At 67.7% G+C, this 56694-nt stretch carries 53 protein-coding genes and 1 pseudogene; 35 read left to right on the top strand and 19 right to left on the bottom strand.

Going from position 1 to position 56694, the window contains the following annotated elements; genetic code table 11:
- Window position 1: 1 nt before the first annotated feature.
- From F3J19_RS07735 to F3J19_RS07695, 10 genes are all read left to right on the top strand, one after another.
- Window positions 2–391, top strand: a complete 390-nt coding sequence (locus F3J19_RS07735; RefSeq protein WP_167039460.1) for a 4a-hydroxytetrahydrobiopterin dehydratase — start codon at window positions 2–4, stop codon at window positions 389–391.
- 399 nt (window positions 392–790) lie between these two features.
- Entirely contained in the window at window positions 791–1816 is a 1026-nt protein-coding gene (locus tag F3J19_RS07730) for a beta-ribofuranosylaminobenzene 5'-phosphate synthase family protein (RefSeq protein ID WP_167039458.1), read from the top strand.
- Window positions 1817–2008: 192 nt separating this feature from the next.
- Window positions 2009–2935, top strand: a complete 927-nt coding sequence (locus F3J19_RS07725) for an NAD(P)-dependent methylenetetrahydromethanopterin dehydrogenase (protein WP_167039456.1) — start codon at window positions 2009–2011, stop codon at window positions 2933–2935.
- Window positions 2936–2947: 12 nt separating this feature from the next.
- Window positions 2948–4369, top strand: a complete 1422-nt coding sequence (locus F3J19_RS07720; protein ID WP_167039454.1) for an ATP-grasp domain-containing protein — start codon at window positions 2948–2950, stop codon at window positions 4367–4369.
- Complete coding sequence (gene mch / locus F3J19_RS07715; protein WP_167039452.1) at window positions 4344–5384, top strand: methenyltetrahydromethanopterin cyclohydrolase; 1041 nt, start codon at window positions 4344–4346, stop codon at window positions 5382–5384. The genes F3J19_RS07720 and mch overlap by 26 nt, the downstream gene beginning before the upstream one ends.
- Window positions 5381–6397: a RimK family alpha-L-glutamate ligase gene (locus F3J19_RS07710; protein ID WP_240158818.1), complete on the top strand. Its 1017-nt coding sequence runs from the start codon at window positions 5381–5383 to the stop codon at window positions 6395–6397. Before mch ends, F3J19_RS07710 begins: the two co-directional genes overlap by 4 nt.
- 23 nt (window positions 6398–6420) lie before the next feature.
- Window positions 6421–6555, top strand: a complete 135-nt coding sequence (locus tag F3J19_RS32985; protein WP_275691490.1) for a hypothetical protein — start codon at window positions 6421–6423, stop codon at window positions 6553–6555.
- Entirely contained in the window at window positions 6552–7475 is a 924-nt protein-coding gene (locus tag F3J19_RS07705; RefSeq protein ID WP_167039450.1) for a triphosphoribosyl-dephospho-CoA synthase, read from the top strand. The genes F3J19_RS32985 and F3J19_RS07705 overlap by 4 nt, the downstream gene beginning before the upstream one ends.
- A 137-nt stretch (window positions 7476–7612) precedes the next feature.
- The gene (gene fae, locus F3J19_RS07700) at window positions 7613–8122 is read left to right on the top strand and encodes a formaldehyde-activating enzyme (RefSeq protein WP_167039448.1); all 510 of its coding nucleotides are present in this window, start codon (window positions 7613–7615) and stop codon (window positions 8120–8122) included.
- Window positions 8123–8396: 274 nt separating this feature from the next.
- Window positions 8397–8825 carry a hypothetical protein gene (locus F3J19_RS07695; RefSeq protein ID WP_167039446.1) on the top strand — a complete coding sequence of 143 codons (429 nt, stop codon included), beginning with the start codon at window positions 8397–8399 and terminating at the stop codon, window positions 8823–8825.
- Window positions 8826–9020: 195 nt separating this feature from the next.
- On the opposite strand, the gene F3J19_RS07690 is transcribed toward F3J19_RS07695, so the two are convergent.
- Complete coding sequence (locus F3J19_RS07690) at window positions 9021–9551, bottom strand: dihydroneopterin aldolase (RefSeq protein WP_167039444.1); 531 nt, start codon at window positions 9549–9551, stop codon at window positions 9021–9023.
- A 375-nt stretch (window positions 9552–9926) separates the two neighbouring features.
- On the opposite strand from F3J19_RS07690, the gene F3J19_RS07685 reads away from it, so the two are divergent.
- Genes F3J19_RS07685 through F3J19_RS07675 form a run of 3 tightly spaced genes read left to right on the top strand, consistent with a single transcriptional unit; the run spans window position 9927 to window position 14035 of the window.
- Window positions 9927–12026, top strand: a complete 2100-nt coding sequence (locus tag F3J19_RS07685; protein ID WP_167039442.1) for a sigma-54-dependent Fis family transcriptional regulator — start codon at window positions 9927–9929, stop codon at window positions 12024–12026.
- 3 nt (window positions 12027–12029) lie between these two features.
- A complete protein-coding gene (locus F3J19_RS07680) occupies window positions 12030–12674 on the top strand; it encodes a flavoprotein (RefSeq protein WP_167039440.1) in 645 nt (214 codons plus the stop codon).
- Window positions 12653–14035, top strand: a complete 1383-nt coding sequence (locus F3J19_RS07675) for a DUF6513 domain-containing protein (protein WP_167039438.1) — start codon at window positions 12653–12655, stop codon at window positions 14033–14035. Before F3J19_RS07680 ends, F3J19_RS07675 begins: the two co-directional genes overlap by 22 nt.
- 102 nt (window positions 14036–14137) lie before the next feature.
- On the opposite strand, the gene rpe is transcribed toward F3J19_RS07675, so the two are convergent.
- The 8 genes from rpe to F3J19_RS07635 all read right to left on the bottom strand — a co-directional run bounded on the left by rpe (window position 14138) and on the right by F3J19_RS07635 (window position 23840).
- Window positions 14138–14845, bottom strand: coding sequence for a ribulose-phosphate 3-epimerase (gene rpe, locus F3J19_RS07670; RefSeq protein WP_167039436.1), 708 nt, complete (start codon window positions 14843–14845; stop codon window positions 14138–14140).
- A gap of 82 nt (window positions 14846–14927) precedes the next feature.
- Window positions 14928–15965: a class II fructose-bisphosphate aldolase gene (gene fba, locus F3J19_RS07665; RefSeq protein ID WP_167039435.1), complete on the bottom strand. Its 1038-nt coding sequence runs from the start codon at window positions 15963–15965 to the stop codon at window positions 14928–14930.
- 203 nt (window positions 15966–16168) lie between these two features.
- Window positions 16169–18349, bottom strand: a complete 2181-nt coding sequence (gene tkt, locus F3J19_RS07660) for a transketolase (protein ID WP_167039433.1) — start codon at window positions 18347–18349, stop codon at window positions 16169–16171.
- 110 nt (window positions 18350–18459) lie between these two features.
- The gene (locus F3J19_RS07655) at window positions 18460–19332 is read right to left on the bottom strand and encodes a phosphoribulokinase (RefSeq protein WP_167039431.1); all 873 of its coding nucleotides are present in this window, start codon (window positions 19330–19332) and stop codon (window positions 18460–18462) included.
- 66 nt (window positions 19333–19398) lie between these two features.
- A complete protein-coding gene (locus tag F3J19_RS07650; protein ID WP_167039429.1) occupies window positions 19399–20571 on the bottom strand; it encodes a class 1 fructose-bisphosphatase in 1173 nt (390 codons plus the stop codon).
- Between the two features lie 37 nt (window positions 20572–20608).
- Window positions 20609–21610, bottom strand: coding sequence for a CbbX protein (gene cbbX, locus F3J19_RS07645; RefSeq protein ID WP_167039427.1), 1002 nt, complete (start codon window positions 21608–21610; stop codon window positions 20609–20611).
- Between the two features lie 142 nt (window positions 21611–21752).
- Complete coding sequence (locus F3J19_RS07640) at window positions 21753–22181, bottom strand: ribulose bisphosphate carboxylase small subunit (RefSeq protein WP_167039425.1); 429 nt, start codon at window positions 22179–22181, stop codon at window positions 21753–21755.
- Window positions 22182–22340: 159 nt separating this feature from the next.
- The gene (locus F3J19_RS07635) at window positions 22341–23840 is read right to left on the bottom strand and encodes a form I ribulose bisphosphate carboxylase large subunit (protein WP_167039423.1); all 1500 of its coding nucleotides are present in this window, start codon (window positions 23838–23840) and stop codon (window positions 22341–22343) included.
- A gap of 534 nt (window positions 23841–24374) precedes the next feature.
- Between F3J19_RS07635 and pqqA the strand changes: the two genes are divergently transcribed.
- From pqqA to F3J19_RS07620, 3 genes are all read left to right on the top strand, one after another.
- Window positions 24375–24464, top strand: a complete 90-nt coding sequence (pqqA, locus tag F3J19_RS07630; protein WP_345889934.1) for a pyrroloquinoline quinone precursor peptide PqqA — start codon at window positions 24375–24377, stop codon at window positions 24462–24464.
- Between the two features lie 106 nt (window positions 24465–24570).
- Window positions 24571–25173 (top strand): DUF447 domain-containing protein, encoded by a 603-nt coding sequence (locus F3J19_RS07625; protein ID WP_167039421.1) that lies wholly within the window; start codon window positions 24571–24573, stop codon window positions 25171–25173.
- Between the two features lie 34 nt (window positions 25174–25207).
- Window positions 25208–25954, top strand: a complete 747-nt coding sequence (locus F3J19_RS07620; RefSeq protein WP_167039419.1) for a (5-formylfuran-3-yl)methyl phosphate synthase — start codon at window positions 25208–25210, stop codon at window positions 25952–25954.
- Between the two features lie 202 nt (window positions 25955–26156).
- Here the strand turns inward: F3J19_RS07620 and F3J19_RS07615 are convergent, their stop codons facing one another.
- The 3 genes from F3J19_RS07615 to F3J19_RS07600 form a co-directional block, all read right to left on the bottom strand.
- Complete coding sequence (locus F3J19_RS07615) at window positions 26157–26747, bottom strand: aspartate kinase (RefSeq protein WP_167039417.1); 591 nt, start codon at window positions 26745–26747, stop codon at window positions 26157–26159.
- Window positions 26748–26790: 43 nt separating this feature from the next.
- Window positions 26791–28050 (bottom strand): hydantoinase/oxoprolinase family protein, encoded by a 1260-nt coding sequence (locus tag F3J19_RS32565; RefSeq protein WP_345891012.1) that lies wholly within the window; start codon window positions 28048–28050, stop codon window positions 26791–26793.
- Between the two features lie 113 nt (window positions 28051–28163).
- Window positions 28164–29213 carry an ATP-grasp domain-containing protein gene (locus F3J19_RS07600; RefSeq protein ID WP_167039415.1) on the bottom strand — a complete coding sequence of 350 codons (1050 nt, stop codon included), beginning with the start codon at window positions 29211–29213 and terminating at the stop codon, window positions 28164–28166.
- Window positions 29214–29227: 14 nt separating this feature from the next.
- Here F3J19_RS07600 and F3J19_RS07595 point away from each other — a divergent pair, with 14 nt between their 5' ends.
- The 12 genes from F3J19_RS07595 (at window position 29228) to F3J19_RS07540 (ending at window position 41191) form a co-directional block, all read left to right on the top strand.
- Entirely contained in the window at window positions 29228–29986 is a 759-nt protein-coding gene (locus tag F3J19_RS07595; protein WP_167039413.1) for a HisA/HisF-related TIM barrel protein, read from the top strand.
- 354 nt (window positions 29987–30340) lie between these two features.
- A complete protein-coding gene (locus F3J19_RS07590; RefSeq protein ID WP_167039411.1) occupies window positions 30341–31828 on the top strand; it encodes a formylmethanofuran dehydrogenase in 1488 nt (495 codons plus the stop codon).
- Complete coding sequence (locus F3J19_RS07585) at window positions 31825–33528, top strand: formylmethanofuran dehydrogenase subunit A (protein ID WP_167039410.1); 1704 nt, start codon at window positions 31825–31827, stop codon at window positions 33526–33528. Before F3J19_RS07590 ends, F3J19_RS07585 begins: the two co-directional genes overlap by 4 nt.
- 14 nt (window positions 33529–33542) lie before the next feature.
- Window positions 33543–34553, top strand: a complete 1011-nt coding sequence (fhcD, locus tag F3J19_RS07580; RefSeq protein WP_167039408.1) for a formylmethanofuran--tetrahydromethanopterin N-formyltransferase — start codon at window positions 33543–33545, stop codon at window positions 34551–34553.
- Entirely contained in the window at window positions 34550–35431 is an 882-nt protein-coding gene (locus tag F3J19_RS07575; RefSeq protein ID WP_167039406.1) for a formylmethanofuran dehydrogenase subunit C, read from the top strand. Before fhcD ends, F3J19_RS07575 begins: the two co-directional genes overlap by 4 nt.
- Before the next feature lie 91 nt (window positions 35432–35522).
- Window positions 35523–36077, top strand: a complete 555-nt coding sequence (locus tag F3J19_RS07570; protein ID WP_167039404.1) for a cytochrome b — start codon at window positions 35523–35525, stop codon at window positions 36075–36077.
- Window positions 36078–36082: 5 nt separating this feature from the next.
- Complete coding sequence (locus tag F3J19_RS07565) at window positions 36083–37186, top strand: alpha/beta fold hydrolase (protein WP_167039908.1); 1104 nt, start codon at window positions 36083–36085, stop codon at window positions 37184–37186.
- A complete protein-coding gene (gene pqqB / locus F3J19_RS07560) occupies window positions 37183–38121 on the top strand; it encodes a pyrroloquinoline quinone biosynthesis protein PqqB (protein WP_167039402.1) in 939 nt (312 codons plus the stop codon). Before F3J19_RS07565 ends, pqqB begins: the two co-directional genes overlap by 4 nt.
- A gap of 113 nt (window positions 38122–38234) precedes the next feature.
- Window positions 38235–38996, top strand: coding sequence for a pyrroloquinoline-quinone synthase PqqC (pqqC, locus tag F3J19_RS07555; RefSeq protein WP_167039400.1), 762 nt, complete (start codon window positions 38235–38237; stop codon window positions 38994–38996).
- The gene (gene pqqD / locus F3J19_RS07550) at window positions 38993–39283 is read left to right on the top strand and encodes a pyrroloquinoline quinone biosynthesis peptide chaperone PqqD (protein ID WP_167039398.1); all 291 of its coding nucleotides are present in this window, start codon (window positions 38993–38995) and stop codon (window positions 39281–39283) included. Before pqqC ends, pqqD begins: the two co-directional genes overlap by 4 nt.
- A 4-nt stretch (window positions 39284–39287) precedes the next feature.
- Window positions 39288–40532 (top strand): pyrroloquinoline quinone biosynthesis protein PqqE, encoded by a 1245-nt coding sequence (gene pqqE, locus F3J19_RS07545; protein ID WP_167039396.1) that lies wholly within the window; start codon window positions 39288–39290, stop codon window positions 40530–40532.
- Window positions 40529–41191, top strand: a complete 663-nt coding sequence (locus F3J19_RS07540) for a response regulator transcription factor (protein ID WP_167039395.1) — start codon at window positions 40529–40531, stop codon at window positions 41189–41191. Before pqqE ends, F3J19_RS07540 begins: the two co-directional genes overlap by 4 nt.
- Here the strand turns inward: F3J19_RS07540 and F3J19_RS07535 are convergent.
- Window positions 41161–42207: a histidine kinase gene (locus tag F3J19_RS07535; protein ID WP_167039393.1), complete on the bottom strand. Its 1047-nt coding sequence runs from the start codon at window positions 42205–42207 to the stop codon at window positions 41161–41163. The two genes, F3J19_RS07540 and F3J19_RS07535, sit on opposite strands and share 31 nt — an antisense overlap.
- Before the next feature lie 180 nt (window positions 42208–42387).
- Between F3J19_RS07535 and F3J19_RS07530 the strand changes: the two genes are divergently transcribed.
- A complete protein-coding gene (locus F3J19_RS07530) occupies window positions 42388–44835 on the top strand; it encodes a TonB-dependent receptor (protein WP_167039391.1) in 2448 nt (815 codons plus the stop codon).
- A 202-nt stretch (window positions 44836–45037) separates the two neighbouring features.
- Here the strand turns inward: F3J19_RS07530 and F3J19_RS07525 are convergent, their stop codons facing one another.
- On the bottom strand, window positions 45038–46132 hold the full coding sequence (locus F3J19_RS07525; RefSeq protein WP_167039389.1) for a beta-propeller fold lactonase family protein: 1095 nt from the start codon (window positions 46130–46132) through the stop codon (window positions 45038–45040).
- 228 nt (window positions 46133–46360) lie between these two features.
- Here F3J19_RS07525 and F3J19_RS07520 point away from each other — a divergent pair, with 228 nt between their 5' ends.
- The 5 genes from F3J19_RS07520 to gph all read left to right on the top strand — a co-directional run bounded on the left by F3J19_RS07520 (window position 46361) and on the right by gph (window position 49979).
- On the top strand, window positions 46361–47110 hold the full coding sequence (locus F3J19_RS07520; RefSeq protein WP_240158814.1) for a TonB family protein: 750 nt from the start codon (window positions 46361–46363) through the stop codon (window positions 47108–47110).
- Between the two features lie 62 nt (window positions 47111–47172).
- Window positions 47173–47934, top strand: a complete 762-nt coding sequence (locus F3J19_RS07515) for a MotA/TolQ/ExbB proton channel family protein (protein WP_167039385.1) — start codon at window positions 47173–47175, stop codon at window positions 47932–47934.
- The gene (locus F3J19_RS07510; protein ID WP_167039383.1) at window positions 47925–48347 is read left to right on the top strand and encodes a biopolymer transporter ExbD; all 423 of its coding nucleotides are present in this window, start codon (window positions 47925–47927) and stop codon (window positions 48345–48347) included. Before F3J19_RS07515 ends, F3J19_RS07510 begins: the two co-directional genes overlap by 10 nt.
- Before the next feature lie 121 nt (window positions 48348–48468).
- On the top strand, window positions 48469–49278 hold the full coding sequence (locus F3J19_RS07505) for an HAD family hydrolase (protein WP_167039381.1): 810 nt from the start codon (window positions 48469–48471) through the stop codon (window positions 49276–49278).
- A complete protein-coding gene (gene gph / locus F3J19_RS07500) occupies window positions 49275–49979 on the top strand; it encodes a phosphoglycolate phosphatase (protein ID WP_167039379.1) in 705 nt (234 codons plus the stop codon). The genes F3J19_RS07505 and gph overlap by 4 nt, the downstream gene beginning before the upstream one ends.
- Window positions 49980–50063: 84 nt before the next feature.
- Here the strand turns inward: gph and F3J19_RS07495 are convergent, their stop codons facing one another.
- The 3 genes from F3J19_RS07495 to F3J19_RS07485 form a co-directional block, all read right to left on the bottom strand.
- Window positions 50064–51134, bottom strand: a complete 1071-nt coding sequence (locus F3J19_RS07495; RefSeq protein ID WP_167039377.1) for an MBL fold metallo-hydrolase — start codon at window positions 51132–51134, stop codon at window positions 50064–50066.
- A 119-nt stretch (window positions 51135–51253) separates the two neighbouring features.
- Window positions 51254–51910 (bottom strand): peroxiredoxin, encoded by a 657-nt coding sequence (locus tag F3J19_RS07490; protein WP_167039375.1) that lies wholly within the window; start codon window positions 51908–51910, stop codon window positions 51254–51256.
- Between the two features lie 440 nt (window positions 51911–52350).
- Window positions 52351–53607, bottom strand: coding sequence for an MFS transporter (locus F3J19_RS07485; RefSeq protein ID WP_167039373.1), 1257 nt, complete (start codon window positions 53605–53607; stop codon window positions 52351–52353).
- A gap of 301 nt (window positions 53608–53908) precedes the next feature.
- On the opposite strand from F3J19_RS07485, the gene F3J19_RS07480 reads away from it, so the two are divergent.
- Window positions 53909–55468 carry a methyl-accepting chemotaxis protein gene (locus tag F3J19_RS07480; protein WP_167039371.1) on the top strand — a complete coding sequence of 520 codons (1560 nt, stop codon included), beginning with the start codon at window positions 53909–53911 and terminating at the stop codon, window positions 55466–55468.
- A gap of 24 nt (window positions 55469–55492) precedes the next feature.
- Here F3J19_RS07480 and F3J19_RS07475 read toward each other — a convergent pair whose 3' ends face one another.
- The gene (locus F3J19_RS07475; RefSeq protein ID WP_167039369.1) at window positions 55493–56212 is read right to left on the bottom strand and encodes a ribonuclease activity regulator RraA; all 720 of its coding nucleotides are present in this window, start codon (window positions 56210–56212) and stop codon (window positions 55493–55495) included.
- 365 nt (window positions 56213–56577) lie between these two features.
- Window positions 56578–56694, bottom strand: a pseudogene (locus F3J19_RS07470) (IS5/IS1182 family transposase); the annotation flags it as partial.

Here is a 56694-nt window from a genome sequence, read left to right as displayed (position 1 = left end):
CATGGCACACACAGAGAAGGTCTATTCCGACGACGAGATCAAACAACGCCTCGCCGGCCCGCTCGAACACTGGTATTACGAGGACGGCTGGCTGCGGCGCAAGTACCGGACCGAAGGCTGGAAAGGCACGCTGATGGTGGTCAATACGGTCGGCCATCTCGCGGAAGCCGCGTGGCATCACCCCGATCTGACGGTCTCCTATGCATTCGTGATCGTGAAGCTGATGACGCACAGCGCGAAGGGCATCACCGACAAGGACTTCGCGCTCGCCACGAAAATCGAGTCGGTGATCCACTGGCAGCCGGGCCTCGAAGGCGGAGCGCTCGAAGGCACGCCGGCCGACGACCAGCGCTTCCGCTATATCAAGTACGACGCGCCGAAGGCGGGGTAAGGCGGTTGCGGGGGCGGGGCCCGCCTCATGCCTCATGCTTGACACCTCACGCAACCCCGCACCGCATCGTCCGATGAAACAGCGGGTGACACAGTGCACCTTCGGCGTCACATAGCGTCCATTCCCGCGCGGGACAGCGCGGCGCGCAACGCGCCGCACGCCGGGTCCCCCGGCCGCCGGTTTTCCCGGCACGGTCCCCGCACATCCGCGGCAAATTCTCGGCACATCCAGCCAGGCCGCGCTTCGCGCGCGCCTGGTACGGCTTCTGCTTGAAGTCCTCGGCGCGCCGCCGCGACGGCCCACGCCGCATTCACGGACGCCCTTGCGCCGGCATCTGCTCAAGCATCTGCCGAGGCGCACACCACGCCTACCTGCCAGGGATACCTAAGGACACTCGAGATGCCGCTCCAGCTTCGCCGACTCCAGCCCTGCACGGCCATCACGATCGACGCGCCCGCGCGCCTGCATCTGGGTTTTCTCGATCCGAACGCGTCGCTCGGACGCGCGTTCGGCAGCCTCGGCCTCGTCATCGACGCCGAGGGCACGCGGCTCGAAGCACGGCTCGCGGAGCGCGAGCGCATCGACGGCGCGATCGGCGCGGCCGAGCGCGAGCGCATCGCGCTGTGCCTCGCGCGGCTGCAAGCGGCCTACGGCCCGGCAACGCTCGCGATCGACGTCGTGCGGGCGCCGCGTCCGCACTCGGGCCTCGGCTCCGGCACGCAACTGGCGCTAGCGGTCGGCACCGCGTTCGCGCGCCTCGCCGGCCAGCCGGCGACGAGCGCCGAACTCGCACGCCTGCTCGGCCGCGGCGCGCGCTCCGGCATCGGCATTCTCGGCTTCGATTCGGGCGGCCTGCTGCTCGACGGCGGGCCGGCCGGCGATCTGCGCCAGAGCATGCCGCCGCTGCTCTCGCGCCAGCCGTTTCCGGAGTCATGGCGCGTGCTGCTCGTCAGCGACAACGCCCGCGAGGGTCTGCACGGCGCGCAGGAGCGGCGCGCGCTCGCCTCGCTCGCGCCGTTCCCGCAGCGGCTTGCCGCGCACCTGTGCCACCTCGTGCTGATGCGGATTCTGCCCAGCGTCGCCGAGCACGACTTCGCGCCGTTCGCGCGCGGCCTCAGCGAAATGCAGCAGACCATCGGCGAATATTTCGCGAGCGCGCAAGGCGGCGTGTTCGCGAGCCCCGACGTCGAGCGCGTGCTGCGCGCGGTCGCGGCCGAACGCGTCGCCGGCATCGGTCAGACGTCGTGGGGACCGACCGGCTTTGCGATCCTCGCCAATGCCCGCGAGGCCGACGCCGCGCTCGCCACCGCGCGCGCGGCGGCAGGCGGCATGCCGCACCTCGAATGCGCCATTGTCGCGGGCCGCAATAGCGGCGCGGCGATCCGCGAGGCCGACGCGCATGCGCCGCGCATCGACGCCGCATGATGCGCGCACTGTGCACGCTACGCGCCGGAGGGCCGGTGGTGCTGCCGGTCCAGGTGGCGTCTCCGCTGCCATCGAGCGCGGTGTACGCGCCGCCAACCGGGCCTGTGCGCTGCCGCCACGCCCCATATCGCGCGCGCTGTCACGCCCGACACCGCGCCGTCCACGAAATTGCCACTGAAACGAGCCCTCGTCATGTCAGAAACCATTGAAAGGCCCTACATCCTGCACATGTTCACGGCCACGCCGCAGATGAGTCCGTTCGACGTCAACATGGCCGCCGACGCCGGCTATCAGGTCATCGTGCCGTATTGCGGCGTCGAGGCCGGCATGGTCGCGAACCTGACCCAGGACGCGATCTTTTCGCGCGGCCCGAAAGGCGTATCGCGCACCGGCATCTTCATCGGCGGACGCGATGTGATGCAAGCCGCCGACATGCTCGACACCGCGCGCCGCGCGATGGTCCCGCCGTTCGAGGTCTCGGTGTTCGCCGATCCGAGCGGCTCGTACACGACCGCCGCCGCGCTCGTCGCGCTGGTCGAGCGGCATCTCGGCAAGCAGCACGGCGTGGAACTCGGCGGCAAGCGCGTGCTGATTCTCGGCGGCACCGGCGCGGTCGGGCGCATCGCGGCGGCGATCGCGGCCTCGCGCGGCGCCGACGTGACGATCGCGAGCCACCACGACCGCCAGCGCGCGCTGCACGCCTCGGCCGAACTGAACCAGCGCTTCGGCATCGTCACCGGCGGCATCGGCACCACGACGCCGGACGAACTGCGCGGCGCGCTCGCCGAGACCGAGATCGTGCTCGCCACCGCCGTCGCGGGCGTGCAGGTGATCGGCAGCGGCGATCTCGCGCATGCGAAGCGCCTGCTCGTCGCCGCCGACGTCAACGCGGTGCCGCCCGAAGGCATTGCCGGCGTCAACGTGATGAACGACGGCAAGCCGATCGACGGCGTGCCGAACGCGGGCGCGATCGGCATCGGCGCGCTGGCGATCGGCAACGTCAAGTATCAGGTCGAGCACCGGCTCTTCATGCGCATGCGCACGGGCGGCAAGCCGGTCTATCTCGGCTTTGCGCAGGCGTACGACGAAGCCCGCGCGGTCGCGGCCGGCCTCGGCTGAGCGCTCGCCGCCATGAAGCCGCGCCGGCCGCCCTCGCCCGCCCATGCGCCCGCGCCGTTCGTCGCGGTCGCGGGGCTGTCGGCGCGCCTGCTCGCGCAGTCCGCGGCGCGCGCGGGCTGGCGCGTCGCCGCGCTCGATATCTTCGGCGACCGCGATACGCGCGCGGCCGCCGAGTGCTGGTTCGATGTTGGTGCGGGAGGCAGTGCAGGCGGCGGTGCGAATGGCGGTGCAAGCGGCGGTGCAAACGGCGGCACGAATGACGATGCAGGCAACGGCGCGAATGGCGGCGCATTGGCGCTCGATCGCGCGCGGCTCGTCGATGCGCTCACGCGCATCGCGCGGCTGCCGCACCTGCTCGGCTGGATCGGCGGCAGCGGGCTCGAACCGCTAATGGCGCCGCTATGCCGCGAACCCGGCCTACCCCGTCTGCTCGGCAACGATGCCGAAACGATCGCGGCGGTACGCGAGCCGCGCCGTTTCTTCGCGCTGCTCGACGCGTTGGGGATCGCGCATCCGGCGGTGTCGTTCGAGCGGCCTGAGCAAGCCGACGGGTGGCTCTTCAAGCTTGCGGACGGCTGCGGCGGCACGCATATCAGACCGGCGGCGGCGGTGGCTGCCGAGGCGACTTCCGCCGCTGTGCCTCAAGCTATGCCCCACGCCGCCCCCCAAGCTATACCTCAAGCCGCACCCCACGCAACCGCGTTCGCCCCACAGCCACGCTCAGCCCCCTCAAAACACGGCTATTTCCAGCGCCTCGGCAACGGCCAGCCGCTGTCGGCGCTATTCATCGGCGCGGGCGGCCGTGCGCATCTGCTCGGTTTCGCCGAGCAGCTCGTCTGTGCGATCGGCGACCTGCGCTTCGTGCATGCCGGCTCGCTCGGCCCGATCGAAATGCCGCCGCCCGCTGCCGCGCGCATCCAGCAGGCACTCGACGCGCTGTGCGCACGCACGGGTCTCGTCGGCCTCAACAGTTGCGACTTTCTGTTCGACGGCAGCGCGTTCGAGGTGCTCGAAATCAACGCGCGCCCTTCCGCGACGATGGCGCTCTACGAAACCGCTTCGCCCGATGCCTGGCCGCGCGGCCTGCTCGCCGGCCATCTCGACGCGTGCCGCCACGGCCGCGCGCCGTCGGACGCGAGCCTCGCGCTCGCGCGCGAGCCGCGCTGGCGGGCCGGCCAGCAGGTGCTGTTCGCGCCCGTGTCGTTCACCGCGTCGGCGGCATTCTCCGACGCCTGCTTCGACGATCCCCACTGCCGCGACGTGCCGATGCCCGGCACCCGCATCGAGGCGGGGCAGCCCGTCTGCACGCTGCTCGCGCGCTCGGCGTCGCTGGATGCGGTGCGGCGCGCGCTCGACGCGCAGCATGCGCGCGTCGTCCAACGAATCGAAACCTGCGACGAACCCGACTATGCCTTCATCCACTGCCACTCCTGACGCCCCCCCACACGCGGCTCCACCCGACGCGCCGCCGAGCGTCAACGCATTGAGCGAGCGCCTCGTCGCCCGCCTCGTCGATCACGCCGCGCGCCTCGGCGTCGCCATCGCGCGCACCGACGCCGGCACCGTGATCGCGGACGCCGGCGTCGCCGCGCGCGGCGGCATCGAAGCGGGCGTGCTGATCGCGCGCATCTGCATGGGCGGACTCGGCCGCGTCGCGGTGCGCGCGAACTTCGACGCCGCCCCGCTCTGGCCGACCATGCTCGACGTGAGCACGTCCGCGCCGGTGCTGGCCTGTCTCGGCAGCCAGTACGCGGGGTGGAGCCTCGCGGCGACCAAGGAGCAGACCGGCGGCAAGAAATTCTTCTCGCTCGGCTCCGGTCCCGCGCGCGCGCTGGCCGTCAAGGAGCCGCTCTTCGCCGAACTCGGCTATCGCGACCGCCACGCGCGCGGCGCGCTCGTGCTCGAAGTGGACCGCCTGCCGCCGCAGGTCGTGATCGACAAGGTGCTGCACGATTGCGGCCTCTCGCCCGACCATCTGACGCTGATCGTCACGCCGACACACTCTGTCGCGGGAACGGTACAGGTGGTGGCGCGCGTCGTCGAAGTCGCGCTGCACAAGGTGCACGTGCTCGGCGTGCCGCTCGACGAGGTCGTCGAAGGCGCGGGCTCGGCGCCGCTGCCGCCGCCCGCGCCGGACGGCATTCAGGCGATGGGCCGCACCAACGACGCGATCCTCTACGGCGGCCGCGTGCATCTGACCGTGCGGCACGACGAGGTCGCGCGGCGCCTCGCCGAGCAACTGCCCGCCGCCAGTTCGCGCGACTACGGCCGCCCGTTCGCGGACATCTTCACGTCGTTCAGTTTCGACTTCTACCAGATCGACCCGGCGCTCTTCGCGCCCGCCGAGGTGTGGGTCAGCAGCCTCGAAAGCGGCGCGACCTATCACGGCGGGCGGCTCGACAGCGCCCTGCTGCAAAACCAGTGGGGCGGCCACGCCGTTGCATCATGAGCCTCGCCCACGAGATGCCGCCGAACCTGCGCGTCGCGATCATGACCGACGAAACCGGCTGGCACACCGGCCGCCTGAAAAAAGCGTTCCGCGCGCGCGGCGCCGACGCGCGTTGCGTCGATCTCGCCGACTGCCGCATCGACACCACCTGGCAGCCGCACGGGCTCGTCGTGCCGGGCTTCGGCCACGCCCTGCCCGACGCGGTGTTCGTGCGCGGCATCGCGGGCGGCACCTTCGAGCAGGTGACGTTGCGGCTCGGCATCCTGCACGCGCTGCGCGAATCGAGCGTGCCGGTCTACAACGACGCGCGCGCGATCGAGCGCAGCGTCGACAAGTCGATGACGAGCTTCCTGCTGCATCGCGCGGGCGTGCCGACGCCGGCCACGTGGGCCGGCGAATCGGCCGCCTTCGCGCAACGCGTGCTGATGCGCGAGGCCGCGGCCGGCCGCGAGATCGTGCTCAAGCCGCTGTTCGGCTCGCAAGGGCATGGCCTCAAGCGGCTCGGCGCGCGGCGCGGCGTGCTCGCGCCGTTGCCGTCGCTCGCGCCTTACCGGCAGGTCGCTTATCTGCAGCGTTATGTGGCCGGCGGACGGCCCGGCTTCGACTGGCGCGTGCTCGTGATCGGCGGCCGCGCCGTCGCGGCGATGCGGCGCGTCGGCGGCAAGGGCTGGATTCATAACTTCGCGCAGGGCGCGACATGCGAGCCCGCCGAACTCGATCCGCTGCTCGCGCGCACGGCCGTGCAGGCCGCCGCCGCGCTCGGGCTCGACTATGCGGGCGTGGACCTGATCCCCAATCCCGACGATGCGGCGCGGCCGCTCGTGCTCGAAGTCAACGGCGTGGCCGCATGGCGCGGCTTGCAGTCGGTCACGCGGTTCGACATCGCGGCGGCGCTCGTCGACGATCTGCTCGATCGCAAGCTGGCGGCCGTGCCGCGGCGCGCGAGCGGGCAGGCCGAGGACAGCGCGGAACACGTAGCAAGCGCCGCGGTTGGACTGCCGGGCGCCGCGTAGGCCGCGTAGGAGAAACGACGAGCATGAGCGCGATGCGCCTGATCCCCATGCTGGAGCGTCATACCGGCACGTTCGACGTGGCCGCGCCGCAACCCGGCCATGCCCGCGCGCCGCTCCGCGCCCTGCATGCGTACCTCATCGCCGGGCCGCGCGCATGAATCCGCCGCCCGTGCCCGAACCCGGCACGCCCCCCTTCGAGCGCGCCCGCGCCGCTTTCCTCGCAGCCTGCACGCTCGACGTGACCACGCCGAAGCCCGGCAACGTCAGCGTGCAAAGCGCCGGACACGGCATGACCGCGGCGCAGTTTCTCGCCAGCGCGCACGCCTCGCTCGACGCGCTGTTCTCGCGCGGCGCGCGCGTCGGCCAGCGCATTCTCGATGCGGTCACGCGCACGCACGCGGCGGCCGGATGCAATACGAATCTCGGCATCGTGCTGCTGGTCGCGCCGCTTGCGGCGGCACTCGACGAAACCGGCCCCGCGCCCTCGGCCCGCGCCTGGCGAGACGCCGCCGAGCGCGTGCTGGAACGGCTCGACATCGACGACGCGCGCCTCGCCTATCGCGCGATCGCGCTCGCCAATCCGGGCGGCCTCGGCGACGCGCCCGAGCAATCGGTCCACGCGCCGCCGACGCTCGGCCTGCGCGACGCAATGCGGCTCGCGAGCGAGCGCGACCGCATCGCGCGGCAATACGCGAACGGTTTCGCGGATATCTTCGACACCGGCCTCGCCGCCTGCCGCGCAGCGCCGGCCGATGCACCCGAGGTGGCGATGCTCAACGTGTTCCTCGCGTTTCTCGGCGGCTGGCCCGACTCTCACATTGTGCGCAAGCACGGGCTCGCGCTGGCGCAGAGTGTCACGCTTGCGGCACGCGAGCAGCACGCGCGCTGGCGGCAAACCCCACTCGCCACGCGCCGCACGCCGGCCGACGCCGAACTCGATGCCTGGGATGCCCAACTGAAGGCGCGCGCAATCAACCCCGGCACCAGCGCGGACCTCGCCGTGGCCACGTTATTCGTCGCGCGCTGCATCGAAGCGGGCCCCGCAGCTCACGTCACGCACGGCGCGCGCGGCACCTGAGCGGGCGGGCGCGATCTGGCACGGAACCTGTTAGTTAGTACCGCCGTGCATCCCTGCACGCCATGCGGCGCCCTGTCCGGACGAGCGCGGGCGGCATCCTGTCAGCAGGTCCATACCTACTCAATTGGAGGAACAGAATGGCCAAGATCAACCGCGTCATGGTCGGAGAGTCGCTGGTCGGCGACGGCAACGAGGTCGCGCACATCGACTTGCTGATCGGACCGCGAGGTTCGGCTGCGGAAACCGCGTTCTGCAACGCCCTCACCAACAACAAGGATGGCTTCACCTCGCTGCTCGCCGTCGTCGCGCCCAATCTGCTCGCCAAGCCGAACACGATCCTGTTCAACAAGGTGACGATCAAGGGCGCCAAGCAGGCCGTGCAGATGTTCGGGCCGGCCCAGCACGCGGTGGCGCTCGCGGTCGCCGACAGCGTCGAGGACGGCACGATCCCGAAGGACGAAGCCGACGACCTGTTCCTCTGCGTCGGCGTCTTCATTCACTGGCAGGCCGACGACGACAGGAAGATCCAGGAGTTCAACTACAAGGCGACGCGCGAGGCGATCCAGCGCGCGGTCAACGGCGAGCCGAGCGCCGCTGAAGTGGTCGCGAAGAAGAACAGCGTCGCGCATCCGTTCGCGCCGAACTGACGGCGCGCGCCCACACGGGAGACGTGTGGCCGCTAGCGCCGGGGTGCCGTCGGCGTGCCGTTCATGGTGTGTCATCGGCGGCGTTGCTGGTGGCCCGCCTGGTGACCCGATTGGTGGCCCCTCGGCGGTCCGGTTGGCAGCCCGATTGGCAACCCTATCGGCAGTCCCGTCTCCTCGCTGCATCCGGTCGCTTCACGAACCGGCGCACCGTCGCGCATCCGCATGCGGCGCGCCGGTTCGTGAAGCGGGTTCAATGCTTTCCCAGAGGCATGACATGACCATAAGCTGTCGCGCGCTGCAAGTCGTTACTTCAGTCCTTACCGTTGCCTGCTTCGCGTTGGCGGCATCGCCCGCCTCGGCGCAGAACGCCGCGCCCCGCGCTTCCGCACAGGCGGGCGGCTACGACTATCCGACCCAGGGCCGCGTGGAGTACGTGCTAGGTTGCATGGACGACAACGGCCACGATTTCGCCAACGTCTACAAGTGCTCGTGCGTGATCGACAAGATGGCCGCGGCCTTGCCGTACGACGAATTCGTCGACCAGTCGACGTTCTCGAAGTACGCGACGCTCGGCGGCGAAGGCGGTGCGGAATTCCGCGTCGATCATGCGAAGTCGCAGACGAAGCGGTTCCGCGACCTGCAGACGAATGCGTACCAGGCCTGCGGCCTGGGTCTGCAAAAAACGCCGACGGCGGCAAAATGAGGCAAGGTCTGCGGAAAACACCGACAACGGCGAAATGAAGCAAGGTCTGCAGCAAACGCCGACAACGGCGAAGTGAGGCAAGCTCTGCAGCGAACACCGACATCGGCGAAGCGCAGCTAAGCCTGCAAAAAACGCCGACGGCGGCGAAGTGAGCTAAAGATCGAGGCGAAAAGCGCGGCGAAGCCGCGGCGCCGCTCAACGCGGCACGAGCCCCGCGCCGAGCGACGCATAGCCGGCCACGCCCGCGCCCGCTGCCGAAGCATCGCCGCGCCGCCGCTCGATCTGCACGCCGACCGCCGCGACGTCGTCGAATTTTGCGGGCTTTGCCAGCGAGACGCGCACCCAGTGCGCGCCGAAATCGGCGATCAGCAATTGCGCGATCGTCTCGGCAAGCGCTTCGAGCAGACGCACGCGATGCGTCTCGAATAGCGCGAGCAGTGCATCGCGCACCGCGGCGTAGTTGACCGTGTCCTCGATGCGATCCGTCGCGCATGCGCGGATCGCCGGCACGCCGATCGCGAGATTCACGCGCACCGGCTGGGCCACGTGCAACTCGCCGCTGTCGATGCCGATGATCGTCTGTCCTATGAAGTTTTCGATGAACACGATGTCCATGCGCTCGGGCAACGCGCACGCAGCCGTACTTTCCCCGGCAAAGGCGGGCGAGAGATCATGCGCGAAAGCACTGGAAAAAGCGCTCAGACGAACGGTATCGAGACGGTCCATGATGGATTGGCACTCCTGTGCGACTTGGCCCAAGGGTTGCATGGCGTGCCGGGAACAGCGGCACGGCGGGCGGCACACTGTGTGCCGAAGTTGCCACAGGCATCTGCCTTCGCCCTGCCGGCGCGGTCATGCATGAGGCAATGGAGCAGGAAAAGCAAATTCCGGGCGCGCTGCGGCAACTCAGTGCGAGTTCCGGTTGAACCAAACCGGCATCGGGCGTAAAGTTTTAAATACCCGCCTGAAAAAAGGGCCGGTCGCGAGGCGCATGCGAACGCAAGATTCCGCGGCGCCAGGGGATGACAGACTTGATAAAGCGGCATTCGCGGTGTGTGCGGCACTGAGGGCACCCGACATGGCGCAACGGAGACAAACCCCATGTCGTTGCTCGCTGACAGCGATACGCATGTCCGAGAAGTGCTGAATGTGGTCAATCATCAATTGACCACGCGCCCCACGAGCGACTCCGTCGCCCAGTCGTGGACGCGCTGCATTAACGAATTCCAGCTGGACCCGTCCCGTTTCGTTCCACCGCCCGTCCTTACGCAGTACGAACTCAGCGCGCGCCGCGAGGCGCTCGGCGATCTGATCGCCTGCTCGAAGCTCGAAATGACGACGCTCTATCAGCAGCTGGCCGATCCCGAGCTCGCGGTCGTGCTCGTCGATTCGGGCGGCGTGATCGTTCATCAGGTGTCCTCGGTGCCGTTCGCCGAAGCGGTCGCCGACGACGGCTTTCGCGTCGGCGCGCTCTGGAGCGAGCGCGAAGCCGGCACCAACGGCATGGGCACCTGCCTCGCCGAGCGCGACTGCATCGCGGTCTGCCAGCACGAGCATTTCTATCCGCGCTATACCTCGCTCACCTGCTCGGCCGCGCCGATCTTCGACGACAGCGGCGAGATCGCCGGCGTGCTCGACGTCACGAGCCGCTCGAAGCTGCTGCAACAGCATTCGCTCGTGCTCGTCGGCATGTCGCGGCAGATGATCGAAAACCGTCTGCTCGACGCGCGCTACCGGCACGCCAACATGATCCACTTCCACAGCCGCCCGGAATTCGTCGGCACGCTGCACGGCGGCAAGCTCGCGGTCGCCGACGACAGCACCGTGCTCGCCGCGAATCGCAGCGCCCTGTTCCAGCTCGGCTTCCGCTCGCTCAGCGAGTTGCGCGGACGGCGCATCGAGGAAGCCTTCAACGCGTCGCTCGAAGACATGATCGCGCGCAGCATTCGCGGCTCGTTCCATCCAGTCACCGTCTATAGCGCCAACGCGACGAACCGCTTTTTCCTCGTCGCGCAGACGCCGCAGAACAGCACCGGGCGCGTCGCGCGCGTGCTCGCGCCCGATAGCGCGCCGGCGTCCCGCGGCAGTCAAGGCAGCCACGCCGCGAGCGGCAACGGCAGCAATGGCAGCAGCGCGGCCGACCGGCACCATGCGGCGGCGCCGAAGCTCGACGAAATCGCCCACCTCGAATTCGGCGATCCGCGCATGGCCTCGCAGATCCAGCTCGGCGCGCGCGTGATCCAGCGCAAGATTCCGATCGTGCTGCGCGGCCAGACCGGCACCGGCAAGGAAGTGTTCGCGCAGGCGCTGCACAGCATCAGCCCGCATGCCGACGGCCCGTTCGTGCCGGTCAACTGCGCGTCGCTGCCGGAGAACCTGATCGAGAGCGAACTGTTCGGCTATCGCGCCGGCGCGTTTACGGGCGCGCAGCGCGAGGGACGGCGCGGCAAGATCGTGCAGGCCAACGGCGGCACGCTGTTTCTCGACGAGATCGGCGACATGCCGCTTGTGTTGCAGGCGCGTCTGCTGCGCGTGATCGAAGAACACGAAGTGACGCCGCTCGGCGCCGAAACCACGGTCAAGGTCAATTTCCAGCTCATCAGCGCGAGCCACCGCAATCTGCTCGAACTCGTGCAGAGCGGGCAATTCCGCGAAGACCTCTATTACCGGCTCAAGGGCGTCGAGCTGAATCTGCCGGCGCTGCGCGAGCGCGTCGACAAGCTGCCGCTGATCCACCACCTGCTCGCCAACGAAACCGGCGAGCCGCCCGAACTGACGCCCGAAGCCGAACAGGCGCTGCTGGCCTACGCATGGCCCGGCAACATCCGCCAGTTGCGGCACGTGCTGCAAATGGCAGTGGCACTCTCCGACGGCCAGCCGATCCGTTGCGAGCATCTGCCGCCCGAGGTCACGCAACGCACCTCGGCCATCGACATGCCGACCGCGCTGCGCCTCGCCACCGCCGACATGGACGCGCATCTGGCCGACGACACCGACCTCTCGACGCTCAACGCGATCCAGCTGAACGAGCGCGAAACCGTGCTGTCGCTGCTCGACGAGCATCGCTGGAACGTCAGCAACGTCGCGAAGGCGCTCGGCATCAGCCGCAACACGCTGTACCGCAAGATGCGCCGGCTGCATATCCGGCTTTCGCACGAAGGCTCGCCGCCCGACGGCATGCCGCTCGATCTCGACGCATGACGCATGACGCGACCGCCCGCACGCCCGAACCCAGGCGAGTCCGCCAGCCAGTCCACTCACGAGCCCGCGCGCGATCTCGCCGACTTCAAGCCGGACGCGCGCTTCGCGTGGTGCGTGACCGGCTCGGGCCATCTGCTCGAAGAGTCGATCGCGCTCGCGCTGCGCCTGCCCGGTGTCGATCTTTTTCTATCGGCGGCAGCCGAGGAAGTGCTGCCGCTCTACGGCTGGCCGCTCGACAAACTGCGCGAAAAATTTCGCGTGCTGCGCGACAACAGCGCGAGCGGCGTGCCGGTCGGCATGCTCTATCACGGCGTCTATCACACGGTCGTGATCGCACCCGCCACCAGCAACACGGTCGCCAAATGCGCCTATGGCATCTCCGACACGCTGCCGACCAACATGTATGCGCAGGCCGGCAAGCAGTGCATCCCCGGCATCGTCTTTGCATGCGACACCGAACCGAGCGTGATTACGCATAGCCCGAACGAATGGGTCGAACTGCGTCCACGGGCGATCGAACTCGACAACGTCGAGCGTCTCGCGCGCTTCGAATACACGACGCTCGCGCGCTCGCTCGGCGAACTCGAAGCGGCGCTCGCTCAACGCCTCGCGACTCTCGACCTCGCATGGACCACATCCTCTTCCTGACCGGCCGGCTCGCCGAACCGAGCCTGCTACGCGTGCTCGACGGCATGGCGCCGACGCCGTTCAGTTGGGAAGTGCGCGAGATCGGCCTGCAGGTCGCCGCGCTGATGACGGCCGACATGATCCGCCGCAGAGTGCCCGCGCCGCTCGCCGCGCAACGCGTGATCGTGCCGGGCCGTTGCCGCGGCGATCTCGATACGCTGAGCGCGCACTACGGCGTGCCGTTCGAGCGCGGCCCCGACGAGGTCAAGGACTTGCCGCAGTTCTTCGGCCACAAGGCGAAGCCGTTCGATCTGAGCCGCTACGACACCGAGATTTTCGCGGAGATCGTCGATGCGCCGCGCCTCGATCTCGACGGCATCGCCACACGCGCGCGCGCGTATGCGAGCCAGGGCGCGGACGTGATCGACATCGGCTGTCTGCCGGATACGCCATTTCCGCATCTCGAAGACGCGGTGCGGCGCCTGAAGTCCGAGGGCTATCGCGTCAGCGTCGATTCGATGCGTAGCGACGAACTGCTGCGCGGCGGCCGCGCGGGCGCCGACTATCTGATGAGCCTGAACCTCGACACGCTCTGGATCGCCGACGAAGTGCCGGCCACGCCGATCCTCGTCGCGCGCGAACCGGGTGACCCGGCCTCGCTCGATGCCGCGATCGAGGCACTGGGGGCGCGCGGCCGCGCGTTTCTCGCCGACCCGATTCTCGACCCGATTCCGTTCGGCCTCGCCGCCTCGGTCGCGCGTTACGTGCGGCTGCGCGAGCGCTATCCCGACATCGCGATCATGATGGGCATCGGCAACGTGACCGAGCTGACCGAAGCCGACACGAGCGGCATCAACGCGGTGCTGCTCGGCATGGCGGCCGAGTTGCGCATCGGCGCGGTGCTCACGACCTCGGTGAGTCTGCATGCGCGGCGCGCGCTGCGCGAAGCCGACGTCGCGCGCCGCGTGATGCATGCCGCGCGCGACGCGCAGGTGCTGCCGAAAGGCATCAACGGCGATCTCGCGACGGTTCACGCGAAGCGCCCGTTTCCGTATAGCGCGGCGGAAATCGACGAGCTTGCGCACGGCGTGCGCGATCCGAATTTCCGCGTGCAGGTCAGTGCCGAGGGCATTCACGTCTACAACCGCGACGGCCATCGGCGCGGCGACGATCCGTTCGCGCTTTATCCGCAACTGAATCTCGAGAACGACGGCGGCCACGCGTTCTATATGGGCGTGCAGCTCGCACGCGCGGAAATCGCGTGGCGGCTCGGCAAGCGCTTCGATCAGGACCAGCCGCTCGACTGGGGCTGCGCGGTCGAGCGGGCTGAGGAAGACCTCGGCGTGTGGTGCGCGCCGGGGGAGACGATGAAGAAGCGCTGAAAAACCGCGGCGAACGCGCTGATGAGTGGACCTGGAGCGAACCGACAGCGGATCTGAAGCGCGCACCCGAAGCGAACCTGAAGCGACCCCGAGGCGCCGCCCTCATTGCGGCACCGCGATACCCGTCCGTTCCTCGACAGTCGCCAGTTCCGCGCGCAGGCCGCGAATCGCCTGCGCGCGATCGTCCGCGCCGAACACCGCCGAGCCGGCGACGAACACGTCGGCACCCGCCTCGGCGATCCGCGCGATATTCAACACCTTCACCCCGCCGTCCACTTCGATCAGAATCGGCCTGCCGGTGCGCTGCATCGCCGCGTCGACGCGCGGGCGCAATAGCCGCAGCTTGCCGAGCGTCGCCTCGATAAACGCCTGGCCGCCGAAGCCCGGGTTGACCGACATCACGAGCACGACGTCGAGCATGTCCAGCACATGATCGAGCACCGCGAGCGGCGTGGCCGGATTCAACGCGAGCCCGGCTTGCGCGCCGTGCGAGCGGATCAGCTCGATGGTCCGGTGCACATGCAGCGTCGCTTCCGGATGAAAGCTGATGAGGTTCGCGCCGGCCTCGGCAAACATCGCGACGAGCGGATCGACCGGCGTGGTCATCAGATGCACGTCGAACGGCAGCGTCGTATAAGGCCGGATCGCCTCGCAGACGAGCGGCCCGACCGTGAGGTTCGGCACGTAGTGGTGATCCATCACGTCGAGATGAATCCAGTCCGCGCCGGCCGCGCTCACGTCGCGAATCTCATCGGCGAGCCGGGCAAAATCCGCCGACAGCAGCGACGGAGCAATCAGGAATTCGCGCATCGCGTTCTCCCTCGTTTTCCTCGTGTTGGTTCGTTTTCCCTGGTTTTTCCCGCGTTTTCCCGCGTTTTTTCCTGAGCGTGGCTCAGTGATAGCGGTGCGCCATCGCATCGAGCGGCAGCGGCTTGATGCGCGCGGCCTGCCCTGCGCAACCGAATGCCTCGAAACGCTCGACGCAGATCGCGCTGGCCGCCGCCGTGGCCGCCTTCAATGCCGCGCGCGGGTCGAACTCGGCGCGCGCGTTCGCGAGCGACTTGCGCAGCGCACCGCTCATCGCGAGCCGGATGTCGGTGTCGATGTTGACCTTGCGCACGCCATTCGCGATGCCGCGGCGGATTTCCTCGACTGGCACGCCGTAGGTGGCCGGAATCTCGCCGCCGTATTCGCGGATCACCGCGAGCCATTCCTGCGGCACCGACGACGAGCCGTGCATCACGAGGTGCGTGTTCGGCACGCGCGCGTGAATGTCGGCGATGCGGTCGATCGCGAGAATATCGCCGGTCGGCTCGCGGCTGAACTTGTACGCGCCGTGCGAAGTGCCGATTGCGATCGCGAGCGCATCGACGCCGGTCGCGTCGACGAAACGGCGCGCCTCGTCGGGATCGGTCAGCAGGTCCGCGTGTGTGAGCCGGCCTTCTGCGCCGACGCCGTCTTCCTCGCCGGCGGTGCCGGTTTCGAGCGAACCGAGGCAGCCCAGTTCGCCCTCGACCGATACGCCGACCGCATGCGCGGCATCCACCACGCGGCGGCTTACCTCGACGTTGTAGTCGTAGGCGGCGGGCGTTTTCTGGTCGGGCAGCAGCGAGCCGTCCATCATCACCGACGTGAAGCCCGAGCGGATCGCCTGCTGGCACACGGCCGGGCTCGCGCCGTGATCCTGATGCAGCACGAGCGGAATGTCCGGATGCGCCTCGATCGCCGCGAGCACCAGATGGCGCAGATACGGCTCGCCCGCGTATTTGCGCGCGCCCGCCGACGCCTGCAGGATCACCGGGCTGCCGGTAGCCTCGGCGGCCCGCATGATCGCGTGAATCTGCTCCATGTTGTTGACGTTGAACGCGGGCACGCCGTAGTCGTGTTCGGCCGCGTGATCCAGCAGTTGCCGCAGGGTGATGAAGGCCATGGTTCGTTCCTCAGGACTCAAAAAATGAAAGCGGATCGGGGGCGCAATGGGGGCTCGGTGCGTGGTGCCGATTACCCGGCGTGGGTTGCCCGCGATGCGGGTTGCCCGGTGCCTATGACTCGGTGCCTATGACTCGGTGCTTGGGACTCGATGCTCAGGGCTCGATGATTAGGACTCGGCGCTTCGGGCTCCGCGCCCGATGCTCAGCGTGTCGCGCCCACAACGCGCCGCGCTTCGTCCACCACCGCCTGCGTGTTCAGCCCGAAATGCTCGAACAACGCGGCGGCCGGCGCCGATTCGCCGAACGTATCGATACCAACCACGCCGCCGTCGAGCCCCACGTATTGCCGCCAGAACGCGCACACACCCGCTTCGACCGCGACGCGCGGCACGCCCGGCGGCAGCACCGCGTCGCGCCATGCGCGCGGCTGGCGGTCGAACACGGTCGTCGACGGCATCGACACGACACGCGCGGCGATGCCGGCGGCGGCGAGCGGCGCGACGGCATCGAGCGCAAGCGCGACTTCGGAACCGGTCGCGATCAGCACGATCCGAGCGACGGGTTGTGCGGGTTGTGCGGGTTGTGCGGGTTGTGCGACGGCTTGCGCCGCTTGCTCGCCCGGCGCTTGCAACATATCACCCGGCCAGTCGCGCAGCACATAACCGCCCTGCGCAATCGCGGCGATCTGCTCGCCCGAACGCGTGACGAACGGCAGGTTCTGCCGGCTCAGCAGCAAACACGACGGCCCCGGGCGTTCGACCGCGCTGACCCACGCCTGCGCGGTCTCAACCGTGTCGCACGGACGCCATACGTCGAGCCCGGGAATCAGCCTGAGGCTCGCGGCATGTTCGACCGCCTGATGAGTCGGACCGTCTTCGCCGAGGCCGATCGAATCGTGCGTGAAGACGAAGATCGAGCGCGTCTTCATCAGCGCGGCCATGCGCAGCGCGTTGCGCGAATAGTCGGAGAACGTGAGGAACGTGCCGCCGAACGGCAGATAGCCGCGATGCAGCGCGATGCCGTTCAGCACCGCGCTCATGCCGAATTCGCGCACGCCGTAGTGCACGTAGTTGCCGCCGCGCAGGCCGCCGCCGTTTCCGTTGCCATCGCTTCCATTGCCATCGCTTGCGGCGCTTGCATCGCAGCCGACCTCGACCGCGCCCGGCCAGTCGGTCAGGTTCGAGCCGGTCAGGTCGGCCGAGCCGCCGAGCATTTCCGGCAGGCTGCGCGCGAGCGCGGCGATGGCCTGCTGCGAGGCCTTGCGCGTCGCGAGCGTGGCGGCCGCGCCATCGGCATCGCGCAGCAGCGCGCGCACCGCATCGCGCCACTGCGCGGGTAACTCGTTGCGCACACGCCGCTCGAACTCGGCGGCCTCGTCCGGATAGTGCCGACGATACGCCTCGAAGCGCTCGCGCCACCCGGCTTCGTCGGCGGCACCGCGCGCGCTTGCGTCGAACTGCGCGCGGATTTCGTGCGGAATCACGAACGGCGCATGCGGCCAGCCGAGCGCGAGGCGCGTGCGCGCAACCTCGTCGGCACCGAGCGGCGCGCCGTGCACGTCATGGGTGCCGGCCTTCGACGGCGCGCCCTGGCCGATCACCGTGCGGCAGCAGATCAGCGTCGGGCGGCCGGCGCCGCGCGCCTGCTGCAACGCGCGATCGACGGCCTCGACGTCGTGGCCGTCCACCTCGCGCACGACGTGCCAGCCGTAGGCCTCGAAGCGCGCGGGCGTATCGTCGGCGAACCACTGCGTGACATGACCGTCGATCGAAATGCCGTTGTCGTCGTAAAGCACGGTGAGCTTGTCGAGCTGCAGCGTGCCCGCGAGCGATGCCGCTTCGTGCGAGATGCCTTCCATCAGACAGCCGTCGCCCACGAACACATAAGTGCGGTGATCGACGATCCGATGCCCGGGCCGGTTGAATTCGCGCGCGAGCAGCGCCTCGGCGAGCGCCATGCCGACGCCGTTCGCCAGCCCCTGGCCAAGCGGCCCAGTGGTCGTTTCGACGCCCGGCGTGACGCCCACCTCGGGATGCCCCGGCGTCTTGCCATGCAACTGGCGAAAGCGCTTCAACTCGTCGAGCGGCAGGTCGTAGCCGCTTAGATGCAACAGCGCGTACAGCAGCATCGAGCCGTGTCCGTTGGACAGGATGAAGCGGTCGCGATCAGGCCAGGCCGGGTTGCGCGGATTGTGTTTCAGATGCCGGCTCCACAGCGCGACGGCAATCTCGGCCATGCCGAGCGGCATGCCGGGATGGCCCGATTTCGCCGCTTCGACGGCATCGATCGCGAGCATGCGCAGCGCGTCCGCCATCGGGCCGGTGGCCGAGGAAGAGGCCAGGGTAGCGATAGATGCAATAGAGGGTTGCGCGGCGGCACTCATCGAATCTCTCCTTGCGAAATGAACACGGGCTGCGCCGGCGTGGGGCCGGCGCGCGGCAGCCGCATTCGGTTCGGACTTCAAGCACGCATCGGGCACGCATCGGACACGCCTCAGGCGCGCGAGCGCCGGTCGATCAGTTGCAGGATCATCGGCGTGAAGATCAGCTGCATCGCGAGCCCCATCTTGCCGCCCGGCACGACGATCACGTTCGGGCGCGACATGAACGAGTCGTGCAGCATCGTCAGCAGATACTGGAAGTCGATGCCCTTCGGCCGCGCGAAGCGGATCACGACGAAGCTCTCGTCGGGCTGCGGAATCTCGCGCGCCGTGAATGGATTCGAGGTGTCCACGGTCGGCACGCGCTGGAAGTTCACGTGGGTGCGCGAGAACTGCGGGCAGATGTAGTTCACGTAGTCGGGCATGCGCCGCAGGATCGTGTCGACCACCGCTTCGTGCGAGTAGCCGCGCATCGTCTGATCGCGGTGCAGCTTCTGAATCCATTCGAGGTTGATGATCGGCACGACGCCGATCAGCAGATCGGCATGCCGCGCGACATCGACCTTGTCGGTCACGGCCGCGCCGTGCAGCCCTTCGTAGAACATCAGGTCGGTGCCGGACGCGACCTCTTCCCACGGCGTGAAGGTGCCGCCGTCCTGCTTGTAGAGCAGCGCCTCGGCCGCGTCGTGCACGTAGTGGCGAAACTGTCCGCCGCCGTTTTCGCCGTAGCGCGTGAACAGCGTTTCGAGTTCTTCGAGCAGATTCGCCTCGGGGCCGAAGTGGCTGAAATTCGGCGCGCCGTCGCGTTCGTGCTCCTTCATGGCCGCGCGCATGCCGTGGCGGTCGTAGCGATGGAACGCATCGCCCTCGACGATCTGCGCATTGATGTGCTCGCGTCTGAAGATGTGCATGAAGCTCTTCATGACAGTGGTGGTGCCCGCGCCGCTCGAGCCGGTCACCGCGATGATCGGATGTTTGACTGACATGCGTTTGCCTCCGGATAACTGCGTTCTGTGCGCCGAGCGCTGGACGGACCCGCGCCCGGCCGCCCGTCATGCCGTGAAGTCCGGCAGGAACAGCGAGCGCGTGCCGAACAGCGGCGACGTGAAGGGCTTGTCCTCGCCGCGGTCGTATTCGCCGTGATAGCGCGCGATGCGCTCGACCTCGTTCTTCGAGCCGAGGATCACCGGCACGCGGCCATGCAGAGTCTGCGGACGAACGTCGAGAATGCGTTCGCGCCCGGTGATCGAAAGGCCGCCCGCCTGCTCAACGAGGAAGCTCATCGGGTTCGCTTCGTAGAGCAGGCGCAGTCGCCCTTCCATCGCCGGCGTTTTCGAATCGCGCGGGTACATGAACACGCCGCCGCGCATCAGGATGCGATGCACTTCCGCGACCATCGACGCGATCCAGCGCATGTTGAAGTCGCGCGCGCGGCAACCGCTGCGGCCGTCCTTGCACTCCTGCACGTAGCGGCGCACGGGCGGCTCCCAGAAGCGCTCGTTCGAAGCGTTGATCGCGAATTCGGCGGTGTCCTCGGGAATGCGGATATTCGAATGCGTGAGCACGAAATTGCCGATGTCGCGTTCGAGCGTGAAGCCATGCGTGCCGTTGCCGACCGACAGCACGAGCATCGTCGAGGGTCCGTAGACGGCATAGCCGGCCGCGACCTGTTCGCAGCCGGGGCGCAGGAATGCGGCCTGGCTGGCCGGTTCATGCGCGGGCTCGTTGGCGTGCTCATTGGCATGCCCGTTCGCTGGGTTATTCGCCGGCTCACTCGCTACACGCTCCGCCGCGCCGCGCACGCGCAGCACCGAAAAGATCGAGCCGACCACGCCGTTGATGTCGATATTCGAGGAACCGTCGAGCGGATCGAACGCGAGCAGATAATCGCCGCGCGGGTAGCCGGGCGGAATCGCGTACACGTCTGCCATTTCCTCGGACACCATCGCCGCGAGCAGGCCGTCCCATTCGCAGTGCTGTACGAAAACCTCGTTGGTCGCGACGTCGAGTTTCTTCTGCTCCTCGCCGTGCGTGTTGACGGTTTGCGCGGAACCGTAATGGCCGCCGAGCGCGCCCTTCGTGAGCATCGCCGAAATCGACTTGATCGCGGCCGCCACGTCGATCAGCAGCGCCGAAAGTCCCGCCATCCCCTGCGTACTCGCGGACGGCTGGCGGTCGAGTGTGTCGATCAGAAATTTCGAAAGTGTCGTGCGTCCGTCCTGCATGGCGTTCTCCCTGGAAACGATGATTCGGTATCCCGATTCAGCCCGGCGGTGCCGCGACTGCCTGCGCCGGCGGCGGCTCGTCGAACACGCGGCTCGCGCGCACGTCGGCGGCGTCGATCAGCGTGAGCGCGGCGGCATCGATCGGCGCGCCGCCTTGCAGCGCGCTCGCGAACAGGCGGTTCGCCTGGCGCAGCCGCGCGCGGTCAAGCGCATTGCGCACCGAGCGCGCATTGGCGAAATTCGGCTGACGGATGCGGCGCGCCAGATAGTCGGCAAACGCGCGGCGCGAGGCCGCATCGAAGCGGTAATGCAGGGTGCCGAGCATGCGCTCGGCGATGTCGAGCAACTCCGTTTCCGCATAGTCGGGAAACGTGATGTGATGCGCGATGCGCGAACGAAACCCGGGATTGCTCTCGAAGAACACTTCCATACGCGACGCGTAGCCGGCGAGGATCACGACCAGATCGCTACGCTGGTTCTCCATCGTCTGCAACAGGATCTCGATCGCTTCCTGGCCGTAGTCGCGCTCGTTTTCGGGGCGATACAGGTAATACGCCTCGTCGATGAACAGCACGCCGCCCATCGCGCGCTTCAGCACGTCGCGCGTTTTCGGCGCGGTATGGCCGATGTACTGGCCGACGAGGTCGTCGCGCGTCACCGAAACCAGGTGATTGCGGCGGATATAGCCGAGCCGGTGCAGCACCTCGGCCATGCGCAGCGCGACGGTCGTCTTGCCGGTGCCGGGATTGCCCGAGAAGCACATATGCAGGGTCGGCGCGCCGCCCGCGAGACCGAGCGAGGCGCGCGCGCGTTCGACCAGCAGATGCGCGGCCACTTCGCGGATGCGCGTCTTCACAGGCGCGAGCCCGACCAGATCGCGTTCGAGTTCGTCGAGCACGTCGCCGATGCCCGAGTCGCGATAGAGCGCCGCGAGGTCGACTTGCGCCGGGGCGGGTTGCGAGGCGCGCGCGGGTTGTCCGGTCTCGCCGGCCTGCGCGGCAGGCGGCGAGGTTGCATCGGCTAGGGCGGCGTCCGTCATGATTGCTCCTTGCTGCGGGTCGGCGCGCGGCTTGTCCCGGGGTTGGCGGGGCGGCTTGTCGCCGGGTTCGGCCTGGTTCGCAGCCAGGTTCGCGCGCATCGCCTCACGTTGCATGGTTGCGTCGTTGCATCGTTCGCGGACCTCAGCCCGCTTCGCCATAGCGCTCGCCAGCCGGCCGGTCGCTCGCATAGCCCGCGATGCCGTAGCGCTGCACGCGCCCCTGCACGTCCTGACGTTGCAGGCGGAAGCCCGGCTCCACGTCGGGCCGGTTGACGATGAACGACAGCCGCATCGTCTCGAACGTGCGCACCGAATCGAACGCATTGACCTTGATGTAGTGCTGCGGGCGCGCCGCGCGGCACGCGTTGATCTCCTGCAATACGCCGGCCGCGTCGTGCAGATCGAACATCGGCAGGCCCCACATTTCCCAGTACGTATTGCGCGGATGCGGGTCGTCGGTGAATTCGACCGAACAGGCCCAGCCCTGGCTCAGCGCGTAGTCGATCTGCAAGCCGATTTCCTCGTCGGTTAGCTCGGGCAGAAAGGAGAACGTTCCTTGTGTAATGCGCATGACGAACCTCGTTGATGGCTCATGGATGGATACTGCGCTCGGCACGGCGTCAACGGTCCCCGCGCGCGATGCCGGGGCACCGCGCGGCTGAGTTGCTGCCTTGAATGAACGGCAGTTGGCGCCGGGCCTGCGGGCCGCTGCGCGGCCCGCTCAAAACCCTCAGGCCGCTGTCGGCGTCACCGCGAAATCGGGCGTATCGGTCGAGGCGTAGTTGAACGTCACGTCCTTCCACGTATCGAGCGCCTGCTTGAGCGGCGTACACCAGCGCGACGCGGCTTCGAGAATGTCGGGCCCTTCGTGCAGAATGTCGCGGCCTTCGTTGCGCGCCTTCACCATCGCTTCGAGCGCGACACGATTCGCCTGTGCGCCGGCCTGAATGCCGGCCGGATGGCCGATCGTGCCGCCGCCGAACTGCAGGATCGCGTCGTCGCCGAACAGGTCGAGCAACTGATGCATCTGCCCCGCGTGAATCCCGCCCGAGGCCACCGGCATGACCTTGCGCAAGCCGGCCCACGGCTGGTCGAAGAAGAGGCCGCGCGACAGGTCGACCTCGTTGCGCGCCTCGCGACACACGTTGTAATAGCCCTGCACCGCCAGCGGATCGCCTTCGAGCTTGCCGACCGCGGTGCCCGCATGCGCATGATCGACGCCCGCCATGCGCAGCCATTTGGCGATCACGCGAAACGAGATGCCGTGGTTGCGCTGCCGCGTGTACGTGCTGTGCCCCGCGCGATGCAGATGCAGGATCATGTCGTTCCTGCGCGCCCAGCGCGACATCGACTGAATCGCGGTCCAGCCGATCACGAGGTCGATCATCACGATGCACGAGCCGAGCTCCTTCGCGAATTCGGCGCGCTCGTACATGTCTTCCATCGTGCCGGCCGTCACGTTCAGATAGTGGCCCTTCACCTCGCCGGTTTCCGCCTGGGCGCGGTTCACCGCTTCCATCGAAAACAGAAAGCGGTCGCGCCAGTGCATGAACGCCTGCGAGTTGATGTTCTCGTCGTCCTTCAGAAAATCGAGGCCGCCGCGCAAGCCCTCGTAGACGACCCGCCCATAGTTCTTGCCCGAGAGGCCGAGCTTCGGCTTGACCGTTGCGCCGAGCAGCGGCCGGCCATACTTGTCGAGCCGCTCGCGCTCGACCACGATGCCGGTCGGCGGCCCCTGGAAGGTCTTCAGATAGGCGACCGGAATGCGCATGTCTTCGAGCCGCAAGGCCTTGAGCGGCTTGAAGCCGAACACGTTGCCGATGATCGAGGCCGTCAGGTTCGCGACCGAGCCTTCTTCGAACAGGTCGAGTTCGTAGGCGATATAGGCGAAGTACTGCGGCTCGTCGGCGCTCGACGCGGGCACCGGCTCGACGCGATACGCTTTCGCGCGATACATGTCGCAGGCGGTGAGGCGGTCGGTCCACACCACGGTCCACGTCGCCGTCGACGATTCGCCGGCCACCGCCGCCGCCGCTTCCTCGGGCTCGACGCCGGCTTGCGGCGTGATGCGAAACAGCGCGATGACGTCGGTTTCCTTCGGCTCGTAGTCCGGCTGCCAGTAGCCCATCTCGCGGTATTTCATGACGCCTGCCGCGTAGCGCTCGCGCTGGCCGCGCGGATTGCCCGAATGACGCTCCGGCTCGATCACCGGTTGACTGAAATCGTTCATGAGGTGTCCTCGAATGTGGCAAGCGCGCTGCCGGAATGACGCAGCGCTTGAGTTGCACTGTAGGCACGGACACGCCCGAGGGGAATTCACGATTTTATTTGGCAGACTTAACCGATCCGTTATCGGTTGCACATCGTGACGCGCCGTTTCGGGACACGCATGAAGACGGGGCGCAAATGGCCCGCAGGTGCGGCGAGTACGGCGTGACACCATCGCCGCACTGAGCGGACGCGCGATGGAACACTTTGCTTCGTTTTTGCCACACCGCGCGGCGGCTCGCGTGTTGGCGGCAGGAGCGACTGCATGCGCGCCGCGCGGCGGTCAGGCGGCGGCCGAACGGCCACGCGCGGCGGCGCAATTCGGCAGGCGCTGCATTGTCCGCCGCGAAGAAGCAGATAGAGGTCCGGCAAGCGGCCGGCACATCGTACCGGCAATACGCATAGGCACCAACCCAGGCACAAAGCTTGCATCGATACCCACCGCCACCGAAGTCCGGCATCACGCCGGGCCGGCGGCGCAACGCTGTTTCAACCCATGGAGGAAGCACGTATGCAATGGACGACTCCGAGTTACACCGACCTACGCCTCGGTTTTGAAATCGTGATGTATGTCGCAACGCGTTAAGCCCGCGAAAGGGCCGCACGCCGCGGCCCCTTCGCGGTTCCCGTTGGTGTTTGTCAGCAGTTGAACGGCCGGCCTTCCGGCGCTGTCAGGACACGCGTTCCCATCCATGATCCACGAAACGATCGTCACCACGGCAGCGTGCGATGGCCGTCCTCATATTGCGCCGATGGGCGCGCGCTACGAGGGCGAGCGGATCGTCCTTGCGCCTTTCCGTCCGTCCACGACGCTCGACAACATCGTCGCGTCGCGTGCGGCGGTTCTGAATTTCACCACCGACGTGCGCATCTTCGCGGGCTGCGTCACGCACTGCGCGACCGACTGGCCGACCGTGCGCGCGAGCCGCGTGGCGAGCGTGCGCCTCGCCGAATCGCTCGCGCATGCCGAGCTCGAACTCGACGAGATACGTGACGACGCCGAGCGTCCCGTGCTGTTCATGAAATGCGTGCACCGCGAAAACCATGCGCCGTTCGCGGGCTTCAACCGCGCGCAGTCGGCCGTCGTGGAAGGCGCGATTCTCGTGAGCCGGCTCTTCATGCTGCCGGCCGCGAAGATCGATAGCGAAATGGCCTATCTGCAGATCGCCATCGACAAGACCGCCGGCGACAACGAGCGCACGGCATGGGGCTGGCTCGTCGACGCGGTCGCGCGGCATCGGGCGGGCCTCGAAGCGGCGGGCGGGCAACAACCCGCCGCTGCCGTCCATCACTAGCGCCATCCAGCCGCCGTTTTCCCGGAGACAACCGATGACCGCCCTGCTCGCCAGCGTTCGCTCGGACGACGAAGCATTCGACGCCGCTCGCGCCGGCGCCGAACTGATCGACCTCAAGGAACCGAACGAAGGCGCGCTCGGCGGCCTGCCGAGCGGCGCCATCGCACGCATCGCGCGGCAGTTGCGCGCGCGCTATCCGGTCAAGCCGATCAGCGCGGCGATCGGCGACGTGCCGGCCGAGGCGTTCGACGAAATCGCCGCGCGCGTGATCGAGGTCAGCGACGCGGGCGTCGACTACGTGAAGGTCGGCGTCGCGCGCGGACCGGCCGCGCGGCGCTGCATCGAGCAACTCGCGAATCTGCCGGCCACCGTGGTGCCGGTGCTGCTATGCGACGGCGGCATGGACGACGAACTGGTCACGCACGCCGCCGCGCTCGGCTTCGCGGGCCTGATGTTCGACACCGCGAGCAAGGACGGCAGCACGCTGTTCGATCACGTCGACGTCGATACGCTCGCGCGCTGGTTGCGCTGCGTGCGCGAACGCGGCGCGCTCGGCGGCATCGCCGGCGCGCTCGGCTGGGCGCAGCTGGAGCAGATCCGCGCGCTCGCGCCCGACGTGGCCGGTTTTCGCACCGCGTTGTGCAGCGACGGACGCCGCTCGCGGCTCGATCCCGAGCGCGTCGCGCAATGGGCGAGCGCGCTGCATGGGCCGGGTTCAGGTGAGCGCGGCGTGGGCGGCGCAGTGGCCGCGCGGGGTGGTGTCGGCACGGTGCGGCTGTAGAGCGGCGCGGCTGCGTCGCTTCACGCTTCATAGCGATTACCCACAGCAATTTTCCACAGCGATTTCCCGTGGCGATGTCCCCGAACCGCTGCGCCTCGCAACTTGCGTCGAAACCCGCCTTCAGTTCCGCACGCGCGCCGGGGCCGCTCGCAATACGCTGTACGTCAACGCGCCGTGCCTCGCCTTCCTCATCGCCCTCGCCTCACGCCACCGGAATATTGAGCAGCCGGTCGCGCATCAACACGACGCTGTGCTTGTCGAATAGCTCGACCACATAGTTCGCGTCGGTCACGTAATCGACGAAACTGCGATCGACCACGCCTGCCGCGGCCAGCGCATCGAGCGGATCGTCGGCGGCAATCGGGCAGGACTTCACGACGATCAGCCGCTCGGCGTTGAGCATCGTCGAGAGCCAGGCGGCGAGGCTGTCCGAGGTCGTGTCCCAGTTGCTCATCGCGTCGGGCGTGTCGCGCATCAAGGCGGTCGGCACCCACACGGCGACATGGCCGTCGCGCAACGTGCGGCGAATCTTCGCCTCGCTCGACGCCAGCACGAGTTCGGGCGACACGCCCTGCATCAGCAGCGCGTACTGCGTCATCGCGAGCAGACACATGTTGTGCGCGGCGAGATCGTCGAAGCGCCATTCGCTCTGGTACTGGCGCACCTTGTCCGCGAAATCGCCGCCGCCGGGCACGATGACGATGCGTCCGCCGCCGACTTCGCATAGCTCGCTGAGCCAGTGGCGCAGCGCCGGGTCGTGACTCAGACTGCCTCCGATCTTGACCACCCACATGACTGTTATCCTCGCGTCCAGTTGAGTGCCCGGCTGGGTTCCGTCATGTTTCAACACCACGCGCTTCAACACCACGCTTTTCAACACTGCACTTCTCCACACCGCGTTTGAGCAGCGCGACCGCCACGCTCGGCGCGCAGGTTGCCGCCCACGCGGCGCACTCGTCCGGCACGCCCGCGAGCGCGCCGAAGTCGAGAAACTCGCGCGCCTGCTCGCGCGCCAACGCGGTCACGAGGAAGCGGCCGCAGCCCGCGCCCACGAGCGGCGCGGCCACCTCCACGAGCGCCGGATGCGCCGCGGCCACGCGCCGCAGATTCGCGCCGATCTCGCTCAATTGCAGCGCGCGCCACCGCTGCGCAAAGCGCAGCCAGGCATCGGGCGCCGCTTCGTGCGCGTCGCGCCCGATCATGCGCGCAAGCCGCGCCCGGCTCGCGGCCTCGGTCTTCGGCCCCTGGTCCGCGCTCGGCTGCACGTCGTGCAGCGGGTCCAGTTCGCCCGTCAAGCGATAGACGTCGGCGGTTGTCGCGAACCATTCGTTCATCACGTTGACGGTGACGCCGTCGAATTCGATGCGGTGCGCGACGCCGCACAACGGCGTGCGCACCACGCCGTGATACACGAGTTCGCCGCTCGCAAGCCGGCCGGCATCGGTCGCGGCGCGCGCAACGACGCGGCCGCCGACGATCGGAATGATGTCGGTCGTGGTGCTGCCGATATCGACGAGCACCGCATCGGCGAGGCGCGTGGCAACCCAGTTCGCGGTCGCGAGCCAGTTGGCCGAGGCGACGTGCCGCCAGTGGACCGCGCAGGCCTCGGCGGCGAGCCAGCCGGCGGCGCCGGCGTAGAAGCTCAGTGGCGAGCGCGACGGCGAATCGGATAGCGAATTCAGCGACGAATCGGATGGCAAAGTCAGCGGCGAATCCGATAGCGAACCCGACGGTGAACTCGATGGCAAATTCAGCAACGCCCCCGGCTGCTCCCCGGACCGCGAACCCGCTTGCGCGCCTAACCGCCGCTCCAGCGTCGCGACAATCGCGCGCACGCCTGCGGCACGATCCGCGAACAGATCGACCATCTCGCCGGTCATCGTCACCGCATGCCGTGCCGCGGGCGAACGGGCCTGCGGCCAGCGCTCGAATACGAGGTCGATCGTGCGTTCGAGATGGTCGAGCCCCTGCCACAACGGACAGGCCCATTGCACGACATCGCGCACCGCGCCGCCGCCATCGACACGCGACACCTTCACGTGCGCGCCGCCGACGTCCCAGCCGAATACGGCTGCGTCAGCCGCCGCGTGATTCACGACATGATTCACGGCGTGATGCACCGCGAGGTTCGCCGTGCCATCAGCCACACCCGCCACATCTGCCACGCCCGTCCCCGTTCGATGTGCCATCGCGTCGATCCGTGTCGTGCTCAAGGCCGCACCTCGAAAGTCGGCGACGAAGGATTCACGCGCCCCGCCCCGCATCGCTCGATGCGCACGCCGTGCGCCGCGAGCAAGGCACGCGCAAGCCCGCTGCCGCGCGCCGCGAACAGCCCCGCATACGCGACCGTGAGACGCGGATTCACCTCGATCACGACCGGCCCGCGCCGCGGATGCCACACCACGTCGATGCCGACAAAACCGCACAGGCCCGGTATCGCTCGCGCGACGCGTTGCGCGAGCGCTTCGAGCACGAGCCCCTGCTCGCCACGACGATCGATCCGGTCGACGAGCACGCCGTCGAACTCGACGATGCGCGCCGCGTGGCGCGATGCGTCTGCCTCGCTGATGCCGATCTGCTGACGGTTGATGCTCAGCAGTTCCGTCTCGTCGCCACGGCAGAGCAGCGACAGACTCAGCGGCTCGCCATCGACCCACGCCTGCAGCACCGGATTGCGCGCGGCAGCCGCGCGCGCCTCGTATTCGGCGCAGGCATCGGCGAAACGGTCGAACACGAAGGTGTCGAGCCCGCCCGCGCCGTCGTCCGGTTTCACGACCCAGCGGCCTTCGGGCTGCGCGCTCGCGGGACCGGGTTCGAGCGCGGGCGTCACGGCGATGCCGTGCGCGGCGAGACAGGCAGCCGTCGCGCTCTTGCTCGACGTCAGGCGAATCGCTTCCTTCGCGCAGCCGAGCCAGCGCGCCGTGCCGACCGCATCATGAAACTGCAGCAGCAGGCCGTCGCATTCCGGCGCGATGATCCATGCGTAATCGTGTTCGCGCGCCGCGCGCGCGACGAAGGCCGTCATCGATTCGCCCGGCGCGGCCATACAATGAGCGTCGCCAGGCGCCGGCGTTTCGAAGCGCGAGGTCGCGAACGTGACCTCCACGCCGTCGATGTCGCGCAGCGCGGCGACGAGCGCATCGCGCATGACCCGCCCTTCGACGATCAGCGCGCTCAGGTCGGCGAGACTGCCCTCGCCGGCCAGCGCGGGATCGATGCCGCCGCCGGTGAGATACTCGTAGACAAAGATCTTGGTCAAAGGAACGCGCCCCCATGCAGGTGATACCGGTTCTCGATCTTCTCGACGGCCACGTCGTGCGCGCGGTGCGCGGCGAGCGAACCGCCTACCGGCCCATCGAGTCCCGCCTCTGCGCGGCCAGCGAGCCGCTTGCCATCGCCCGCGCGCTGCTCGCGGCCAGCGGCGCGCGCACGCTCTACATCGCCGATCTCGGCGCCATCCTGCAACGCGGCGCGCATGTGTCGACGCTCGCCGCCTTGCGGGCCGCACTGCCCGGCATCGACCTCTGGCTCGACGCCGGCTTCGCTGACTACGCCTCGATGCGCGAGATGTTCGAACGCATCGAGGCCGTCGATCGACATGATGGCCAGACCGTCGATCATGTCGCTCCCACTCCGCTCGCGACGCTCGTGCCCGTGTTCGGCACCGAGTCGTTGCGCGACATCCATGCGCTGCACGCGGCGCAGGCGGCCGGCCTCGCGCCGATCCTCTCGCTCGACCATCGCGCGGGCCAACTGCTCGCGGCCGCCGAACTCGATCGCTCGTCGGCCTGGTGGCCGTCGCGCGTGATCGCGATGACGCTCGATCAGGTCGGCAGCTACGCCGGCCCCGATCTCGCCACCTTCGAACGCATCCGCGCACGCGCCGCCGCGCAGACCACGGTGATCGGCGCGGGCGGCATCCGCCATCGCGCCGACCTGAGCGCCGCGATCGACACCGGCGCGACCGCCTGGCTCGTCGCCTCGGCGCTGCACGACCGGCAGATCGGCGCCGCGCCGGCCGGGCACGCGTAGGCTGTCCATACAATTTCCATGCCACGCGGCCGGCAACCCGCGAATGTCAGCGAAGCGCATACGCATCATGCAGCGCGTGACACTCTGCTCCAGCACGGCACACAACCTGTACGGCGCAGCGGGCTCGCGGCGGCCCTTCGGCGCACGCGCTCCACGGCTGGTTCGACGCGGGCCGTGTGAAGCCCATTCGGACTCGTGATCCGCCCAACGCAAAGGCGCACGACCGTGCGCGCCCATCGGACCGGCAGCGCGTGCGATGTCGTTGTCCTAACGTTGCCCTGTTGTTGTCCTACCGTGGCCCCATCGTTGCGACGGCATTGCGCCAATCGGCATGGAGCTTGCTAAAAGTGCGCCATGCACCTGTCCCCCAACGATCCATCGGCTTCGCGCACGAACGCACCGGACACGACCGGCGCGCGCGCCGCGACGATCACGCGCGACTGGGTCTGCCCGTTCTGTCCTTTGCTCTGCGACGACCTCAGCGCCGATTCGCACGATGACGGCACGCTCGGCGTGCCGCACGCCGACTGCGCACGGCTGACGCAAGCGCTCGCGTGTTACGGCGCGGGCGACGCGCCATGCCGCAGCGTCGTCGACGGCAACGAGGCGGATGCCGATACCGCGCTCGCGCACGCCGCGCAACGGCTCGCGAACGCGCGCCGGCCGCTGTTCGGCGGACTCTCCACCGACGTCGCGGGCGCCCGCGCGCTCTACGCGCTCGCGGCCGATTGCGGCGCGATGCTCGATCATCTGCAGGGCGATGCGCTAACGCCAGCGACGCTCGCCTTGCAGGATCGCGGCTCGTTCTTCACGACGCTCTCCGAAGTGCGTGCGCGCGCCGATCTGCTGGTGTTCTTCGGCTGCCAGCCGTCGCTGCGTTATCCGCGCTTTTTCACGCGCACGCTCGCGAACACCGATCTCGCGCGCGAACTCGTCTTCGTCGGCTGCGCGGCAGACCCGGCGGCCGAGGGCTTCGCGCATACGCGCATCGAAACGCTGCTCGTGAACGCCGATTCGTTCGACACGCTCGCGCTATGGTCCGCGCTCGCCGAGGGCCGCGAAGCGGCTGCGCTGGATCGCGACGAGGCCAACGTCAGCAACAGGAACGCCGACGATAAACACACGAACGACAGCGGCAGTCACGCGCATCCAGCCGCGACGCTCGCCTCACTCCAGGCCCGCATCGCCGCGGCACGCTACACGGTGATCGTCTACGAACCGGCCGCCCTGCCCGGCCCGCATGCGGCGCTGCTGATCGAGGCGCTGAACCGCATCGTCAAGACGGCGAACCGCACGAGCCGCGCCGCGTGTCTCGCGCTCGGCGGCGACGATGGCGCGCTGACGGTCAATCAGACGATGACCTGGCTTAGCGGCTTGCCGTTGCGCACGCGCGTCGCGATGCCCGCACGAGTCGCCGGCACGGCGCCGCTCGATCACGATCCGTACCGCTATCGCACCGGCAGGCTGCTGGCCGAGCGCGAAGCCGACGCGTTGCTCTGGATCGCGAGCTTCACGCCGCACGCCTGGCCCGCCTCGCTCGATCCGGCCGTCCCGCTGATCGTGCTCGGCCATCCGGCGCTCGCCGATGCGGCGAAGGCGCGCGGCGCGAATACCGTGTTCGTGCCGGTCGCGACACCGGGCATCGACGGCAACGGACATCTGTTTCGCGTCGACAGTTCGGTCGTGCTGCCGTTGACGGCCGCGCGCGGCGCGGCGCTCGCCTCGGTCGCGGAAATGGCCGCGCAATTGAGCGAACGCTTGCGGGCGCTATCGGCGGCTCGGCCAGGCATTCCGCCGGGCGCGCACGCACCCGCCCAGCACCCCGGCGAGGCCCATTCATGACCCTCGTCCGGCTCAAAGGCGGCACGCTGTTCGACCCGGTCCACCAAGTGAACGGCGAGCGCCGCGATCTGACATTCCGCGACGGCCGCATCATTAACGACGTGGCGGCCAATACGCCCATCGATCGCGAATACGACGCGACCGGCATGATCGTGATGGCGGGCGGCATCGACATGCATTCGCATATCGGCGGCGGCAAGACCAACCTGTCGCGCCTGCTGCTGCCCGAGGACCATCGCGCCGATCCGATTCGCGACGCCGCCTATGAAGCGGTGCAGGACGACGCGGGCCGCTATCTGCGGCTGCCCTCGTGCGGCGTCTGCGCACCGGGCACGCTCGCGACCGGCTACCGCTACGCCGAAATGGGCTACACGGCCGCATTCGAGCCGGCGATGATGCCGTCCAACGCGCGCCACACGCACCTCGAAATGGGCGACACGCCGATCATCGATCACGGCGCCTACGTGATGCTCGGCAACGACGAACTGTTTCTGCAAATGCTCGCCGCGCGCGACGACTTCGAGCGGCTGCGCGATTACATCGGCTGGACGATTCACGCGAGCAAGGCGCTCGGCGTGAAAGTGGTCAACCCGGGCGGCATCTCGGCCTTCAAGTTCAACCAGCGCTCGCTCGATATCGACGAGGCGCACACGCACTACGGCATCACGCCGCGCGAGGTGCTGCATACGCTGTCGCGCGCGCTGACCGAGCTGCGCGTGCCGCATCCGCTGCACGTGCATGCGAGCAATCTCGGCGTGCCCGGCAATCTCGCCTCGACGATCGCGACGATGGACGCCGCCGACGGCCTGCCGATCCATCTGACACATATCCAGTTTCACAGCTACGGCACCGAAGGGCCGCAGAAGTTTTCCTCGGGCGCGCGGCAGATTGCCGAGGCTGTCAACGCGCGGCCGAACGTCTCGATCGACGTCGGCCAGATCATCTTCGGACAGACCGTCACGGCCTCGGGTGACACGATGATGCAGTTCCGCAACACGCCGCTCGCGCGGCCGCACAAGTGGGTGGTCGGCGACATCGAATGCGACGCGGGCTGCGGCGTCGTGCCGTTCCGCTATCGCGAGCAGAGCTATGTGAATGCGCTGCAGTGGATCATCGGCCTCGAAATCTTCCTGCTCGTCGACGATCCGTGGCGCGTCGCGATGACCACCGATCATCCGAACGGCGGCCCGTTCACGAGCTACCCGCATCTGATCCGCCTGCTGATGGACAAGACGTTTCGCGACGCGCAACTGGCGAAGCTGCATCCCGAGGCGCAGGTCGCGAGCGCGCTGCCCGAACTTACGCGCGAGTTCTCGCTGTACGAGATCGCCATCATCACGCGCGCCGGTCCCGCGCGGCTGCTCGGCCTGCGCGACCGCGGCCATCTCGGCGCGGGCGCGGCGGCCGACATCGCCGTCTATCGCGACGAGCCCGACCGCGAGCGGATGTTCACGTCGCCGGCCTATGTGTTCAAGGACGGCGAGCTGGTCGCGCGCGACGGCACGCTCGTCGCGACGCCGACCGGCGGCATCCATTTCGTCGCGCCGGACTTCGATCGCGGCATCGAGAAGACCGTGCGCGCATATAGCGACACGAACCTCGCGAGCAACTTCGCGCATGCGGCGATCAGCGACGACGAGGTGTGCAGTTGCTGCCGCGGCGGGCGGCTGTTGCCCGTCGAATGTCTGGTCGACGGTTGAGGGACGCACGAGCCATGTCAGACGCGCCAGCCAACCTAACCGATGCGTCCGCGACGAGCGCCCCGGCCGCGCTCGCCATTAACGGCACCGCGATCGACGCGACCTTCGCCGAAGCGTTTCCGATGAAGGCGACGCGGCTCGTCATCACGGCCCACACGCCCACCTGGGCGATGCACGCGGCGAACTCGCTGACGGGCTTCGCGACCTCGGTGATCGGCTGCGGCTGCGAGGCCGGCATCGAGCGCACGCTCGCGCCCGACGCAACGCCCGATGGCCGGCCCGGCGTCGCGGTGCTGCTGTTCGCGGTGTCGTCGAAGGAGCTGGCGAAGCAGATCGGCCGGCGCGTCGGCCAATGCGTGCTCACCTGCCCGAGCACGGCCGTGTTCGGCGGCATCGATCCCGCCACGAGCCGCGCGCCGCTCTCGGATCGCGCGCCGCTCGGCAGCGGGCTGCGCTTTTTCGGCGACGGCTGGCAGATCGCCAAGATGCTCGACACGGGGAACGGACCCACGCGCTACTGGCGCATACCGGTGATGGACGGCGAGTTCGTCTGCGAGGACACGGCGGCGACCGTCAAGGCGGTCGGCGGCGGCAACCTGCTGCTGCTCGCGCGCGACCAGGACGCCGCGCTCGCCGCCGCCGAAGCGGCCGTGGCGGCGATGCGCCGGCTGCCGAACGTCATCATGCCGTTCCCGGGCGGCATCGTCCGCTCGGGGTCGAAAGTCGGCTCCCGCTACGCGGGCGCGAGCGCCTCGACCAACGACGCGTTCTGTCCGACGCTGATCGGGCTGTCGGCGCATAGCGAACTCGGCGCGGAAGTGGGCTGCGTGCTGGAGATCGTGATCGACGGCCTGACCGACGCCGACGTCGGCGCGGCGATGACGGCCGGGATCGGCGCGGCCTGCGAGCTCGGCCGCGCGGCTGGGGTGCTGCGGATTTCGGCGGGCAACTATGGCGGCAAGCTCGGGCCGTATCACTTCCATCTGCATGCGCTCGCGGCCGGGCTCGACAGGGGGCGCGCATGAGTACGACCACCTTGCGCCTCAAAACGCCGCCCGGTTTTCGCGTCGATGCCGCCGCACTGCGGCCCGCGACGCTGGCGAGCCTGAGCGTGGCCGAGATCGAGCACATCGTGCTGGCGGGCGGCAACGAGAGTTGCGAGGTCGGCGAGGTGTTCGAGGTTCTACGCGATGAATACACGACTTCGCAATCCCCTGCGGAAACGGCACTGCCCGCAACGCCGGACAGCAACAGCAACGCCGCGCCCACACTCGTCATCGACGGCGCGGCTCGCTGGCTCGACCGCCTCGGCGCGGAAATGGACGGCGGCCGGCTCGTCCTGCGGGGCTCGGCCGGCGACTACTGCGGCTTCAGGATGAGCGGCGGCGAACTACGGATCGACGGCGACACCGGCCACTTCACCGGCTGCGAAATGCGCGGCGGCCGGCTCACGGTGAACGGCGACAGCGGCGATTTCGTCGCCGGTGCGCTGACCGGCGACATGGAAGGCATGAGCGGCGGCACGCTGACGATTCGCGGCAACGCCGGCGCGCGGCTCGCCGACCGCATGCGGCGCGGCCTCGTGCTGGTCGGCGGCAACGCGGGAGAATTCGCGGCCTCGCGGCTGGTGGCCGGCACCGTCGGCGTGGCGGGCGAACTGGGCCCGCATTATGCCTATGGAATGAGGCGCGGCACCTTGCTGCTCGCGCGCCGGCCGGCGCACCGGCTGCCGCCGACCTTCACGAACGGCGGCCAGGGGTTCGACGTATTCTGGTCCTTGCTCGTGCGCAGTCTCGCCAACGAAATCGCGCCGTTTTCGCAGTGGCGCGCGCAGCGTCTGCCGGTCCGCTACACGGGCGATCTCGCCGTCGACGGCAGGGGCGAAATACTGATCGCCGGATAAGGCCGCACGCCGCGTCGATCGATGGCAGTGAAACGGTGTTCGACAGCAGTCGCCTCGACAAGCAAGCCTCTTGCACGGGAGTGAAGACAGCATGACGACAACGGATTCTCCGAACGCAAACGCCGGCGGCACCCGCTATGCGGGCCTGCTGATCGTGCTGCACTGGCTCATCGCGCTCGGCATCATCGGCCTGCTCGCGCTCGGCCTCTATATGGTCGGATTGCCGAAGGGTTTGCCGGTCAAAGCGACGCTGCTGAACCTGCACAAGTCGCTCGGACTGACGGTTTTCCTGCTGGTGCTTCTGCGCATCGTGGCGCGGGCTGTCCTTCACCGGCCACCCCTGCCGCCGATGCCAGCGTGGCAACGCGCCGCCGCGCGCACTACGCAGGGTCTTTTATACGTCGGCATGGTCACGATGCCGCTCGCCGGCTATCTCGGCTCGTCGTTCAATCGCTATGGCACGCGCTTCTGGGGCATCCTGCTGCCGAAGTGGGGCTGGGACGATCCGCATCTGCGCGAACTGTTCTTCGGCATTCACGGGTTCATCGGCTATGGGCTGATCACGCTGATCGTGCTGCACGTAGCCGGCGCCCTCAAGCATCAATGGATCGATCGCGACAACCTGCTCGCGAGGATGCGGCCATGACGACGATGCTGGGTAGTTCGACGCGCAGTCCGACGCGCAGTCCGACACATCGCGCGACGCGCCCTGCCTCGCAGCACGCGGCGGCGCCGCTCGAAAGCGCCACGCTGCGCACGCGCGACGGTCATCGCGTGTGGTACGCGGTGGCGGGCGCGCGCGACGGCGTGCCGGTCGCGGTGCTGCACGGCGGCCCCGGCAGCGGCAGTCAGCCGGGCGTGTTGCGGCTCTTCGATCTAAGCCGCTTTCGCGTCGTGCTGATCGACCAGCGCGGCACCGGCGTCTCGACGCCGCACGGCAGCGTGCGCCACAACAGCACCGGCTATCTGATCGCCGATCTCGAAGCGATTCGCGCGCGGCTCGGCTTCGCGCGCTGGGGCGTGCTCGGCGGATCATGGGGCGCGGCGCTCGCGCTCGCGTATGCGGGGCAGTGTCCGCAGTCGGTCACGGGGGTCGTGATGCGCGGCCTCTTTCTGACCTCGGCGCGCGAAGTGCGCGGCCTGTTCGTGGCGTCGCGCAAACGCGCGCCGCGTGCGTGGGCGACGCTGCGCGAGGCGGCCCGTTGCGAGCGGCCCGCGCAGCTTGTCGCCCGTTGCGCCGCCACGCTGCGATACGGCGCGAACCCAACGCGGCAGCGCGCGCTCGCGCAAGCCTGGCGCGGCTATGAAAACGAGGTGCTGGCGAGCGCGGCGCCGCGACATTCGGCCCAACGTGCGGCACAACGCGCGGCACAACGTGATGCACCGCGCAACGCACGACACAACGCACACGGCGCGCGGCGCGCTACCCGCAAGCTGATCGGCAAATACCGGATTCAGGCGCACTACCTCGCGCATCGCTGCTGGCTCGGCGAAACGCGCCTGCTGTCGCTCGCGCGCCGCGCGGCGGCGGCCGGCGTGCCGCTCGCCGCCGTGCATGGCGCGCGCGATCCGGTGTGTCCGCGCGGCAATCTGCGGCGTCTCGGGCGCGCGGTTCCCGAGGCGCGGCTCGAATACGTGAGCGCGGCCGGTCATCTCGCGAGCGATCCCGCGCTGCATGCGCGCGTCGCGCAGGCGCTCGCCGCGATGTTCATTCCAACCGTCGAAGAGGGACGCGGCATGCGTCGTGCGGCATGAAGATCAAGGTACTCGGTTCGTCGGCGGGCGGCGGCTTTCCACAATGGAACTGCAATTGCCGCAATTGCGACGGCGTACGGCGCGGCACGCTGAAGGCCACGCGCCGCACGCAGTCGTCGATCGCGGTCAGCGCGAACGGCGAGGACTGGCTGCTCGTCAACGCCTCGCCCGATCTGCTCACGCAGATCGTCGCCCATCCCGAGTTGCAGCCGGCTCGCCGCGCGCGCGACAGCGGCATCGCCGCCGTGCTCGTGATCGACGCGCAGATCGATCACGTGACCGGCCTGCTGATGCTGCGCGAGCGCGACACGCCGCTGCCGCTCTACGCAACCGACGCGGTATGGCAGGACCTCGACTCCGGCTTTCCGGTCGCGCCGATTCTGTCGCACTACTGCGGCGTCGAGCATCGCCGCATCGCGCTCGACGGCGCGCCGCTCACGGTCGAGGCCCTGCGCGGCATCCGCATCGACGCGCTGCCGCTCTCGAGCAAGGCACCGCCCTATTCGCCGCACCGTCACGCGCCCGAGCGCGGCGACAACATCGGGCTCGTGCTGACGAACCTGCAATCGGGCCAGCGCGTGTTCTACGCGCCGGGCCTCGGCGCGATCGAGGAACACGTGCTCGCGGCGATGCGCGAGGCCGATCTGCTGCTCGTCGACGGCACGCTATGGACCGGCGACGAAATGATCCGCCTCGGCCTGTCGAAGAAAACCGCCGCCGACATGGGGCATCTGCCGCAGACCGGCGCGGGCGGCATGATCGAAACGCTGGACTCGCTCGACGCGCATCGCCCCAGCCAGCGCGGCGCGCGGCGCAAGGTGCTGATCCATATCAACAACACGAACCCGATTCTCGTCGAGGACGGTCCCGAGCGCCGTGTGCTCGGCGAGCATGGCATCGAAGTGGCTTATGACGGCATGAGTTTCGAACTGTGAAGCCTGCGACTGCGCGGCGCGCGAGTGCGCAATTGCGGCGGCAGCGGCAATGACGAATGCAAGGCAATGCAGTAACGAGGCGCGGCAGTGAACGACCATAAAACGGAGACGGCATGAACGCGAAGGACATCCACGACACGACAACAGCCCCACGCGATGCGATTGCAACGGCAACCTTGGGCGCCGACAAGCCCGCCTGGAGCCGCGAGGCATTCGAGGCGCAGTTGCGCGCGAAAGGCACCGCGTATCACATTCATCATCCGTTCAACGTGAAGATGAATAGCGGCGGCTGTTCGCGCGAGCAGATTCGCGGCTGGGTCGCGAACCGTTTCTACTATCAGATCAATATTCCGCTCAAGGATGCGGCCGTGCTGTCGAACTGCCCCGATCGCGACACGCGCCGTCGCTGGGTGCTGCGGATTCTCGATCACGACGGCTATGACGGCGCCGAAGGCGGCATCGAAACCTGGGCGCGTCTCGCGGATGCGGTCGGCCTCACGCGCGACGAACTGTGGTCGCTCGAACACGTCACGCCGGGCGTGCGCTTCGCCGTCGATGCCTATGTCAATTTCGCGCGCCGCGCGCCGTGGCAGGAATCGGTCTGCTCGTCGCTGACCGAGATGTTCGCGCCGCAGGTGCATCGCGACCGGCTCGCAAGCTGGCCCGAGCATTACCCGTGGATCGACGCCGAGGGCCTCGCCTATTTCCGCTCGCGCATTTCGCTCGCGCAGCGCGACGTGCAGCACGGGCTCGAAGTCACGCTCGCGTATTTCACGCGACGCGAGCAGCAGGAACGCGCGCTCGAAATCCTGCAATTCAAGCTCGACATTCTGTGGACCATGCTCGACTCGATCGAGAAGGCGTTTCCGCAATGAACGATTCGACACGCGCAGAGAGCGCCCACGAAGCCGCCCTGCCGCTGACGATTGCAAAGCCGTTCCGTCTGCAATGGGAAGCCGCGCAGAACGCGCACGTGCTGCTCTATCCCGAGGGCATGGTGAAGCTCAATCAGAGCGCCGGCGAAATTCTCAAACGCTGCGACGGCACGCGCGACCTCGACACGCTGATCGCCGAACTGGAACAGGCGTTCAACGCGACCGGAATCGGCACCGAGGTACGGGCTTTCATCGCCGACGCGCACCGGCGCGGCTGGCTGGAGTAGCGCGATGACCGATCTTTCGCAACCCTCGGTGCAGCCCGCTGCACAACCCGCCGCCGGGCCCGGCGCGCAACCCGGCCAGAGCGCCGCCAGTGTGCCGCCGCCGCTCTGGCTGCTCGCCGAACTGACCTATCGCTGCCCGCTGCATTGCGCATTCTGCTACAACCCGCTCGACTACACCGACCACCATCGCGAACTCAGCACCGCGCAATGGCTCGACGTGCTGCGCGACGCGCGCGCGCTCGGCGCGGTGCAGCTCGGCTTTTCGGGCGGCGAGCCGCTGGTGCGCGACGACCTCGAAGTGCTCGTCGAGGAAGCAAACCGGCTCGGCTTCTACACGAACCTCATCACCTCCGGCGTCGGTCTCACCGAGCAGCGTCTCGGCGCACTGAAGGCCGCCGGGCTCGATCACATCCAGTTGTCGTTCCAGGATTCGACGCAGGAACTCAACGACTTCCTGAGCAGCACGCGCACGTTCGAACTAAAACAGCGCGTCGCCGCCGCGCTGAAGCGGCACGGCTTTCCGATGGTGATGAACTGCGTGCTGCATCGCTATAACCTGCCGCATGTCGACAAGATCATCGAGATGGCGCTCGCGCTCGGCGCCGAATATCTCGAACTCGCGAACACGCAGTACTACGGCTGGGCGCGCGAGAACCAGGCGCAACTGATGCCGGCGCGCGAGCAGCTCGAAGAAGCCGAGGCGGTGGTTGCGCGCTATCGCCGCACGCATGGCGAGCGCTGCAAGATTTTCTTCGTCGTGCCCGACTACTTCGAGACCCGCCCGAAGCGCTGCATGAACGGCTGGGGCGCGGTGTTTCTCGGCGTCGCGCCCGACGGCGCCGCGTTGCCGTGCCACGCGGCACGCGGCCTGCCCGGCCTCGCGCTGCCGAACGTGAAGGACACGCCGCTGCGCGAAATCTGGTACGAGAGCGACGCGTTCAACCGCTTTCGCGGCCTGAGCTGGCTCAAGGAACCGTGCCGCAGTTGCGAGGAAAAGGAACACGACCTCGGCGGCTGCCGCTGCCAGGCCTATCTGCTCACGGGCGACGCGGCCAACGCCGACCCCGTGTGCGACAAGTCGCCGTTTCACGAGCAGGTGGTCAAGGTCGTGCAACGCGCGGCGTCGGCAGCCGGGGCGGAGGCAATCGCCGCGCGCGAGCAGCCGATCCTGTTTCGCCACGACGCCAACTCGCGCAGGCTCGCGGCCGCAGCCCGCGAGCCCGGCGGCGACCACGGAGCACAACCATGACGACCGACCTGATCTCCGTTCTGCTCGTCGACGACCATGCGGTCGTGCGCGAAGGCTACCGGCGGCTGCTCGAACTGAATTCCGACGTCGAGGTCTGCGGCGAGGCCGCCGATGCGGCGCTCGCTTATCAGCGCTTCTGCGCGCTGCGGCCCGACGTGGTCGTGATGGACGTATCGCTGCCCGGCGCGAGCGGCATCGAGGCGATGCGGCGCATGCTCGCGCGCGAGCCCGACGCGCGCGTGCTGATCTTCAGCGTGCATGAGGACTCGATCTTCGTGCGCCGCGCGCTCGATGCCGGCGCGCTCGGCTACGTGACCAAGGCCAGCGCGCCCGACGTGCTCGTCGAGGCGGTGCGCTCGGTCGCGCGGCGCGCGGGTTATCTGAGCCCGGACATCTCGCAGGCGCTCGCGATGCGCAACGCGTTCAACGAGGGGCCGCCGGGGCGGCAGTTGTCGGCGCGCGAGTTCGAGGTGCTGCGTCTGCTCGTGCAGGGCTATACGCTGCCGAGCATCGCCGAGAAGCTGGGCTTGAGCCAGAAGACGGTGGCGAACCATCAATCGGTGATCCGCCAGAAGTTCGGCGCCGACAACGGCGTGCAGCTCGCCCAGATGGCGAGCCGCCTCGGGCTTCAGTTCACGGGCTCGGCCAGCCCCGCGTGAGCGGGCACGCGCGCGCAGAACAGAAAGCCGCCCTGCGGCTCGCTCGCCACGTGGAATTCACCGCCGAGCGCCTCGACGCGCTCGCGCATGCCGATCAGCCCGAGCCCCGCGCGCGGCTGCGTCAGATCGACGCCGGGGCCGTCGTCGGCCATCGTCACGACGATCTCGTCGATCCGGCCTGAAGTGCTACCCGCGCTACCCGCACCGCCTTCGCCACGTTCGTCGCCTTCGACACCTTCGCGCGGCGCGCGCACCATGAACAGCTCCACCCGCGAGCGGCGCGCGAACTTCGACACGTTGGTCAAGCCTTCCTGCACGAGCCGATACAGCGTGATGGTCAGCGCATCGCTCAAGCCGCTGAAGTCCCCTTCGATGGTCACGGAAAACGACGCCTCGGGCAGCCGCTCGCGCCAGCCGTCGACGCAATGTTCGAGCGCGCTCGGCAAGCCGAATTCGTCGAGGCCGATCGGCCGCAGGCGACGGATCATGCCGCCGATCTCGCGGTACACGTGGCTCGCGCTTTGAATCAAGCCGAGCGACACGCGATGAATCTCCGGCTCGCGCTCCTTCGCGAGATCGCGGATGCGCGCGGCGTCGAGCGAGATCGCGTTGAGGTACTGGCCCAGTTCGTCGTGCAGTTCGCGCGCCATATGGCGGCGCTCGCGTTCCTGCACCTGCAGCGCCTGATTCGCGAGACGCCGGTTGTCGGCGAGCAGCCGTTCGGCCTGCTCTTCGAGCCTGCGCCGATAGCTCAACTCGCGACGCGCCTCGCGATAGCGGCGCCATGCGAACCACACGAGCCCGATCGACAGCACGAACAGCGTGCCCGGCAATTCGTCGAGCTGGAAGCGCTCCATGCCGCGCGTGAAGCGGTAGGCCTTCTCGCTGAGATCGAAGGTTGCGCCGAGCACGGCCGCCAGCACGGTCACGGCGACGACCCATGCGAGATCGCGGCGGATCGTCGAATGCGGCGGCGGGCGGCCAGCGGAAGATGAAGGGATCGGGTCGCTTGACATGACACTTGCATTCTACCCAGCGCGATCGCGCGCGACCGATTTTTGCGCAGGTTTTGGGAAGCCTTCCCCGCCAGATCGGGAAAAGCTCCCGCGCGCCTTACAGGCGCGTATGCCAGGCTTGACACAGACTTCAAAGAACGCGCCGCGCGCGCACCGATAAAGCCGACAGGAGACATAACGATGAGCCTGCGATCCCTGGCACGCCACAAACGCCGCTTCGAACGGCGGGCCGGCATCACCCTCTGTTTCGGCGGCGCGCTCGCCGCCTTGTCCGCGAATGCGTGGGCGCAGGCCGAGGCGCCGGTCGCGGCATCGGCTGCCGCCGGGTCTGCCGGGTCTGCCGGGTCTGCCGCGTCTGCCGCGTCTGCTACATCCGCTACATCCGCTGCGTCCGCCGCAACCGTGGCAACGCCCGCCGCCGGCGACAACGCCACCGCCAACACCGCTGTGGCAACGCCCACCACGACCCTCGCGCCGATCGTCGTGGTCGGCACCACGCCGCTGCTCGGCATCGGCACGCCGCTCACGCAGGTGCCCGCCAACGTGCAGACGGTCCACGCCGCCGACCTCGAACGGCAGCGGCGTCAGACGCTCACCGATTACCTCGCGGCGAACCTGCCGAGCGTCAGCATCGCCGATGCGCAGGGCAACCCGTATCAGATGAACCTGACCTATCGCGGCTTCACCGCCTCGCCGCTGCTCGGCACGCCGCAGGGGCTGTCGGTGTTCGTCGACGGCGTGCGCGTGAACGAGCCGTTCGGCGACGTCGTGAACTGGGACCTGCTGCCGCAGCAGGCGATCAGCACGATGCAGCTGATTCCGGGCTCGAATCCGACCTACGGCTTCAACACGCTCGGCGGCGCACTCTCGATCACGACCAAGAACGGCAAGGACAACCCGGTCGGCGAGGCCGAGATATCGGGCGGCTCGTGGGGCCGCAAGGCCGCGCAGATCGAACAGGGCGGCACGATCGGCCAGAACCTCGACTACTACTTCACCGCCAACGCCGCCAACGACAACGGCTGGGCCGAGCAGAACGAGAGCCGCGTCCGCCAGGCGTTCGGCAAGCTGCGTTATACCGACGCGAATACGACGCTGTCGTTGTCGGGCGGTGCCGCCGACAACGACCTGCACGGCACGCAGACCATTCCGCGCTCGTTCCTCGGCAATCCGAAGCAGCCCTACACATATCCCGACCAGAACCAGAACACGGTCGGCTACCTGACGCTGTCGGGCGACCACTACTTCAACGATCACGTCGAACTGAGCGGCAATGCCTATTACCGGCACTTCCGCAACACGAATACGAGCAGCAACGTCAATAACGACTACGGCTCGGTGGAAGACGATGGCGACGTCAATACGCTGCAGGCCACCAACGAGAGGTCGGTCGTCGCGACCGACAGCTACGGCGCGAGCCTGCAACTGACGCTGCTCGGCAAGCTCGGCGGCATGGAGAACCAGTTGATCGCGGGCATGGCGGTGGACGCCGCCAATTCGCGCTTCACGCAGGCCTCGCAGGACGCGGCCTTCACCGACTCGCGCGCGACGATCGGCATCGGCGATTTCGAGCAGGAGACCTACGCGAAGACGCACAACACGAGCTACGGCATCTATCTGTCGGATACGCTGTCGCTGACGCCGCACTGGTCGCTCACGCTCGCGGGCCGCTACAACTGGGCCGAGGCCACGATCGGCGACGAAAGCGGCGAGCAGCCGAACCTGAACGGCCACCATACGTTCTCGCGCTTCAACCCGGCGGTCGGCATCAACTGGAATCCGACGCGGGCGCTGACGGCCTACGCGAGCTACAACGAGGGCATGCGCTCGCCGACCGCGATCGAACTCGCCTGCGCCGATCCGAACGCGCCGTGTTCGCTGCCGAACGACTTCATCTCCGACCCGTCGCTCGAACCGGTCATTTCGAAGACCTTCGAAATCGGCGCGCGCGGCAAGCTCGGCGCGAGCACGACGTGGAGCGCCGCCGCCTACACCACGACGCTCGACAACGACATCCAGTTCATCAGCAGCAACGGCGCGGGCAGCTCGCTCGGCTTTTTCCAGAACGTCGGCCGCACGCGCCGGCAAGGCGTCGAGCTGGCCGGCCAGACGCAGCTCGGACCGGTCACGGTGACCGGCAGCTATAGCTACGTCGACGCGACCTACCGGTCGAGCTGGACCGAAAGCAGCCCGAGCAATTCGAGCGCGGACGACGACGGCAACATCACCGTCAAGCCGGGCAATCACATTCCGGGGATTCCCGCGACGACGGTCAAGCTGCGGCTCGACTACGCGGCCACGCCGAAATGGCGCATCGGCACGAACCTCACTTGGCGCGGCAGCGTCTACGCGCAGGGCGACGAAAACAACCAGGACGCGAACGGCAGGATTTCCGGCTACCTGCTGATCGACATGGACACCGCGTATCAGGTGACGAAGCAGGTACAGGTGTTCGCCTCGGTGACGAACCTGCTCGACAAGCGCTATGCGAGCTTCGGCGCGCTCGGCCAGAACTTCTTCACCGGCCCCAACAATACGTTCAACGGCGCGAACCCGGTCAACGAGCAGTTCGTCGGGCCGGGCGCGCCGCGCGGCTTCTGGGTCGGGATGCGCTATGCGTGGAAGTGAAGGTGTGGGGTATTGAGGCGTGGCCGCCGCGTGGCTGCTCGTCGTAGTTGTAGCGAACGACCGCGCGGGTTGGATCATGCGTCGCGGCGAATGGAAGCAGTCGGCAGTCGGCTGGCGGCTAAGCGCATCGAAATGCATCGAAGCACATCGAAACGCGGCGGCGCCCGCCTGCAAACGAGCGCCGCCGCGCAAGACCAGCCGGTCAGTGCGATTCGATCGAGCCGTCGCTATGCGGATAGGTGACGATGCCCCACGCGAGCGGCAGATCACCGATCTGCTTGAGCGGCTGATAGCTCTTCGCATCGAGCACGTAGACCGCGTCGGAGCGCCCGCACGCGACCATCAGCTTCGCGCCGTCCGGCGTGAAACTGAAGTGCCAGCAGCGCTGGCCGACCGGCACGTCGGCGAGATGCTCGTACGTGTGGCCGTCGAACACCTGCACGGCCTTGTCGCGCGCCGCCGCGACGAACAGCCGGTTGCCGTCGGGGCCGAACGCCACGCCATAGGGGCCGAGCTTGGTGTCGACGGTCTTGACCACGTCGAACGTGTGCGCGTCGAGCACGACGAACTTGCTCAGCGACTCCAGCGTGACCACGTAGTACTTGCCGTCGGGCGACAGCCGGATGCCGCGCGGCCGGCCGCCCGCCGCGAGCTTCACGGTCCTGACCGGCGCACCGGTGCGCGCGTGATAGACCGATACCGTGTCGTCGCCTTCGTTCGTGACGAGCATCGTCTGACCGTCGCGCGAGAACTCGATGCCTTCGGTTTCGTGGCCGCTCGTCACCGAGCGGATCACTCGCCAGTCTTTCATGTCGACGATCGCGATCTCGGCGGGCGGCTTGTTGGCGTCGTCGTCATCGTTCGCGCCGGGCTTGTCGCCTGGTTTGCCGTCCGCCTGTGCTCCCGGCGGCCCGCCGTTCTCGCCCGGCTCGTAGGTCACATAGGCATAGCCGTTGTGCACCCGCACATACTCGGGGTTCTTGCCGATCTTCACGCGCTTGACGACCTTGCCCGTGGCGGTGTCGATCACCGCGAGGTCGCCGGTGTTCTTGTTGGCGACCAGCAGGCGCGTGCCGTCCCGGTTCAGGCTCAGGCCGCGCGGGCCGTCCGCGCCGACCGGAAAGGTCTGCGCGAGCGTCATCTGATCGAGGTCGATCACGCCGACGCCGGCCTTCTCGCTCGTCACGTAGGCAAGCGGCGCGGCCGCGGCATACGCGGCGCCCGTACCGAGCGCGAACGCGACGGCCAGCGCGATGGAACGGCAGGGTTTTCTGGTGAGGATAGGTGTCTCCGGCATTGTGGTACTCCGTGGTGAAATCGCTGTGCCGCGATGGCGCGCGTCATCGATTCAAAGTACCCCACCGGGCGATTGTTTGACAACGCAATCGGGCGGGAGAATTTCCCGAATTGCGCGGCGCCGGCGCGCAGCCGGTTCTAAAACGCGGGGCGCGAGAGGACAATGAACGCGGAGGTGGCAGCGATGTTGCAAGCCGTCATGGCAAACCCCGCGAACCGCGGCAACGCGATGAATTCAGTGACGAATTCCGCGCCGGACTACCGGCGTGCCGCGCTCGTGCTCGGCGCCGTGATCGTCGCGCATCTGACGCTGCTCGCGTTGACGCTCGCGGCGCGCAACAGCATGGTCGAGCGCCGGGTCGAGCCGCGCACGATCACCGCCGTGTTGCTGAGCCCCGAACCGGAGCCGGTGACGCCCGCTGCCGCGCCGGCCGTGCCAACCACGCCCGCCGTACCCGCTGCCGCGCCGCCACCGGTCGCGCGCCCTGCGGCGCACCCTGCGGCGCGCGTCAAACCCGCGCCGCAACCGCGTCCGCATGCGGTGCCACCGCTTACACCTGCGCCGTCCAGCGTGGCGACGCCCGCGCCGTCGGCGCCAGCGGAAAGCGCCGCAGCGATCACGCCCGCACCCGCGCGGCCCGCCGAGGCCGCCACCGAAGCGCCGGCGACACCCTCGCCCGGGATGCCCGCCACGAGCGCGCCGAAAAACGTCTCGCACATCGATTGCACGATTCCCAAACCCGATTATCCTGACGTTTCGAGGCGGCGCGGCGAGAACGGCACCGCGATCGTGCGCTTCGTCGTCGGGCTCACGGGCCGGATCGAAACCGCGCAGCTGCAAAGCAGCAGCGGCTCCGCGCGGCTCGACGAGGCCGCGCTCGCCGCCGTCCACGCGGGCGCGTGCCGGCCCTACCTCGAAAACGGCACGCCGCTGCGCGCCGCCTACTCGCAGTCGTTCGTGTTCGGGCTGAGCGAATGACCGATTAAGCGCATGACGCCGTTGCCTCGAAGGACCACAGCCAGGGAGCCAGGAAAACCGCCATGCAACATTACGGACTCGCGAATGTCTGGGAAACCGGCGATCTCGTCACGCGCTTCATTCTGAGCGTGCTGGTCGTGATGTCGGTCATGTCGTGGACGGTCATCATCATGAAGCTGCTGCAGGTGCTGCGCATCCGGCGCATCACGCGGCAGAGCGACGCGCGCTTCTGGAGCGCGGACCGCTTCGACGACGGCCTGCGCAGTCTCGGCGATCCCGAGGCGGGCGCGCATGACAACCCGCTGCTCGCACTCGCGCTGGCGGGCCACGAGGCGGCCACGCATCATCGGCAGACGCAGCAGCATCTGCACGACCGTATCGACGTGTCCGACTGGATCACGCGCGGCCTGCAGGACACGATGGACGACACGGTCGCGCGCCTGCAAAGCGGCCTCGCGATCCTCGCCTCGATCGGCAGCACCGCGCCCTTTGTCGGACTGTTCGGCACGGTGTGGGGCATCTACCATGCACTGATCGTGATCGGCGAGACCGGGCAGACCTCGATCGATCACGTCGCGGGACCGGTCGGCGAATCGCTCATCATGACCGCGTTCGGGCTGTTCGTGGCGATTCCCGCCGTGCTCGGCTACAACGGGCTCAATCGCGCGAACCGCGCGATCGTCACGCGCCTGAAGCGTTTCGCGCACGGCCTGCACGCCTACTTCGTGACCGGCGCGCAATTGCCGTCGAGCGCGGGCCCGCAGATGCGCGTCGTGCCGCGCAACGGCGACGCGAGCCGCGACGGAGACCTCGAATGGCAATGAGCCCGTTCTCCGACGACGACGATCAAGGTCTGATGAACGAGATCAACATGACGCCGCTCGTCGACGTGATGCTCGTTCTACTGATTATTTTTCTGGTCACGATTCCGGCGATGCAGCATGCGGTCAGGATCGACCTGCCGCACGCGAGCAGCCAGCCCGAAGCGCTGAAGCCCGCGCACGTCGACGTCGCGGTGCAGGCGGACGGCTCGCTGCTGTGGGACGGCCAGCCCGTCACCGATGCCGGCCTGCGCGCGCGCATCGCCGAGGCCGCACAGGCGACGCCGCAGCCCGAGCTGCATTTGCGCGCCGATCGCAAGGTCGCGTACGAGCGCGTGGCCGAGGTGATGTCGGCGGCTCAGAGCGCCGGCTTGACGAAGCTCGGCTTCGTGACCGATCCGCAGCGGCGCAAATAGCGCGGACCCATACTTAAGGACCGGCTTATCGGCGGCGAAAGAATCTCTGAATTCAAATCGGCCGGCGGCTCCGCTATCGTGGTAGAGGTCCGAACAGGCATCACGATAGCGGAGCCGCGCGATGCAAGCCCTTATCTTCGACGTCGACGGCACGCTCGCCGACACCGAAACCGCTCATCTGCACGCATTCAATGCCGCGTTCGCGGAAGCGGGCCTCGACTGGTTCTGGGACGAGGCGCTCTATGCGCGCCTGCTCGAAGTGGCGGGCGGCAAGGAGCGTCTGCGGCATTACTGGCGCATGGTCGACGGCGCAGAAGCCGAGGGCGCGCAAGCCGGCCGGGTCGTCGACAAGCTGCACGCGCTCAAGACCTTCCACTACACCGAGCAGGTGCGCCGCCACGGCTTGCCGCTGCGCCCCGGCATCGCGCGCCTGCTCGACGAAGCCGCCGCGGCCGGCCTGCGCGTCGCGATCGCGACGACCACGACGCCGGCCAACCTCGACGCGCTGCTGCGGGGCCATTTCGGCGCGGCCTGGCGCACGCGCTTCGCGGCCATCGGCGACGGCGCGACCACGCCGGCGAAGAAGCCCGCGCCCGACGTCTATCGCTACGTGCTCGAACAGCTCGGTCTCGATCCCTCGGCTTGCCTCGCCGTCGAAGACTCCGGCAACGGCCTGCTCGCGGCATGCGCCGCGCAGGTGCCGGTCGTCGTCACGCCGACCGCGTACACGGCGCACCACTCTTTCGACGGCGCGCTGGCCGTGCTGCCCCATCTCGGCGATGCGCGCCTGCCGCTCATCGAGCCGGTGCGCGGCGAACGGCATCGCTGGGTGGATCTGAAGACGCTGCGGCGCTGGCATGGCGACGCGCTGCGTCATGCCGCGCCGCGTGCGCAGCCGGGCGCGAGCCCAACCAATGCGGGAACCCCATGACGACGAACAGCCATTGCAAAGCCCTGCTGTTCGACCTCGACGGCACGATGATCGACACCGCGCCGGACATCGTCGCCGCCGTCAACCGCATGCTCGACGAATTCGGTGCGGCGCCGCTGCCGTTCGACACAGTAACCTCGTTTATCGGCAACGGCGTGCGCAATCTCGTGCGCCGCTCGCTAGCCGCGGCGGGCCTCGACGAGCGCGTCGGCATCGACCGCGCGCAGCCGGTATTCGAGCGGCACTATGCCGCGACGAACGGACAGTTGGGGCGCGTCTTTCCCGGCGTCATGACGGGGTTGCGCGAATTGCGCCAACACGGTTATCGCGCCGCCTGCGTGACCAACAAACCGCAGGCGCTCGCGGCGCCGCTGCTGGAAAAGAGCGGACTCGCCGCCTATCTGGACGTGCTGATCGCGGGCGATACGCTCGCGAGCATGAAACCGTCGCCGCAACCGCTTTGGCATGCATGCAGGCTGCTCGACGTCGATCCGCAACGTTGCGCGCTGGTCGGCGATTCTTCCGTCGATATCGCGGCGGCACGCGCGGCCGGGTTGCCGGTGTTTATCGTCAGCTACGGATATGGTTGGCGCGGCGGCAACCGCGAAAGTGGCGCGTTGCAAGGCGATGCGCTGATCGACTCGTTCGAGGCGTTGCCGGCGCTTCTCGCGCGGCGGCCGTTGACCGCTAACCATGCATAAGCACGCAAACAGCAGCACAAGCCCGATACGGTGGCTATTTTCCAGCGACTCGGCGAGTGCTTGCGGAGCAAGCGCGCCACGGCTTCAGACACTATCCGACGCCACCGGCAGCCCCTCGATCTTCCAGCGCAGCATGCCGCCCGCGAGATTCGCGACCTTGCCGAAACCGGCCTTGCTCAATAACACGCTGGCCTGAGCCGAACGAACGCCGGAGCGGCACACCGCCACGACCGGCCGCTCGCGATCGAGTTCGTCGAGCCGGCCCGTCAACTGGGACAGCGGCACAAGCTTCGCGCCCGGCAAATGCCCGAGACGATCGATGAATTCCGGCGCTTCGCGAACGTCGACAATCTGGAACGACGCGCCGTGTTCGAGCAGCGCCATCGGCTCGATTTCCCACACGCCGCTAAAGCGCAGCGTGAGCGGCGCCCAATCCGGCATTTCCGCCGCCATCGCCGCCGCGCCGTCCTGCGGTTTTCCGCAGCGCAGATTGGCGGGCACCGCCACGGCCATCAGCTTCGGATGCGGCAGATTCAGATTGTTCATATGACCGGTGAAGTCGCCGAGGTCCACGTCGCCACCGAGGCGCGGATTGAAGCGCCGCTCCTCGGCCACGCTCGTCACGGTAATGCCGCGATAGTCGTGCGCGGGATACAGCAGGCAATCGTCGGGCAGCGTCAGGATCTGCTCGCGCACCGAAGCGAACAGTTGCTGCGGGCTACCCTGCTGGAAATCGGTACGGCCGCAGCCGCGAATCAGCAGACTGTCGCCGGTAAAGGCCATGCTCCGGTCGTCCAGAACGTAGGTCAGGCAACCGTTGGTATGGCCGGGCGTCGCGCGCACGCTCAGATAACGCGTGCCGAAATCGATGCGCTCGCCGTGCCGCAGCGGCCGGCTCACGCCCTCGGCCTCGACCGCCTCGGCGAGCGCGATCCGGCTGCCGCAACGCTGCTGCAAACGCCACGCGCCGGTCACGTGATCGGCGTGAACGTGCGTGTCGAGTGTCGCGAGCAGGCGCAGGCCCAGTTCGCCGAGCAGTGCGAGGTCGCGCGGCACCTGCTCGTAGACCGGATCGATCAGCAGTGCCTCGCCGCTGTCGCCGAGCAGGTAGGTATAGGTCGACGAAACGGGATCGAATAGCTGGCGAAAGATCATCGCGAACCTCGGAAACAGGGAAGGCGCGGCGGGCCTTCGTGCGAGTCGGGCATAGAGGGCACTGCGGCGGCCGCGCGAGTCACCGTACGAGTTATCGCGCGGGCCGCCGTGCCCGCGTTTCAGCCCGGCTGTTTGGTGGTGCGCAGATACGGCTTGATGGTCTTGAAGCCGGGGAAGCTCTGCTGCGCCTCTTCGTTGCTCACCGCCGGCGTGATGATGACGTCCTCGCCCTGCTTCCAGTTGACCGGCGTGGCGACCTTGTACTTCGCGGTCAACTGCATCGAGTCGAGCACGCGCAGGATTTCGTCGAAGTTGCGGCCGGTGGTCATCGGATAGGTCAGCATCAGCTTGATCCGCTTGTCCGGACCGATCACGAACACCGAGCGCACGGTGGCGTTGGTCGCGGCCGTGCGCCCTTCGCTCGTGTCGCCGGCATCCGCCGGGAGCATGTTGTAGAGCTTGGCGACCGCCAGATCGGTGTCGCCAATCATCGGATATTTGACGGCGGCGCCCTGGGTTTCCTCGATGTCGGCGGCCCATCTTGCGTGGTCTTCGACCGGGTCGACCGACAGGCCGATCAGCTTGGCATTGCGCCGCTCGAACTCGGGTTCGATCTTCGCCATGTAGCCCAGCTCGGTGGTGCACACCGGCGTGAAGTCCTTCGGATGCGAGAACAGAATGGCCCACTGGTCTCCAATCCACGTATGGAAATCGATGGTGCCCTGCGTGGTGCGCGCGGTGAAGTTGGGCGCGACGTCATTGATACGAAGTGACATATTGCCGTCCTGTGAAGTAAGGGTTGAGAGGAAGACTCGAGCCAGGCCGGTCTGCATCTGCAACGGTCCAGCGCGGGCCCGAAAAAACGGCGGAAAACACCAGACGCTCATGATCGACGAACTTCGCCGCCGGCCGCAAGAGCCGGTGCGATGTTCGGCGATGTTCATAAGTGACGAATACAGAACTGCGCGAAGCCACGAGGTCCCGCCTGTCAAACGAATCGGCGCGGCCTCGCCTTGACAGAATGATAGTCGGGAATGCGGCCCGGCATCGGTGTACCGACGACGCAGCAAATTGCTGCGTCGGTCGAACTTCGCGCGGGAGGGGGAAGCGCTACGGGGATAGCGTATGCGTGAGGTTGGCGGCCGGGGTGCTTCAGGCAGGTTGCTGGCGGATTGCTTCAGGCGCGTTGCTTCAGGCGAGCGCTCAATCAAGAGCGTCAATCGGGCGACGCGTCGCACGCGCAATCGAGCGAAGCCGCCCTCGCAGGCCGTTCCGCCGCGGCAAGCCGTTGCAGCGTCACCATGCCGAGCAAGGCGAGTCCGAGCCCCAGCGTGAAGTCGGCGTGCACACCCGCGCGGTCGACGATGGTGCCCCCGACCGCCGAACCCGCCGCAATCGCCACCTGGATCACGCTGATGAACAAGGCCGAGCCCGCTTCGGGCAAATCGGTCGTGCCGCGCTGAATCCATACGCTGAAGCACAGCGGAAGTGCGCCGAATGCGATGCCCCACAGCAGCATCCCCACAGTCTCGCCGATGGGCGAATGCTCGAGCAGCAGCATCGACGACATCGCGCCGAGCAGCAGCAACACCATCGCGGCAACAGACTTCTTGAGATGGTCCGACACCGCCATCGACATCAACGCATTGGAGAAGAAGCCGATCAGGCCGAATCCGAACAGCAGCAGCGTGATGGCGCTCAACGAGAAGTCGTGCTCCAGCAGCGGCGCGATGTAGGTGTAGGTCGAGAAATGCGCGCCGAACACGAGCGCGACCATCAGCATGCTGAGCCGCATATGAGAGCGGCCGAGCAGCGTTTTGAAGTCTGCGATGCGCAACGCCGATGCCGACGGCAACGCGGGCACGAGGAACACCTGCGCCAGCAAGGCGAGCGACACGAGGCCCGCGGTGGCGGCGAAGGCCATGCGCCACGAGGCGAACGACGCGATGAACGTGCCGAGCGGCACGCCGATCACCGTCGCGAAGGTGACGCCGGTCAGAATGGTCGCGGTCGCCCGGGCCGCGTCTTTTGCCTGCACGAGTCGCGGCGCCGCCGCCGTCGCCAGGGTCCAGAAGCCGCCCAGCGCGGCGCCGAGCAAGGCGCGGCCCACCAGCATGACCGGGAAATTCGGCGCAATGGCGCACACGATGTTCGCGATCAGCAGCACCGCGGTGAGCAGCAGGAAAACGTAGCGGCGGTCCGTGCGGCCGGCGCCGACGATGAGGGTCGGCGCGAATATCGCGGCCATCACGCCGGGCGTGGTGACCATGAGACCCGCAACGCCGGTGGACACGCTCAGGTCATGGGCGATTTGCGGCAGCAGGCCGACCGGCAGAAACTCGGCCGTCACGAACGCGAACGCGCTGACGGCAACGGCAATGACGGATAGCCATTGACCGGCGGACGTCGAACCGCCTTCGAGGGAGGCTGAGGTTGAAGCTCGGGTTGAAGCGGTGGGTGTATCGATATGCATGGGGACACTGATGCCAGATTGAAGGCCCACACTTTAAGCCGGGTTTCGATCCGGAAAAAGTATCGTCTGCTGAAAAGACTAGCTGGCGTAGCTGAACAATATCGGTGCGAGCCGCCAAAGCGCGAACGGCACGGTCACGAAGCGCGAAGCGCCGCGTACTTTTGACCGACACGAATTTGACCCGATCGCAAATATTTCCAGACAATATTCAAGATCCGAACCGCATGGCCGTAAACATCGTTGTGCGCCGTGCCTGACTCCACGGAATCCGACATCCATTTCGTTTAGCTAACTAATTGCAATGCTGAAGAATTTGACGATTCGCGCCCGACTCGCGCTGGCCATGAGTTTTCTGGCGTCTTTGCTGATTATCGGGGCCGCACTCGGCGCCGTCGGCATCTGGATGAGCAATGCGGATCAGAAGCAGATGTACACGAATCAACTTGCGTCGTCGGTCACGCTGTCGGAAGCCAGCGTGAACTATGCGCGCGGCCGGCTCGTGCTCGACCGGATTGCCGTCGAGCCCACGCGCAGCGACGTCGCCGATCTGCTCAAGCGCGCCCGCGGCTTCTTCAGCAAGTCCGACACCGCATGGGAAGCGTATCGCGCGCTGCCGTCGAGCGGCGAGGAAGCACGCCTCGCCACCGATCTGACCGGAAAGCGCAAGACGTTCGAGGCGGGAATTCTCGCCAGAACCTTCAACGCGATCGACACCCATGACACCGCGACCCTCAGCGATATCGTCGCCCGGCAGTTGACCCCGCCGTTCAATGACATCGCCGAAGGCATTTCGTCGCTGCAAAAGCTGCAGGGACAACAGGCCAAAGCCCTTTACGAAAGCGCACAGGCGCGCTTTCATCTGATCATGTCGATCACCGGCATCGGTCTGCTCGCGGGACTCGTCCTCGCGTTTTTTGCATGGAACACCCTGCGCGCGGCGATCGCGCGCCCGCTCGACGAAGCGCTCGCGCATTTCCGCGCGATTTCGTCGGGCGACCTCACGCAGCACGTCGAGGTTCGTTCCCGCGACGAAATGGGCCAGCTCATGGATGGCCTCAAGGGCATGCAGCAGAAACTCACGACCACGCTCGCCACCGTGCGTCACGGCACGCAGTCCATCGCGACGGCAACGGCGCAGATTTCCGCCGGCAACACCGACCTCTCGCAACGCACGGAAGAACAGGCCGCATCGCTCGAAGAAACCGCGTCGAGCATGGAGCAACTGACATCGACCGTGCGCCAGAACGCGGACAACGCGCGTCAGGCGACCGAACTCGCACGCACCGCCTCATCGGTCGCGCACGAAGGCAGCGCGGTGGTCTTGCAGGTGATCGAAACGATGGACGGCATCAATGGCAGTTCGAAGCAGATCGCCGACATCATCGGCGTGATCGAAGGCATTGCGTTCCAGACCAATATCCTTGCGCTGAACGCCGCCGTCGAGGCGGCTCGCGCGGGCGAACAGGGACGTGGCTTCGCCGTCGTCGCTGGCGAGGTTCGCACGCTCGCCCAACGCAGCGCGACGGCCGCCAAGGAAATCAAGGCGCTCATCAACGAATCGGTCGAGCGCGTCGGCAACGGCACGGAACTCGTCGGCCGCGCCGGCCACACGATGAACGAAATCAACAACGCGGTGCGGCGCGTGACCGACATCATGTCCGAGATCGCGGTGGCCTCCGAAGAACAAAGCGACGGCATCGAGCAGGTCAACCGGGCCGTCACGCAGATGGACGAAGTCACGCAGCAGAACGCGGCGCTCGTCGAGGAAGCGGCTGCCGCGGCGGTTTCGCTCGAGGAGCAGGCCGCGCGTATGTCGGATGTGGTGAGTGTCTTCCGTATCGCGCCGGTGGCGAAAGTCTGAGTTCGCCGCGGTTTCCGTACGGGCTCAGCGACCGTTACGGCTGCGCCATGCCGCGAACCTGTCGAGCGTTTCCTGTTTCGTCGCCGGATAGAGACCGACGATGGTTTCGCCCGCCTTCACCTGCTCCATCACGAAGTCCTCGAATGCGGTCATCTCGGTGGCTTCCGCCGCGATCTCTTCCACCAGATGCGCGGGAATGACGATCACGCCGTCGTTGTCGCCGACGATGACATCGCCAGGAAACACGGGCGCGCCGCCGCAACCGATCGGCACGTCGATATCGAGCGCTTCGTGCAAGGTCAGATTGGTCGGTGCCGACGGACGCGTGTGGAACGCGGGCATGCCGACGCGCGCGATATCGTCGGCGTCGCGGAAACCGCCATCGGTCACCACGCCCGCCACGCCGCGCTTCATGAGCCGCGTCACGAGAATGCCGCCGGCCGACGCCGCGCGCGGATCGTTACGGCTGTCCATCACGAGGACCGCGCCCGCGGGGCACGTCTCGACGGCCTTGCGCTGCGGATGCTCGGGGTTGCGGAAAACTTCCAGCCCGTTGCGGTCCTCGCGCGCCGGGATATAGCGAAGCGTGAACGCCTCGCCCACCATGCTCCTGTCGAGCCGCGCGAGCGGAGTGACACCCTGAATCACCTGCTGGCGAAAGCCGCGCTTGTAGAGCGCGGTTGCGAGCGTGGCGGTGCTGATCTTTTCCAGTTGCTGGCGCAATGCGGCGGTCAGAATCGACATATCGGTTGCCTCTTTTGTGAAAGTTGAATGCGAGTGGATGCGGTTCGATGCGAGCGGATGCGGTGATTCAGGCCGATTCTCGCACCGTTGCGTCAGCGTGGTGCCGAGTCCGGGAAGAACCGGCGCCTGTACCATACCGCGTTCGATGACGCGCAGTCACTCCCGAGCGTATTCCGATGACGGCCTCGTCCCTCACAGACGTTGCCGATCAAGGCACTCCTGCTCTCGTCGATTGAAACAGGCTGCTGCCTGACTACAAACGACCTGGCGAAAACCCCAACGCGGAAATGCCGGACTCGCTCAACTGACCTCTACCGGCTTTTGTTGACAGTTTTCCACGATGTTGCGAAATGCGCTAGAGCGTGTTAGGCACTTTGGATAATGGGCACGGCATGAACAAGCATGAGCATAGCGAAGACGACGAAATGCAAGCCTGCCAGGGTTTCGGGCAGGCGTTCGTAGTCGCGTGCCAGTCGCCGGAA

The sequence above is a fragment of the Burkholderia sp. Ax-1724 genome, from assembly GCF_011752995.1.
Classification (GTDB): Bacteria; Pseudomonadota; Gammaproteobacteria; order Burkholderiales; family Burkholderiaceae; genus Paraburkholderia.
This window is presented reverse-complemented; position numbering and strand designations above follow the sequence as displayed.

Coding starts and splice junctions, on each gene's coding strand:
- F3J19_RS07735 (WP_167039460.1), top strand. CDS start 2: ATGGCACACACAGAGAAGGTCTATTCCGACGACGAGATCAAACAACGC.
- F3J19_RS07730 (WP_167039458.1), top strand. CDS start 791: ATGCCGCTCCAGCTTCGCCGACTCCAGCCCTGCACGGCCATCACGATC.
- F3J19_RS07725 (WP_167039456.1), top strand. CDS start 2,009: ATGTCAGAAACCATTGAAAGGCCCTACATCCTGCACATGTTCACGGCC.
- F3J19_RS07720 (WP_167039454.1), top strand. CDS start 2,948: ATGAAGCCGCGCCGGCCGCCCTCGCCCGCCCATGCGCCCGCGCCGTTC.
- mch (WP_167039452.1), top strand. CDS start 4,344: ATGCCTTCATCCACTGCCACTCCTGACGCCCCCCCACACGCGGCTCCA.
- F3J19_RS07710 (WP_240158818.1), top strand. CDS start 5,381: ATGAGCCTCGCCCACGAGATGCCGCCGAACCTGCGCGTCGCGATCATG.
- F3J19_RS32985 (WP_275691490.1), top strand. CDS start 6,421: ATGAGCGCGATGCGCCTGATCCCCATGCTGGAGCGTCATACCGGCACG.
- F3J19_RS07705 (WP_167039450.1), top strand. CDS start 6,552: ATGAATCCGCCGCCCGTGCCCGAACCCGGCACGCCCCCCTTCGAGCGC.
- fae (WP_167039448.1), top strand. CDS start 7,613: ATGGCCAAGATCAACCGCGTCATGGTCGGAGAGTCGCTGGTCGGCGAC.
- F3J19_RS07695 (WP_167039446.1), top strand. CDS start 8,397: ATGACCATAAGCTGTCGCGCGCTGCAAGTCGTTACTTCAGTCCTTACC.
- F3J19_RS07690 (WP_167039444.1), bottom strand. CDS start 9,551: ATGGACCGTCTCGATACCGTTCGTCTGAGCGCTTTTTCCAGTGCTTTC.
- F3J19_RS07685 (WP_167039442.1), top strand. CDS start 9,927: ATGTCGTTGCTCGCTGACAGCGATACGCATGTCCGAGAAGTGCTGAAT.
- F3J19_RS07680 (WP_167039440.1), top strand. CDS start 12,030: ATGACGCGACCGCCCGCACGCCCGAACCCAGGCGAGTCCGCCAGCCAG.
- F3J19_RS07675 (WP_167039438.1), top strand. CDS start 12,653: ATGGACCACATCCTCTTCCTGACCGGCCGGCTCGCCGAACCGAGCCTG.
- rpe (WP_167039436.1), bottom strand. CDS start 14,845: ATGCGCGAATTCCTGATTGCTCCGTCGCTGCTGTCGGCGGATTTTGCC.
- fba (WP_167039435.1), bottom strand. CDS start 15,965: ATGGCCTTCATCACCCTGCGGCAACTGCTGGATCACGCGGCCGAACAC.
- tkt (WP_167039433.1), bottom strand. CDS start 18,349: ATGAGTGCCGCCGCGCAACCCTCTATTGCATCTATCGCTACCCTGGCC.
- F3J19_RS07655 (WP_167039431.1), bottom strand. CDS start 19,332: ATGTCAGTCAAACATCCGATCATCGCGGTGACCGGCTCGAGCGGCGCG.
- F3J19_RS07650 (WP_167039429.1), bottom strand. CDS start 20,571: ATGCAGGACGGACGCACGACACTTTCGAAATTTCTGATCGACACACTC.
- cbbX (WP_167039427.1), bottom strand. CDS start 21,610: ATGACGGACGCCGCCCTAGCCGATGCAACCTCGCCGCCTGCCGCGCAG.
- F3J19_RS07640 (WP_167039425.1), bottom strand. CDS start 22,181: ATGCGCATTACACAAGGAACGTTCTCCTTTCTGCCCGAGCTAACCGAC.
- F3J19_RS07635 (WP_167039423.1), bottom strand. CDS start 23,840: ATGAACGATTTCAGTCAACCGGTGATCGAGCCGGAGCGTCATTCGGGC.
- pqqA (WP_345889934.1), top strand. CDS start 24,375: ATGGAGGAAGCACGTATGCAATGGACGACTCCGAGTTACACCGACCTA.
- F3J19_RS07625 (WP_167039421.1), top strand. CDS start 24,571: ATGATCCACGAAACGATCGTCACCACGGCAGCGTGCGATGGCCGTCCT.
- F3J19_RS07620 (WP_167039419.1), top strand. CDS start 25,208: ATGACCGCCCTGCTCGCCAGCGTTCGCTCGGACGACGAAGCATTCGAC.
- F3J19_RS07615 (WP_167039417.1), bottom strand. CDS start 26,747: ATGTGGGTGGTCAAGATCGGAGGCAGTCTGAGTCACGACCCGGCGCTG.
- F3J19_RS07595 (WP_167039413.1), top strand. CDS start 29,228: ATGCAGGTGATACCGGTTCTCGATCTTCTCGACGGCCACGTCGTGCGC.
- F3J19_RS07590 (WP_167039411.1), top strand. CDS start 30,341: ATGCACCTGTCCCCCAACGATCCATCGGCTTCGCGCACGAACGCACCG.
- F3J19_RS07585 (WP_167039410.1), top strand. CDS start 31,825: ATGACCCTCGTCCGGCTCAAAGGCGGCACGCTGTTCGACCCGGTCCAC.
- fhcD (WP_167039408.1), top strand. CDS start 33,543: ATGTCAGACGCGCCAGCCAACCTAACCGATGCGTCCGCGACGAGCGCC.
- F3J19_RS07575 (WP_167039406.1), top strand. CDS start 34,550: ATGAGTACGACCACCTTGCGCCTCAAAACGCCGCCCGGTTTTCGCGTC.
- F3J19_RS07570 (WP_167039404.1), top strand. CDS start 35,523: ATGACGACAACGGATTCTCCGAACGCAAACGCCGGCGGCACCCGCTAT.
- F3J19_RS07565 (WP_167039908.1), top strand. CDS start 36,083: ATGCTGGGTAGTTCGACGCGCAGTCCGACGCGCAGTCCGACACATCGC.
- pqqB (WP_167039402.1), top strand. CDS start 37,183: ATGAAGATCAAGGTACTCGGTTCGTCGGCGGGCGGCGGCTTTCCACAA.
- pqqC (WP_167039400.1), top strand. CDS start 38,235: ATGAACGCGAAGGACATCCACGACACGACAACAGCCCCACGCGATGCG.
- pqqD (WP_167039398.1), top strand. CDS start 38,993: ATGAACGATTCGACACGCGCAGAGAGCGCCCACGAAGCCGCCCTGCCG.
- pqqE (WP_167039396.1), top strand. CDS start 39,288: ATGACCGATCTTTCGCAACCCTCGGTGCAGCCCGCTGCACAACCCGCC.
- F3J19_RS07540 (WP_167039395.1), top strand. CDS start 40,529: ATGACGACCGACCTGATCTCCGTTCTGCTCGTCGACGACCATGCGGTC.
- F3J19_RS07535 (WP_167039393.1), bottom strand. CDS start 42,207: ATGTCAAGCGACCCGATCCCTTCATCTTCCGCTGGCCGCCCGCCGCCG.
- F3J19_RS07530 (WP_167039391.1), top strand. CDS start 42,388: ATGAGCCTGCGATCCCTGGCACGCCACAAACGCCGCTTCGAACGGCGG.
- F3J19_RS07525 (WP_167039389.1), bottom strand. CDS start 46,132: ATGCCGGAGACACCTATCCTCACCAGAAAACCCTGCCGTTCCATCGCG.
- F3J19_RS07520 (WP_240158814.1), top strand. CDS start 46,361: ATGAATTCAGTGACGAATTCCGCGCCGGACTACCGGCGTGCCGCGCTC.
- F3J19_RS07515 (WP_167039385.1), top strand. CDS start 47,173: ATGCAACATTACGGACTCGCGAATGTCTGGGAAACCGGCGATCTCGTC.
- F3J19_RS07510 (WP_167039383.1), top strand. CDS start 47,925: ATGGCAATGAGCCCGTTCTCCGACGACGACGATCAAGGTCTGATGAAC.
- F3J19_RS07505 (WP_167039381.1), top strand. CDS start 48,469: ATGCAAGCCCTTATCTTCGACGTCGACGGCACGCTCGCCGACACCGAA.
- gph (WP_167039379.1), top strand. CDS start 49,275: ATGACGACGAACAGCCATTGCAAAGCCCTGCTGTTCGACCTCGACGGC.
- F3J19_RS07495 (WP_167039377.1), bottom strand. CDS start 51,134: ATGATCTTTCGCCAGCTATTCGATCCCGTTTCGTCGACCTATACCTAC.
- F3J19_RS07490 (WP_167039375.1), bottom strand. CDS start 51,910: ATGTCACTTCGTATCAATGACGTCGCGCCCAACTTCACCGCGCGCACC.
- F3J19_RS07485 (WP_167039373.1), bottom strand. CDS start 53,607: ATGCATATCGATACACCCACCGCTTCAACCCGAGCTTCAACCTCAGCC.
- F3J19_RS07480 (WP_167039371.1), top strand. CDS start 53,909: ATGCTGAAGAATTTGACGATTCGCGCCCGACTCGCGCTGGCCATGAGT.
- F3J19_RS07475 (WP_167039369.1), bottom strand. CDS start 56,212: ATGTCGATTCTGACCGCCGCATTGCGCCAGCAACTGGAAAAGATCAGC.